The 55,029-nt window shown below is 60.5% G+C and carries 58 protein-coding genes, 1 other RNA gene and 1 riboswitch (2 of these 60 cut by a window edge); of the genes, 22 read left to right on the top strand and 37 right to left on the bottom strand.

Annotation, left to right across the window (positions count from 1 at the left end; translation table 11 throughout):
- From murG to rsmI, 12 genes are all read right to left on the bottom strand, one after another.
- On the bottom strand, nt 1-515 hold the beginning of the coding sequence (gene murG / locus BUE92_RS13130; protein WP_073524126.1) for an undecaprenyldiphospho-muramoylpentapeptide beta-N-acetylglucosaminyltransferase. The gene continues 556 nt to the left of window position 1, outside the view; the window shows 515 of its 1,071 coding nt (coding positions 1-515); its start codon is at nt 513-515; its stop codon lies off the left edge, out of view.
- Nucleotides 505-1,728, bottom strand: a complete 1,224-nt coding sequence (gene ftsW, locus BUE92_RS13125; RefSeq protein WP_073524123.1) for a putative lipid II flippase FtsW — start codon at nt 1,726-1,728, stop codon at nt 505-507. Before ftsW ends, murG begins: the two co-directional genes overlap by 11 nt.
- A complete protein-coding gene (gene murD / locus BUE92_RS13120; protein WP_073524121.1) occupies nt 1,725-3,071 on the bottom strand; it encodes a UDP-N-acetylmuramoyl-L-alanine--D-glutamate ligase in 1,347 nt (448 codons plus the stop codon). Before murD ends, ftsW begins: the two co-directional genes overlap by 4 nt.
- Nucleotides 3,072-3,077: 6 nt before the next feature.
- Nucleotides 3,078-4,160 carry a phospho-N-acetylmuramoyl-pentapeptide-transferase gene (mraY, locus tag BUE92_RS13115; protein ID WP_073524119.1) on the bottom strand — a complete coding sequence of 361 codons (1,083 nt, stop codon included), beginning with the start codon at nt 4,158-4,160 and terminating at the stop codon, nt 3,078-3,080.
- Complete coding sequence (locus BUE92_RS13110; RefSeq protein ID WP_073524117.1) at nt 4,160-5,530, bottom strand: UDP-N-acetylmuramoyl-tripeptide--D-alanyl-D-alanine ligase; 1,371 nt, start codon at nt 5,528-5,530, stop codon at nt 4,160-4,162. Before BUE92_RS13110 ends, mraY begins: the two co-directional genes overlap by 1 nt.
- Nucleotides 5,523-6,986 (bottom strand): UDP-N-acetylmuramoyl-L-alanyl-D-glutamate--2,6-diaminopimelate ligase, encoded by a 1,464-nt coding sequence (locus BUE92_RS13105; RefSeq protein WP_073524115.1) that lies wholly within the window; start codon nt 6,984-6,986, stop codon nt 5,523-5,525. The genes BUE92_RS13110 and BUE92_RS13105 overlap by 8 nt, the downstream gene beginning before the upstream one ends.
- Nucleotides 6,986-8,728: a peptidoglycan D,D-transpeptidase FtsI family protein gene (locus tag BUE92_RS13100; RefSeq protein WP_178380711.1), complete on the bottom strand. Its 1,743-nt coding sequence runs from the start codon at nt 8,726-8,728 to the stop codon at nt 6,986-6,988. The genes BUE92_RS13105 and BUE92_RS13100 overlap by 1 nt, the downstream gene beginning before the upstream one ends.
- Nucleotides 8,728-9,021: a cell division protein FtsL gene (ftsL, locus tag BUE92_RS13095; protein ID WP_003188663.1), complete on the bottom strand. Its 294-nt coding sequence runs from the start codon at nt 9,019-9,021 to the stop codon at nt 8,728-8,730. The genes BUE92_RS13100 and ftsL overlap by 1 nt, the downstream gene beginning before the upstream one ends.
- Nucleotides 9,018-9,965: a 16S rRNA (cytosine(1402)-N(4))-methyltransferase RsmH gene (gene rsmH / locus BUE92_RS13090; protein WP_003188661.1), complete on the bottom strand. Its 948-nt coding sequence runs from the start codon at nt 9,963-9,965 to the stop codon at nt 9,018-9,020. Before rsmH ends, ftsL begins: the two co-directional genes overlap by 4 nt.
- A complete protein-coding gene (mraZ, locus tag BUE92_RS13085) occupies nt 9,962-10,417 on the bottom strand; it encodes a division/cell wall cluster transcriptional repressor MraZ (protein ID WP_004371993.1) in 456 nt (151 codons plus the stop codon). Before mraZ ends, rsmH begins: the two co-directional genes overlap by 4 nt.
- A gap of 355 nt (nt 10,418-10,772) precedes the next feature.
- Nucleotides 10,773-11,126: RNase P RNA component class A (gene rnpB / locus BUE92_RS13080), an RNA gene on the bottom strand.
- 96 nt (nt 11,127-11,222) lie between these two features.
- Nucleotides 11,223-12,128, bottom strand: coding sequence for a 16S rRNA (cytidine(1402)-2'-O)-methyltransferase (gene rsmI, locus BUE92_RS13075; RefSeq protein WP_143169975.1), 906 nt, complete (start codon nt 12,126-12,128; stop codon nt 11,223-11,225).
- A 176-nt stretch (nt 12,129-12,304) separates the two neighbouring features.
- Here rsmI and BUE92_RS13070 point away from each other — a divergent pair, with 176 nt between their 5' ends.
- The 4 genes from BUE92_RS13070 to BUE92_RS13055 all read left to right on the top strand — a co-directional run bounded on the left by BUE92_RS13070 (nt 12,305) and on the right by BUE92_RS13055 (nt 15,752).
- Nucleotides 12,305-14,116, top strand: a complete 1,812-nt coding sequence (locus tag BUE92_RS13070) for a penicillin-binding protein activator (RefSeq protein ID WP_073524110.1) — start codon at nt 12,305-12,307, stop codon at nt 14,114-14,116.
- Nucleotides 14,116-14,487 carry a YraN family protein gene (locus BUE92_RS13065; RefSeq protein ID WP_073524108.1) on the top strand — a complete coding sequence of 124 codons (372 nt, stop codon included), beginning with the start codon at nt 14,116-14,118 and terminating at the stop codon, nt 14,485-14,487. Before BUE92_RS13070 ends, BUE92_RS13065 begins: the two co-directional genes overlap by 1 nt.
- Before the next feature lie 93 nt (nt 14,488-14,580).
- Nucleotides 14,581-15,174, top strand: coding sequence for a phosphoheptose isomerase (locus tag BUE92_RS13060; RefSeq protein WP_007904374.1), 594 nt, complete (start codon nt 14,581-14,583; stop codon nt 15,172-15,174).
- Nucleotides 15,171-15,752, top strand: coding sequence for a BON domain-containing protein (locus tag BUE92_RS13055; RefSeq protein ID WP_003188655.1), 582 nt, complete (start codon nt 15,171-15,173; stop codon nt 15,750-15,752). Before BUE92_RS13060 ends, BUE92_RS13055 begins: the two co-directional genes overlap by 4 nt.
- 68 nt (nt 15,753-15,820) lie before the next feature.
- Here BUE92_RS13055 and BUE92_RS13050 read toward each other — a convergent pair whose 3' ends face one another.
- Both BUE92_RS13050 and BUE92_RS13045 read right to left on the bottom strand, forming a co-directional pair.
- Nucleotides 15,821-16,591, bottom strand: coding sequence for an OmpA family protein (locus tag BUE92_RS13050; RefSeq protein WP_073524106.1), 771 nt, complete (start codon nt 16,589-16,591; stop codon nt 15,821-15,823).
- A 177-nt stretch (nt 16,592-16,768) separates the two neighbouring features.
- Nucleotides 16,769-17,413, bottom strand: a complete 645-nt coding sequence (locus BUE92_RS13045) for an MBL fold metallo-hydrolase (protein ID WP_073524104.1) — start codon at nt 17,411-17,413, stop codon at nt 16,769-16,771.
- Nucleotides 17,414-17,568: 155 nt separating this feature from the next.
- Here BUE92_RS13045 and BUE92_RS13040 point away from each other — a divergent pair, with 155 nt between their 5' ends.
- Genes BUE92_RS13040 through BUE92_RS13025 form a run of 4 tightly spaced genes read left to right on the top strand, consistent with a single transcriptional unit; the run spans nt 17,569 to nt 21,002 of the window.
- Nucleotides 17,569-18,159: a paraquat-inducible protein A gene (locus tag BUE92_RS13040; RefSeq protein WP_014716964.1), complete on the top strand. Its 591-nt coding sequence runs from the start codon at nt 17,569-17,571 to the stop codon at nt 18,157-18,159.
- Nucleotides 18,156-18,800: a paraquat-inducible protein A gene (locus BUE92_RS13035; RefSeq protein WP_073524102.1), complete on the top strand. Its 645-nt coding sequence runs from the start codon at nt 18,156-18,158 to the stop codon at nt 18,798-18,800. Before BUE92_RS13040 ends, BUE92_RS13035 begins: the two co-directional genes overlap by 4 nt.
- Entirely contained in the window at nt 18,781-20,430 is a 1,650-nt protein-coding gene (locus BUE92_RS13030) for a PqiB family protein (RefSeq protein WP_073524099.1), read from the top strand. Before BUE92_RS13035 ends, BUE92_RS13030 begins: the two co-directional genes overlap by 20 nt.
- A 14-nt stretch (nt 20,431-20,444) precedes the next feature.
- Entirely contained in the window at nt 20,445-21,002 is a 558-nt protein-coding gene (locus BUE92_RS13025; RefSeq protein WP_073524096.1) for a PqiC family protein, read from the top strand.
- Between the two features lie 9 nt (nt 21,003-21,011).
- On the opposite strand, the gene BUE92_RS13020 is transcribed toward BUE92_RS13025, so the two are convergent.
- From BUE92_RS13020 to BUE92_RS13000, 5 genes are all read right to left on the bottom strand, one after another.
- The gene (locus BUE92_RS13020; protein ID WP_073524094.1) at nt 21,012-23,741 is read right to left on the bottom strand and encodes a LuxR C-terminal-related transcriptional regulator; all 2,730 of its coding nucleotides are present in this window, start codon (nt 23,739-23,741) and stop codon (nt 21,012-21,014) included.
- A 290-nt stretch (nt 23,742-24,031) separates the two neighbouring features.
- The gene (locus tag BUE92_RS13015; RefSeq protein ID WP_073524091.1) at nt 24,032-25,396 is read right to left on the bottom strand and encodes a DUF1329 domain-containing protein; all 1,365 of its coding nucleotides are present in this window, start codon (nt 25,394-25,396) and stop codon (nt 24,032-24,034) included.
- Between the two features lie 42 nt (nt 25,397-25,438).
- Nucleotides 25,439-27,298, bottom strand: coding sequence for a DUF1302 domain-containing protein (locus tag BUE92_RS13010; RefSeq protein ID WP_073524089.1), 1,860 nt, complete (start codon nt 27,296-27,298; stop codon nt 25,439-25,441).
- A 332-nt stretch (nt 27,299-27,630) separates the two neighbouring features.
- Complete coding sequence (locus BUE92_RS13005; RefSeq protein WP_073524087.1) at nt 27,631-29,313, bottom strand: fatty acid--CoA ligase; 1,683 nt, start codon at nt 29,311-29,313, stop codon at nt 27,631-27,633.
- Between the two features lie 177 nt (nt 29,314-29,490).
- The gene (locus BUE92_RS13000; RefSeq protein WP_014716957.1) at nt 29,491-30,123 is read right to left on the bottom strand and encodes a LysE family translocator; all 633 of its coding nucleotides are present in this window, start codon (nt 30,121-30,123) and stop codon (nt 29,491-29,493) included.
- 87 nt (nt 30,124-30,210) lie between these two features.
- On the opposite strand from BUE92_RS13000, the gene BUE92_RS12995 reads away from it, so the two are divergent.
- The 3 genes from BUE92_RS12995 (at nt 30,211) to BUE92_RS12985 (ending at nt 33,046) form a co-directional block, all read left to right on the top strand.
- Entirely contained in the window at nt 30,211-31,173 is a 963-nt protein-coding gene (locus BUE92_RS12995) for a 2-hydroxyacid dehydrogenase (protein ID WP_371915186.1), read from the top strand.
- A 30-nt stretch (nt 31,174-31,203) separates the two neighbouring features.
- Nucleotides 31,204-32,202 carry a class I SAM-dependent methyltransferase gene (locus tag BUE92_RS12990; RefSeq protein ID WP_073524085.1) on the top strand — a complete coding sequence of 333 codons (999 nt, stop codon included), beginning with the start codon at nt 31,204-31,206 and terminating at the stop codon, nt 32,200-32,202.
- A 50-nt stretch (nt 32,203-32,252) separates the two neighbouring features.
- A riboswitch (yybP-ykoY riboswitch) is annotated at nt 32,253-32,374 on the top strand.
- An 87-nt stretch (nt 32,375-32,461) separates the two neighbouring features.
- Nucleotides 32,462-33,046, top strand: a complete 585-nt coding sequence (locus BUE92_RS12985) for a TMEM165/GDT1 family protein (protein WP_054897011.1) — start codon at nt 32,462-32,464, stop codon at nt 33,044-33,046.
- 122 nt (nt 33,047-33,168) lie between these two features.
- On the opposite strand, the gene BUE92_RS12980 is transcribed toward BUE92_RS12985, so the two are convergent.
- From BUE92_RS12980 to BUE92_RS12965, 4 genes are all read right to left on the bottom strand, one after another.
- Complete coding sequence (locus BUE92_RS12980; protein ID WP_014716953.1) at nt 33,169-33,987, bottom strand: M48 family metallopeptidase; 819 nt, start codon at nt 33,985-33,987, stop codon at nt 33,169-33,171.
- 120 nt (nt 33,988-34,107) lie between these two features.
- Entirely contained in the window at nt 34,108-34,728 is a 621-nt protein-coding gene (locus BUE92_RS12975) for an SOS response-associated peptidase (RefSeq protein WP_073524083.1), read from the bottom strand.
- A 37-nt stretch (nt 34,729-34,765) separates the two neighbouring features.
- Complete coding sequence (locus BUE92_RS12970; RefSeq protein ID WP_073524082.1) at nt 34,766-35,026, bottom strand: putative signal transducing protein; 261 nt, start codon at nt 35,024-35,026, stop codon at nt 34,766-34,768.
- A gap of 12 nt (nt 35,027-35,038) precedes the next feature.
- Nucleotides 35,039-35,221 (bottom strand): CPXCG motif-containing cysteine-rich protein, encoded by a 183-nt coding sequence (locus BUE92_RS12965; RefSeq protein ID WP_073524079.1) that lies wholly within the window; start codon nt 35,219-35,221, stop codon nt 35,039-35,041.
- Nucleotides 35,222-35,353: 132 nt separating this feature from the next.
- On the opposite strand from BUE92_RS12965, the gene BUE92_RS12960 reads away from it, so the two are divergent.
- Entirely contained in the window at nt 35,354-36,517 is a 1,164-nt protein-coding gene (locus BUE92_RS12960) for a 1-acyl-sn-glycerol-3-phosphate acyltransferase (RefSeq protein ID WP_178380706.1), read from the top strand.
- A gap of 165 nt (nt 36,518-36,682) precedes the next feature.
- Here BUE92_RS12960 and BUE92_RS12955 read toward each other — a convergent pair whose 3' ends face one another.
- Nucleotides 36,683-36,940, bottom strand: coding sequence for a hypothetical protein (locus BUE92_RS12955; RefSeq protein WP_073524075.1), 258 nt, complete (start codon nt 36,938-36,940; stop codon nt 36,683-36,685).
- A gap of 182 nt (nt 36,941-37,122) precedes the next feature.
- Between BUE92_RS12955 and BUE92_RS12950 the strand changes: the two genes are divergently transcribed.
- A complete protein-coding gene (locus tag BUE92_RS12950) occupies nt 37,123-37,332 on the top strand; it encodes a hypothetical protein (protein WP_073524072.1) in 210 nt (69 codons plus the stop codon).
- Between the two features lie 60 nt (nt 37,333-37,392).
- Here BUE92_RS12950 and BUE92_RS12945 read toward each other — a convergent pair whose 3' ends face one another.
- Nucleotides 37,393-37,977, bottom strand: a complete 585-nt coding sequence (locus tag BUE92_RS12945) for a YajG family lipoprotein (RefSeq protein ID WP_034126321.1) — start codon at nt 37,975-37,977, stop codon at nt 37,393-37,395.
- Nucleotides 37,978-38,160: 183 nt separating this feature from the next.
- Here BUE92_RS12945 and BUE92_RS12940 point away from each other — a divergent pair, with 183 nt between their 5' ends.
- Nucleotides 38,161-38,394 (top strand): hypothetical protein, encoded by a 234-nt coding sequence (locus tag BUE92_RS12940; protein ID WP_073524070.1) that lies wholly within the window; start codon nt 38,161-38,163, stop codon nt 38,392-38,394.
- Between the two features lie 727 nt (nt 38,395-39,121).
- Nucleotides 39,122-40,660, top strand: coding sequence for a malate dehydrogenase (quinone) (mqo, locus tag BUE92_RS12935; RefSeq protein ID WP_073524068.1), 1,539 nt, complete (start codon nt 39,122-39,124; stop codon nt 40,658-40,660).
- A 102-nt stretch (nt 40,661-40,762) separates the two neighbouring features.
- On the opposite strand, the gene BUE92_RS12930 is transcribed toward mqo, so the two are convergent.
- A complete protein-coding gene (locus BUE92_RS12930) occupies nt 40,763-41,050 on the bottom strand; it encodes a PA4642 family protein (protein ID WP_073524066.1) in 288 nt (95 codons plus the stop codon).
- A gap of 118 nt (nt 41,051-41,168) precedes the next feature.
- Nucleotides 41,169-41,726, bottom strand: a complete 558-nt coding sequence (locus BUE92_RS12925; protein ID WP_003188610.1) for a hypoxanthine-guanine phosphoribosyltransferase — start codon at nt 41,724-41,726, stop codon at nt 41,169-41,171.
- A 163-nt stretch (nt 41,727-41,889) separates the two neighbouring features.
- On the opposite strand from BUE92_RS12925, the gene upp reads away from it, so the two are divergent.
- The gene (gene upp, locus BUE92_RS12920) at nt 41,890-42,528 is read left to right on the top strand and encodes a uracil phosphoribosyltransferase (RefSeq protein ID WP_003188608.1); all 639 of its coding nucleotides are present in this window, start codon (nt 41,890-41,892) and stop codon (nt 42,526-42,528) included.
- 2 nt (nt 42,529-42,530) lie between these two features.
- Complete coding sequence (locus BUE92_RS12915) at nt 42,531-43,805, top strand: uracil-xanthine permease family protein (protein WP_003188606.1); 1,275 nt, start codon at nt 42,531-42,533, stop codon at nt 43,803-43,805.
- 126 nt (nt 43,806-43,931) lie between these two features.
- Here the strand turns inward: BUE92_RS12915 and hisC are convergent, their stop codons facing one another.
- The 10 genes from hisC to BUE92_RS12865 form a co-directional block, all read right to left on the bottom strand.
- Nucleotides 43,932-44,984, bottom strand: coding sequence for a histidinol-phosphate transaminase (gene hisC / locus BUE92_RS12910; protein WP_073524065.1), 1,053 nt, complete (start codon nt 44,982-44,984; stop codon nt 43,932-43,934).
- Nucleotides 44,985-44,987: 3 nt separating this feature from the next.
- Nucleotides 44,988-46,304, bottom strand: coding sequence for a histidinol dehydrogenase (hisD, locus tag BUE92_RS12905; RefSeq protein ID WP_073524064.1), 1,317 nt, complete (start codon nt 46,302-46,304; stop codon nt 44,988-44,990).
- Nucleotides 46,305-46,432: 128 nt separating this feature from the next.
- Nucleotides 46,433-47,068, bottom strand: coding sequence for an ATP phosphoribosyltransferase (hisG, locus tag BUE92_RS12900; RefSeq protein WP_003188599.1), 636 nt, complete (start codon nt 47,066-47,068; stop codon nt 46,433-46,435).
- A gap of 213 nt (nt 47,069-47,281) precedes the next feature.
- A complete protein-coding gene (gene murA, locus BUE92_RS12895; protein WP_034126315.1) occupies nt 47,282-48,547 on the bottom strand; it encodes a UDP-N-acetylglucosamine 1-carboxyvinyltransferase in 1,266 nt (421 codons plus the stop codon).
- A 23-nt stretch (nt 48,548-48,570) separates the two neighbouring features.
- Nucleotides 48,571-48,810, bottom strand: a complete 240-nt coding sequence (locus BUE92_RS12890) for a BolA family protein (RefSeq protein WP_003188597.1) — start codon at nt 48,808-48,810, stop codon at nt 48,571-48,573.
- Between the two features lie 114 nt (nt 48,811-48,924).
- Nucleotides 48,925-49,230 (bottom strand): STAS domain-containing protein, encoded by a 306-nt coding sequence (locus BUE92_RS12885; protein WP_003188596.1) that lies wholly within the window; start codon nt 49,228-49,230, stop codon nt 48,925-48,927.
- A complete protein-coding gene (locus BUE92_RS12880) occupies nt 49,227-49,874 on the bottom strand; it encodes an MlaC/ttg2D family ABC transporter substrate-binding protein (RefSeq protein WP_073524063.1) in 648 nt (215 codons plus the stop codon). The genes BUE92_RS12885 and BUE92_RS12880 overlap by 4 nt, the downstream gene beginning before the upstream one ends.
- Before the next feature lie 11 nt (nt 49,875-49,885).
- Complete coding sequence (gene mlaD / locus BUE92_RS12875) at nt 49,886-50,353, bottom strand: outer membrane lipid asymmetry maintenance protein MlaD (RefSeq protein ID WP_003188593.1); 468 nt, start codon at nt 50,351-50,353, stop codon at nt 49,886-49,888.
- Nucleotides 50,353-51,150, bottom strand: coding sequence for a lipid asymmetry maintenance ABC transporter permease subunit MlaE (gene mlaE / locus BUE92_RS12870; RefSeq protein WP_003188592.1), 798 nt, complete (start codon nt 51,148-51,150; stop codon nt 50,353-50,355). The genes mlaD and mlaE overlap by 1 nt, the downstream gene beginning before the upstream one ends.
- Complete coding sequence (locus BUE92_RS12865; RefSeq protein ID WP_003188590.1) at nt 51,150-51,959, bottom strand: ATP-binding cassette domain-containing protein; 810 nt, start codon at nt 51,957-51,959, stop codon at nt 51,150-51,152. Before BUE92_RS12865 ends, mlaE begins: the two co-directional genes overlap by 1 nt.
- A gap of 310 nt (nt 51,960-52,269) precedes the next feature.
- On the opposite strand from BUE92_RS12865, the gene BUE92_RS12860 reads away from it, so the two are divergent.
- The 5 genes in view from BUE92_RS12860 to lptB are tightly spaced (at most 8 nt apart) and all read left to right on the top strand, a layout consistent with a single transcriptional unit that may run on beyond the window.
- The gene (locus tag BUE92_RS12860; RefSeq protein WP_073524062.1) at nt 52,270-53,244 is read left to right on the top strand and encodes a KpsF/GutQ family sugar-phosphate isomerase; all 975 of its coding nucleotides are present in this window, start codon (nt 52,270-52,272) and stop codon (nt 53,242-53,244) included.
- Nucleotides 53,245-53,769, top strand: a complete 525-nt coding sequence (locus tag BUE92_RS12855; RefSeq protein WP_054897015.1) for a KdsC family phosphatase — start codon at nt 53,245-53,247, stop codon at nt 53,767-53,769.
- A gap of 8 nt (nt 53,770-53,777) precedes the next feature.
- On the top strand, nt 53,778-54,350 hold the full coding sequence (lptC, locus tag BUE92_RS12850; protein WP_014716937.1) for an LPS export ABC transporter periplasmic protein LptC: 573 nt from the start codon (nt 53,778-53,780) through the stop codon (nt 54,348-54,350).
- A complete protein-coding gene (lptA, locus tag BUE92_RS12845; RefSeq protein ID WP_073524061.1) occupies nt 54,337-54,870 on the top strand; it encodes a lipopolysaccharide transport periplasmic protein LptA in 534 nt (177 codons plus the stop codon). The genes lptC and lptA overlap by 14 nt, the downstream gene beginning before the upstream one ends.
- Nucleotides 54,870-55,029: the 5' end (the start) of an LPS export ABC transporter ATP-binding protein gene (lptB, locus tag BUE92_RS12840; protein ID WP_003188582.1), read on the top strand. Its footprint extends 566 nt past the window's final position; only the first 160 of its 726 coding nucleotides appear in the window; the start codon lies at nt 54,870-54,872; its stop codon lies beyond the right edge, outside the window. The genes lptA and lptB overlap by 1 nt, the downstream gene beginning before the upstream one ends.

Here is a 55,029-nt window from a genome sequence, read left to right as displayed (position 1 = left end):
CGCGCAATGGCCATGAACAGTTCGGTACGCACCGGGTTACCGGTGGTGCGAAGCTTGTCGGAGGCGGCGAAGGTATTCGGGAAGGCTTCACACACCCGCGATGCCAACGGCACCAGCAGGCGGTTGGCAGTACCAGCAACGGCGTTCTGTTCGTGTACGATCACCGGCACGCCCGCGAGCTTCGCCGCAACGCCACCAGGGCCGGTCACATAACCGCCAAAGCCGAGCACACACACCGGCTTCAACTCGCGAATGATCTTGCGCGCCTGCATGACCGCCTTGAGCAACACGAACGGCGCCTTGAGCAATGACAACTTGCTCTTGCCGCGCAACCCGGTGACGTTGATCAAATGCAGCGGCAAACCGGCATTGGGCACCAATTCGTTTTCGATGCCACGGGGCGTACCCAGCCAGTGCACGGTGTAGCCACGGTTCTGGAATTCACGGGCGCAAGCCAGGGCCGGGAATACATGGCCCCCGGTGCCGCCCGCCATGATCAGCACATTAGCGCCCATGAGTCGGCTCCTCGGCGAAGTCGCTCTCGCTGAACTCCATCTCTTCGCTGCCCAGGTGAGTGCGACTCTCCCACTCGATACGCAGCAACAACCCGAGACAGGCGCAGCAAATCACCAACGAACTGCCGCCGTAACTGAGGAACGGCAAGGTCAGGCCCTTGGTCGGCAGCAGGCCGACGTTCACGCCGATGTTGATCAGGAACTGGCCGATCCACAGGAAGGCCAACCCATAGGCAACGTAGGCGGCGAAGAACTGCTTGGCCCTTTCGGCCCACAAGCCGATGTACATGGCGCGCACGCAGACGAATACAAACAACGCAACGGTACACAGCGAACCCACCACACCCAACTCTTCGGCCAATACCGAGAACACGAAGTCGGTGTGGGCTTCCGGCAGGTAGAACTGTTTCTGCACACTATTGCCCAGGCCCACACCCAGCCACTCGCCGCGACCGAAGGCAATCAGCGCCTGGGTCAACTGGTAGCCGGAGCCGAACTGGTCGGACCAGGGGTCAGTAAAAGTAATCAGACGGGCCATCCGGTAGGGTTGCGCCTGCACCAGGATGGTCACGGCCGCCACCGCCAGCACCACCATCAAGGTGAAGCGGAACAGCCCGACCCCACCCAGGAACAGCATCGCTGCGGCGGCGCCCATCATCACCACCGTTGCCCCGAAGTCGGGTTCCATCAGCAACAGGCCAGCCATGGGCAGCAGTACGATGAACGGCTTGAAGAAGCCCATCCAGCTTTCGCGTACTTCTTTCTGACGGCGCACCAGGTAACCGGCGAGGTAGATCACCACGAACACCTTGGCGATCTCCGAAGGCTGCACGTTGAACGCGCCGAAGCCGATCCAGCGCATCGAACCGTTCACCTCGCGGCCAATGCCCGGGACGATCACCATGACCAGCAAGCCGAACGCACCGATCAGCATCAGCCAACCCAGGCGCTGCCAGGTGGCAATCGGGATCATCATGGTGACGATGCAGGTGCCCAGGCCGATCACCAGGTACACCAGGTGGCGGATCATCATGTACAGCGTGTTGCCCGACTGCACGGCAGCCACTTCGGAGGAAGCCGAAGTGATCATCACCAGGCCCAGGCCAAGCAGCGCGAGGCATCCGGCGAGCATCGGGAAGTCGAGGTCGATACCGCGCCCGGTAATGATCGGCGACGGGTACGGCTTGATGATGTTTTTCAGGTCGAGGCTCATGCCAGGGCCTCCACGGCGCGGGCGAACAGCTGGCCGCGCTCTTCATAGTTCTTGAACATGTCGAAACTGGCGCAGGCCGGCGACAGCAGCACCGCATCACCCGGCTGTGCCAGGGCTTTGCAGTGGGCAATGGCGTCATCCAGCGAAGTCGCGCGTACTTGCGGCACGGCGTCACCGAGGGCGGCGGCGATCAGGTCCGAATCGCGGCCCATCAGCACCACGGCGCGGCAGTGGGCGGCCACTGGAGCTTTAAGGTCCTTGAAGTCGGCACCCTTGCCATCACCACCGGCGATCAGCACCAGCTTGCCGTCGATATCGGCACCCAGGCCTTCGATGGCCGCCAGGGCTGCACCGACGTTGGTGGCTTTGGAGTCGTTGTAATAGCTGACGTCATTGAGGTCGCGCACCCACTGGCAGCGATGCTCAAGCCCGGCAAAAGTGCGCAGGCTCGCGAGCATGGCGTCGAATGGCAGGCCAACCGCGTGACCGAGCGCCAAGGCCGCCAGGGCATTGGACTGGTTGTGTGCGCCACGGATTTTCAGTTCGCGTACCGGCATCAGGTTCTGGAATTCGAACGCCAGGTACTTCTCGCCGTTCTCTTCACGAATGCCGAAGCCTTTGAAGTCCGGTTTGCCCAGGCCGAAGGTCCAGCAGGGCATGCCCTCGCCCATCAGTGGACGGCTCAGGGCATCCTGGCGGTTGACTACAAATTGCCTGGCGCCACGGAAAATCCGGTGCTTGGCCAGGTGATAAGCCGGCAGGCCGCTGTAGCGGTCCATATGGTCTTCACTGACGTTCAATACCGTCGCCACTTCAGCGCCGAGGTCGTGGGTGGTTTCCAGCTGGAAGCTCGACAACTCCATCACATACAGCTCGACGTCGTCGCTGAGCAGGTCCAGTGCCGGCACACCAAGATTGCCGCCGACGGCCACACGCTTGCCCGCCGCCGCCGCCATCTCGCCGACCAGGGTGGTGACGGTGCTTTTGGCGTTGGAACCGCTGATGGCCACGATCGGCGCCTTCGCGTTGCGTGCGAACAGGTCGATATCGCCAGACAGCTTCACGCCACGGGCCGCAGCCGCTTGCAGGGCCGGTGTCGCCAGGGCCAGGCCCGGGCTCACGTAGAGCTCGTCGGCACGGCACAGAAACTCGACATCCAGCTCGCCACAACGCACTTCCACGTGCGGGTAGTCACGGCGCAGCGTGACCAGCTCCGGTGGATTTTCCCGCGTATCGGCCACGGCAAACGACGTGCCCCGGTTCGCCAGGAAGCGAACCAGGGACATGCCGCTCTTGCCGAGGCCGACAACGATGCGGAAGTGGTCTGAAGCGATCAGGGACACTCGTTTCTACCTCAGTTTCAGGGTGGCAAGGCCGACCAGTACCAGAATCACGGTGATGATCCAGAAGCGGACAATCACGCGAGGCTCAGGCCAGCCCTTGAGTTCAAAGTGGTGGTGAATCGGCGCCATGCGGAACACGCGGCGCCCGGTCAACTTGAAGGACGCCACCTGGATGACCACCGACAGGGTTTCCATCACGAACACACCGCCCATGATGAACAGCACGATTTCCTGGCGAACGATCACCGCGATGGTGCCCAAGGCTGCGCCCAGCGCCAGTGCGCCGACGTCGCCCATGAAGACTTGTGCCGGGTAGGTGTTGAACCACAGGAACCCCAGGCCGGCACCGATCAAGGCGCCGCAGAACACGATCAACTCACCGGCGCCCGGTACATAAGGAATCAGCAGGTACTCAGCAAATTTCACGTTACCCGAGAGGTAGCAGAAGATGCCGAGCGCACCGCCCACCATCACCGTCGGCATGATCGCCAGGCCGTCGAGGCCGTCGGTCAGGTTCACCGCGTTGCTGGAGCCGACGATCACGAAGTAGGTCAGCACCACAAAACCGATACCCAGTGGGATGCTCACATCCTTGAGCATCGGGATGATCAAGGTGGTTTCCACGGCACTTGGCGCGGTGGTGTACAGGAAGATCGCGGCGGCCAGGCCGAACACCGACTGCCAGAAATACTTCCAGCGGCTTGGCAGCCCCTTGGAGTTTTTCTCGATCACTTTGCGGTAGTCATCCACCCAGCCGATGGCACCGAACAGCAGGGTCACCAGCAGCACCACCCACACGTAGCGGTTATGCAGATCGGCCCAGAGCAAGGTGCTGATGCCGATGGACGACAGGATCAGCGCACCGCCCATGGTTGGCGTGCCGGACTTGGACAGGTGCGACTGCGGGCCGTCGTTACGAACCGATTGACCAATTTGCAGGTTCTGCAGGGTGCGGATCATCCACGGCCCTAAAAACAGCGACAACGACAGCGCGGTCAGCACACCCAGGATCCCGCGCAGGGTCAGGTACTGGAAGACCGCGAAGCCTTTGTGGAACTGTTGCAGATACTCAGCCAGCAGCAGCAGCATTAATGTTTCTCCGTACTTGAGCCACACAAGGCTGCGACGACGTTTTCCATCACCGCGCTGCGCGATCCCTTGATCAAAATGGTTGTGTGTTTGTCATGTTCAGCCGCCGTCAACGCCTGGATCAGTTCGGCCTGGCTCGCGAAATGCCGCGCGCCAGGGCCAAAAGCGTTGACCGCATGGGCCATGTTCGTGCCAACGGCGTAGAGCGCGTCCACTTTGCCGGCGGCATAGGCGCCGACTTCACGGTGGCCTTGTTCAGCCCAATCGCCCAGTTCGCCGATATCGCCCAGCACCAGCACCTTGCGCCCATCAAAGCCTTTGAGCAGGTCCACAGCGGCATTGATGGAGGACGGGTTGGCGTTGTAAGTGTCGTCAATCACGCGCATGCCGTTGCCAGCCAGTTGCGCCACGGTGCGCCCCTTGACCGGCTGCACCGCGCCCAGGCCTGTAGCAATACCGAACAGCGACACACCCAAGGCATGGGCGGCAGCGGCGGCGGCCAAGGCGTTGGCGACGTTGTGGTTGCCCAGCAGGCTCAACTGCACGTGTTCGTCACCTTGCGGGGTGTGCAACGTGAAAGACGGGCAGCCACGGGCATCGACATTGATATTGGAGGCGTGGAAATCGGCTGCGGCATTCAGCACTGCAAACGTCAGGACCTTGCGACCGGCGGCGCGTACACGCCAGGTATCGAAGGCCTTGTCATCCAGGTTCAGTACCGCAGTACCCGAAGCGTCGAGCCCCTCAAGGATTTCGCCCTTGGCTTCGACGATCTTTTCCGGGCCACCGAACTCGCCGACGTGGGCGGTACCGGCATTGTTGATAATTGCCACGTGAGGCTGGGTCAGCGCTACGGTGTAGGCGATTTCGCCGATGCGCGAAGCGCCCAGCTCGATCACTGCTGCAGTGTGTTCCGGGGCCAGTTCGAGCAGGGTCAGCGGTGCGCCAAAATCATTGTTCAGGTTGCCACGGGTCGCGAGTACCGGCCCGCGCGTACGCAAGACGCCGGCGAGCAGTTCCTTGACCGTGGTCTTGCCGCTGGAACCGGTAATGGCCGCCACCGGCTTATCAAAAGCGGCACGGTTAAGCGCACCCAGTTGGCCCAGGGCCAGGCGGGTGTCGGCTACCAGCAATTGCGGCAAGGCAGAGTCTGCCACTTCACGCTGCACCAAGGCACCGACGGCACCTTTGGCGGCAACGTCGTTGAGGTAGTCGTGACCATCGAAACGCGGGCCGGCCAGAGCGACAAATAGCTGCCCCGGCTGGATGTTACGACTGTCGATACTGACGCCGGTGAATGTGCAGTCGCTGGACAGCACACGGGCCGACAGGGCCTGGGCCAGTTCGCTGAACCTCATCGCTTTAAGCATGGGCGACCTCCCAGGCGGTCAGGGCGTGATCCGCCTCGACCAGATCGGAGAAGGCATGGCGCTCACCGTTGATTTCCTGATAGTCCTCGTGGCCTTTACCCGCGAGCACCACTACGTCGTCCGCGCCGGCACTGGCGATCAACTGGGCAATGGCGGCACCGCGACCAGCCACAAAAGTGACCTTGGAGGCGTCTTTGAAACCGACACGGATGTCGTCGAAAATCTGGCTCGGGTCTTCGCTGCGCGGGTTGTCGTCAGTGACGAGTACGCCATCGGCCAAGCGCTCGACAATTTCGGCCATCAACGGGCGCTTGCCGCGATCGCGATCACCGCCGCAACCGAACAGGCAAAGCAGTTTGCCTTTGGCATGTGGGCGCAGGGCTTCGAGGACTTTTTCCAAGGCATCCGGTGTGTGGGCGTAATCGACCACCACCAGCGGTTGCGTGCCGCCACCCAGGCGCTGCATGCGACCGGCCGGGCCTTCCAGCTTCGGCAGTACCCGCAGGATTTCATCCAGGGCGTAGTCCAGGCCCAACAGTGCACCGATAGCGGCGAGCACGTTGCTCAGGTTGAACCGCCCGAGCAAGGTGCTGCGCAAGTGGTGTTCGCCCTGCGGCGTCACCAATGTGGCACGCACGCCTTCATCATTGAATTGGGCTTCGCGGCAATACAGGTAGGCACTGGCATCTTGCAGGCTATAGCTGATCAGGCGCGCGTCGCTGCCTTCGCCCGCCAGTTCGCGGCCAAACGCGTCGTCAAGGTTGACCACCCGGCACTTCAGGTCATTCCAGGCAAACAGCTTGGCCTTGGCGGCGGCGTACGCCTCCATGGTCCCGTGGTAGTCGAGGTGATCGCGGGACAGGTTGGTCATCACGGCCACGTCAAAGGCCAGTGCGGTGACACGCCCTTGGTCCAGGCCATGGGAAGACACTTCCATGGCTACCGCCTTGGCGCCGGCCTTTTTCAGGTCGGCCAGGGTCGCTTGCACGGCAATCGGGTTTGGCGTGGTGTGCAGGCCGCTTTGCAGCGCGCCATAGAAACCGGTGCCCAGGGTGCCGACGATGCCGCAGTGCTGACCCAGCAGGTCCAAAGCCTGGGCGACCAATTGGGTCACGCTGGTCTTGCCGTTGGTGCCAGTCACGCCCACCAGGTTGAGTTGGCGGCTCGGGTCACCGTAGAAACGCCCGGCGATGTTGGACAGCTGCGTTGCCAGGCCCTTGACCGGAATCAACGGCACATCGGTGATCGGCAGCACGGTGGCGCCTTCCACTTCATAGGCGACCGCAGCCGCACCGCGTTGCAGGGCATCGGCGATATGCGCACGGCCATCGAGCTTGCCGCCAGGTACCGCCAGGAACAGGTCACCGGCGCGTACATTACGGCTGTCCAGGGTCAGCTCACGAATCAGCAGATCGTGGCCGGCATGGGCAAAAATCTTGTTCAGGCTAAGAGACATCAGCCGCGCCCTCCATTGGCTTTGACAGCGGTAGCCGGTGGACCAGCGTTGGCTTGTTGCGTCGGCGGCAGGTTGTCCGGCGAGATATTCATCAAGCGCAGGGTGCCGGACATCACTTTGCTGAACACCGGAGCCGAAACCAGGCCACCGAAGTAGCCGGCTTTACTAGGCTCGTCGATGACCACGACGATGGCGTAGCGTGGGTCGCTCATCGGGCCGAAGCCGGCGAACAGCGAACGGTAGGAGTTTTCGGCATAGCCCTTGGTGCCCACCGAGGTCTTACGCGCCGTACCGGACTTGCCAGCAACGTGGTACGCCGGTACCTGGGCGCGGAATACGCCACGCGGTGCCTCGATCACTTGTTGCAGCATGCCTTGCATGGTCTTGGCGACGTTTTCCGGGATCACTTGGGTCGCTTTTGGCGCTTCGTCGACATGGATCAGGCTCAGTGGAACCATACGGCCGTTATTGGCCAATACCGAGAACGCGTGGGCCAACTGGATGGCGGTCACCGACAGGCCGTAGCCGTAGGACAGCGTGGCAGTCTCGGCTTTTCTCCACTCGCGGTAGTTCGGCAGGTTACCAACCCGCTCGCCCGGGAAGTCGAGGCCGGTGGGTTGCCCCAGGCCGATCTTTTGCGCCAGGTGATAGATGGTCTCGCCGCCGATATCGAAAGCGACCTTGCTCATGCCGACGTTACTGGAGTTGATCAGGATCCCGGTCAGGTCCAGTACCGGGCCTTCGCTGCGGGACACGTCACGAATGGTGTACTTGCCCAACTGCAAGGTGCCTGGGTAAACCTCGACCTTGTCGCTGGGTTTCCAGCGGCCAGTTTCCAGCGCGGCGCTCATGGAGATGGCTTTCATGGTCGAACCGGGCTCGAACACGTCGATCATCGCGCGGTTACGCATCATCGCCGGCTGCAGGTTGCGACGGTTGTTCGGGTTGTAGGTGGGCTGGTTGACCATGGCGAGGATCTCGCCAGTCTTCACATCCATGATCACCAGGCTACCGGCCTTGGCGCCGTTCTCGATGATCGCGTTACGCAGTTCGCGGTTGGCCAGGTATTGCAGGCGCAGGTCAATCGACAACGCCAAGGGCTTGCCAGCCTTGGCGTTCTTGGTGACCTGGACATCCTTGATCAGCCTGCCGCGCCGATCCTTGATGACCTGGCGCTTGCCCGGAACCCCAGCCAGCCATTCGTCATAGGCCAGTTCGACCCCTTCGCGGCCGTGGTCATCGATGTCGGTGAAGCCCACCATGTGCGCTGTGGTTTCACCGGCCGGGTAGAAACGCCGAAATTCCTCGATGCCGTAGACACCGGGAATTTTTAGATCGAGCACTTGCTGGCCTTGCTCAGGGGTAAGCCCGCGAACCAGGTAGATGAACTCTTTATTGGCCTGGGCTTCCAGGCGTTCGGTCAGGGCCTTGCGGTCCTGCCCGAGGGCAGCGGCCAGTTCAGGCCACTTGTCCTTGGCAACTTGCAGCTCTTTGGCGTTGGCCCACAGGGTGGTCACCGGGGTACTGACAGCCAGAGGCTCGCCGTTACGGTCGGTGATCAGGCCACGGTGTGCAGGAATCGGGATGTGCCGCAGGCTGCGGGCGTCACCCTGGCCGATCAGGAAGTCGCGGTCGACGACCTGAAGGTCGAAGATGCGCCAGACGATGGCGCCTACCATCAATGCCAGCAAGCCGAGCATCAGGCGGAAGCGCCATGGGTAGAGTGCCCCTTCGAGTTTCATCATGGCGCCACCATGCGGACTTCAGCCGCGCCAGGGATGTGCATCTTCAACTGTTCGGTAGCCAGCACTTCAATACGGCTGTGGGCCGTCCAGGTGCTTTGCTCAAGGATCAACCGGCCCCACTCTGCCTGGGCTTTGTCACGCACGCTCAATTCCCCGTAAAGGGTATTGAGCAACTGACGGTTCCAGTGGGCGCTGTAGGACACCGCAATCGCGGACACCAGCACGCCGACAAACAGCAGCAACATAAAGAAGCTGCCGCCCGGGAGGGGCTTGGCGAAAAGCTTGCTCACCGCAATTTCTCCGCAACACGCATGACGGCGCTACGGGAACGTGGGTTGGCCTTGAGTTCGGCTTCGGAAGCGAACTGCGCTTTGCCATGGATTTTGATTTTTGGCACGAAGGCTTCGAAACGCACCGGCAGGTTGCGCGGCAGGTTATCGGACTCGCCCTTGACCAGACGACGCATGAAGAGTTTGACGATGCGGTCTTCCAGGGAGTGGAAGCTGATCACCACCAGGCGACCGCCCACTTCCAGAGCGTCGAGCGCGGCCTCGAGGCCAGCCTCCAGATCGCCCAATTCGTTATTGACGTGAATGCGCAACCCTTGGAATGCGCGGGTGGCCGGGTTCTTGCCCTTTTCCCACGCAGGGTTGGCGACCTTCAGCACTTCGGCCAGGTCAGCGGTGCGTTCGAACGGCTGGATTTCGCGGCGCTCGACCACGGCGCGCGCCATTCGACCGGCGAAGCGCTCTTCACCGTACTCCTTGAACACACGGGCGATTTCTTCCACCGGCGCGGTGGCGATGAACTGTGCGGCACTGACCCCACGAGTGGGGTCCATGCGCATATCGAGGGGGCCGTCGTTCATGAAGCTGAAGCCGCGCTCCGGGTCGTCGAGCTGTGGCGAAGACACGCCCAGGTCGAGCAGAACCCCGGCCACCTTGCCCGCCATACCGCGCTCGGCAACTTCGGCGCCCAGCTCGGCAAAGCTGCGCTGCACAACGACAAAGCGGCCGTCTTCGGCCGCTAGCGCTTGCCCGGTGGCAATCGCTTGAGGGTCTTTGTCGAACCCGAGGAGTTTGCCGTCGGACCCGAGCTGGCTGAGTATCAACCGGCTATGCCCGCCCCTGCCGAATGTGCCATCGACATAGCAGCCATCGGCACGTACGGCGAGAGCCTCAACGGCTTCGTCAAGCAGTACGGTGATGTGGTTAAAGCCGCTATCAATAGTCACAGGATCAAATCACGCAGTTCATCAGGCATGGCGCCCGGTTGTTGAATAGCAGCCAGGTCCGCTGCAGACACAGCATCCCAGGCATCTTCGTCCCACAATTGGAACTTGTTCAGCTGGCCTACCAGCATTGCGCGCTTGTCGAGCCTGGCGTACTCGCGCAGTCGCGGCGGCACCAGGAAACGACCGCTGCCATCGAGTTCAAGGTCGACGGCATTACCGATCAGCAAACGCTGGAGCCGGCGGTTTTCTTCACGCAATGAAGGCAGCGCGCGCAACTTGGTTTCAATCAACTCCCACTCATCGAGGGGGTAAACACACAAACAGGGGTCAACGGCGTCAATCGTGATGATTAACTGCCCTGAACTTCGCGAAATGAGCTCGTCACGATACCGGCTCGGCATGGCGAGACGGCCTTTTGCATCGAGACTGATAGCGTTAGCTCCGCGAAACACAGATGCGTTTCTCCAAATTTTAGCGTTTTACGTTCAAAAAACCCACTTTGTGCCACTTTCCGCCACTTGCGCACACTATAGGAATGCGCCTACCACACCGTCAAGGCGCGTATTCAAGGAAAAGCCTTACAGAACGGAGATTTAGGAGAGTAAAAGGAGGAGAAACGAGAGTCTTGCGAGGTTTTTGACTCAATAACGGCAAATAGCTCAAAGAGCTAGAGCCTAAAGTTAAAGTAATTTATTAAGAGTAAGATTTTTTTGGTATTACGAAGACGCATCTGCCAATGATTTGGCAGGGAGGGATTCTTGCGTTGCTACCGGTTTTGCGCACGAGATTCGAACGCAAGGAAAAAAGGTGGAGAGTCGATCTATAAGCCGGGTTCTGTCTTGAACAGTCATTCGTCTACGATGGCCATCACTGGACATCTTTAGCAACCTACCCGGTCCCAGCGCGGGCCACGCCTTGGGACCCTATTTGGTCTTGCTCCAAGTGGGGTTTACCTAGCCACGAACTGTTGCCAGTCGTGCGGTGCGCTCTTACCGCACCTTTTCACCCTTACCGGCACCGAAGTGCTTAGGCGGTTATTTTCTGTGGCACTTTCCGTAGGCTCACGCCTCCCAGGCATTACCTGGCACTTCGCCCTATGGAGCCCGGACTTTCCTCCCCCCCCTAATTTTCATAGAGGGCAGCGACTGTCCAATCGACTCTCCGCCGCGCAGGTTAACGGCACGGCGGCTTGAGGACAAGTATTAAAAGTGCAGCATTGCCATCACGCTCAGACGAAATACAGGTTTGCCCCTGGAACTATTCGGCCTTCTGCTTATCGAGCGCGACCTGATACAACACATTCTTGCGCACGCCGGTGATTTCCGCCGCCAGGGCGGCGGCGCGCTTGAGTGGCATTTCCTTGAGCAACAAATCGAGGACGCGCATGGCCTCGCTGCCCACCGCATCTTCATTCTCCGGCGCGGTCCAGCCCGCTACCAGCACCACACACTCGCCGCGCTGCTGATTGCTGTCGCCTTCGACAAACGCCCGCAACTCCTCTAGCGGCAGCCCCTTGAGGGTTTCAAAGGTCTTGGTCAACTCCCGGGCCAACAATGCCAGGCGCTCGCCGCCGAACACCAGCTCCATGTCTTGCAGGCATTCAAGGATGCGATGTGGGGCCTCATAGAAGATCAAGGTGCGCGGTTCTTCTTTAAGTGCCTGCAGGCGCGCCCGACGCCCTACAGCTTTGGCAGGCAGGAAGCCTTCAAAGATAAAACGGTCAGAGGGCAACCCGGCCGCCGATAATGCGGCAATCAGCGCGCAAGCTCCCGGAACAGGCACTACATTGATACCAGCGGCGCGTGCCTGGCGGACCAGGTGGTAACCAGGATCGGAAATCAGGGGCGTGCCCGCGTCGGAAATCAGCGCGAGGTCATCACCCGCCAAAAGACGTGTGATAAAGCGGCTACCCTCTTCACGTTCGTTGTGTTCGTGGCAGGCCGCTAATGGCGTGCTGATACCAAAATGCTGCATCAACCGTTGGGAGTGCCGCGTGTCTTCTGCCGCGATCAATTTCACCTCGCGCAACACTTTCAGCGCCCGGGCACTGATGTCGTCCAGGTTGCCAATGGGCGTCGCCACCACAAAAAGCGAGCCAGCAGTGGAATTCAAAGGACCTGGAGCAGTCAAAGCGCACACCTCGATGGTTGGCAAAAGCCACATTGTAGCGCGTAGACGCCTTGAAAATATGCCATCACGGCCGAAGCCGTTTCAGCCACCGTTAGCTAATCGCAACATTTGAACGACCTAATTCCACGGTTTAACGCCATGAACATCGCGCCTGGGCCAGTGCTTGGGTACACTTCCACGCTAATTTGATCGGTATCAGGAACACTTACATGATCGCTTGCCTGCGGCTGCTCTCCGCCCTCTGCCTCGCTGCCTTGCTGGCCGCTTGCGCCATTTCGCCCTCCTCCAGTCTTGGCGAACTGCCACGCACGCCCGATGCCAGTATCGAGCAACTGCTCGAACAGGCGACGAACGCCAAGACGCCAGAAAAAGCCGCGTTGTTGCGCCTGAGCGCGGCGGACCTGGCCTACCAGCAGAACAATCCCGGCCGCGCCTCGCAGATCCTTGCGCAAGTGCCCCTGGATGCCCTGAAGCCAGCCGCGCAAGTATTTGCCAGCACCCTGGCCGCAGAACTGGCAATGGGGCGCAACCAGCCCAAGGCGGCCTTGGCAGCGTTGAACCACCCCAGCCTGCAAAGCCTGAAGGAACTGCCGACCGACCAGCAGATCCGCACCGGTACCGTACATGCACGTGCCTATGAAGCCGACGGCCAGACCCTGGCCGCCGCTCGCGAGCGGGTGGCCATGGCGCCCCTGCTGACGGGTGAGGCTGCCAACAGCAACCACGAAGCCATCTGGGTATTGATTGCCGCGCTGCCAGCCGAACAGCTGCAAGCCACTGGCAACCCGACACTCGATGGCTGGATCACCCTGGCCCAGGCGGTCAAGGGCGCCGGTACGCTGGAGCAACAACAAGCCGCCATCGACACCTGGCGCGCACAGAACCCGGGCCACCCGGCGGCAGTGCAACTGCCTGCGCCGCTGACCAAGCTCAAGGAACTGGCCAGCCAGCCCCTGAACAAGATCGCCCTGCTGCTGCCGCAGGAAGGCCCGCTGGCGACTGTGGGCAAAGCGCTGCGCGAAGGCTTCATGGCGGCTCACTACCAGGCTGAGCAAGCCGGGCAGAAGCCACCGGTCATCGAGTTCTATGACAGCTCGCGCCTGGCCTCCCTCGACGACTTCTATGCCAAGGCCCAGGCCGCCGGCGTGCAACTGGTAGTCGGCCCGCTGGAAAAACCGCTGGTCAAGCAACTCAGCGCACGCCCGCAGTTGCCGATCACCACCCTCGCCCTGAACTATAGCGAGACCGATCAAGGCCCGGCGCAGTTGTTCCAGTTCGGCCTGGCCGCTGAAGACGAAGCCCGCGAAGTGTCGCGCCGTGCCCGTGCCGACGGCCTGCACCGCGCCGCCGCCATGGTGCCCCGTGGCGAATGGGGTGAGCGCGTGTACAAGGCGTTCCGCCAGGATTGGGAAGCCAATGGCGGCACCGTCATGGGCGTCGAGTATGTCGATCAGCCTGTGGCCCTGGCCCAGCAGATCGCCGATCTGTTCCAGCTGCGCAAGAGCGAAGGCCGCGCCAAGAGCCTGCAAAGCACGGTCGGCACCGACGTTGCCGCCCAGCCATCGCGTCGCCAGGACATCGAGTTCATCTTCCTGGCCGTCACGCCGCAACTGGCCCAGCAGATCAAGCCGACCCTGAACTTCCAATACGCCGGCGATGTGCCGGTGTACGCAACCTCCCACGTGTTCAGTGCCAGCGGTGACCGTAACCAGTACCTGGACATGACCAACGTGATGTTCTGCGAAACCCCTTGGTTGCTTGACACCACCGACCCACTGCGCAACCAGGTTGCGGCGCAATGGCCGCAAGCCAATGGTAGCCTGGGTCGCCTCTACGCAATGGGCGTCGATGCCTATCGCCTGGCACCACGCCTGGGCCAGCTCAAGGCACTGCCTGACACCCGTGTCGACGGTCTCTCGGGCAACCTGGGCATCAGCGCCAACCAGCGCGTGGACCGCCAGATGCCTTGGGCGAAGTTCGTCGGCGGCGAAATACAGCGCCTGCCCGATACCCCGCGCTGATGCCCCAGCGGTCCAGCGCACAAAGCGGCAAGGATGCCGAACTGCATGCTCTCGATTACCTGCAACAACAGGGTCTGCGCCTTCTGGCGCAGAACTGGTTATGTAAACGCGGCGAGCTTGATCTGGTCATGCTTGACGGCGATACAGTAGTATTCGTCGAAGTCCGCTACAGAAAACACGCACAATGGGGTGGCGCGCTCGCCAGTATCGACGAGCGCAAGCGTCAAAAGCTGATACTCGCTGCGCAGTTTTTCCTGCAAAAAGAGCATCGCTGGGCTGACCGCCCCTGCCGTTTCGATGTGGTTGCCATGGAAAGCACCCCGTCAGGCACAGCTGATCTGACCTGGCTTAAAAATGCCTTCGACAGCTGATTCGCCGGGCACCTTCACCACTCACTTTTGCTCTTTGCATTGCGGGCTGCACATTACCTGTGCCAAACAGCCGCGCTACTTAAGGTCACACAGATGGACATGCAATCCCGAATTCGCCAGCTTTTCCAGGCCAGCATCGACACCAAGCAACAGGCGATGGACGTACTTGCACCGCACATCGAGCAAGCCAGTCAGGTCATGGTCAATGCCTTGCTCAACGAAGGCAAAATGCTTTCGTGCGGCAACGGTGGTTCGGCCGGCGATGCCCAGCATTTTTCCTCCGAGCTGCTCAACCGTTTCGAACGTGAGCGCCCGAGCCTGCCGGCCATTGCGTTGACCACCGACTCGTCGACGATCACCTCGATCGCCAACGACTACAGCTACAACGAAATCTTCTCCAAGCAAATCCGCGCCCTCGGCCAGCCGGGCGATGTATTGCTGGCGATTTCCACCAGCGGCAACTCGGCGAATATTATTCAAGCGATCCAGGCCGCACATGATCGCGAAATGATTGTCGTAGCCTTGACCGGTCGCGACGGCGGCGGCATGGCTTCACTGCTGCTGCCAGAGGACGTGGAGATTCGCGTCCCGGCCAATGTCACTGCACGTATCCAAGAAGTTCATCTGCTGGCGATCCACTGCCTGTGCGATCTGATCGACAGCCAACTGTTCGGGAGTGAAGAATGACCGTTAATCGCCTCAGTCTTTTAGCCATTACGCTGTGCGTCGCCATCAGCGGCTGCAGCTCGGCTATCACCGCTACACGGGACACCCCTATCCAGGACGACCGGGGCACGCGCACCTTCGGCAGCACCATTGATGATTCGCTGATCGAAACCAAGGTCAAAGTCAACGTCGCCAAGGCTGCTACCGATCTGGGCAACGGTGCCTCGCGCATCGTGGTGACCAGCTTCAACGGCGTGGTCCTGCTGGCAGGCCAAACGCCCCGCGCCGATCTCAAGGCCCAGGCCGAGCAAGCCGCTGCCGGCGTGCAACGCGTCAAGAAGGTCCACAACGAACTGCAGGTCATGGACCCCATCACCCTGCTGGCCATCAGCAACGATGCCTTGCTGACCACCAAGATCAAGGCCCAGATGCTCACCGACAGTGCGGTGCCAGGTTCGCGGATCAAGATCGTCACCGATAACGGCATCGTCTACATGATGGGCCTGCTGACCCAGGCAGAAGCCACCCGCGCCGCCAACCTGGTGCAAGGCGTGTCGGGCGTACAGAAGATCGTCAAGGTGTTCGAATACATCGACTGATGTAGATCGAGGCCATAAAAAAGGGCGCCGTGCATTGACTGCACGGCGCCCTTTTTAATGCCTAGGTTTTACTGGTATTGCTGGTACGGATTGCCCTGGAACTGATTGTTCTGCTGTGGCGCCTGCTGCTGGCCAGGCTGGCCGTATTGCTGGCCAGGAATCGGGCCGAGGTTAACTTCGACACGACGGTTCTGGGCACGGCCATTAACGTCGGCGTTGCTGGCAATCGGGTTATCCGGGCCGGCACCGCGTGCGCTCAGGTTGGCACCGTTGACACCCTGGGAGGTCAGGTAGTTGGCCACGCTCTGCGCACGACGCTGGGACAGGTCCATGTTCAGCTGGCGGCTACCGGTGCTGTCGGTGTAGCCAACAATCTGGATGGTGTTCTGGTTGAACTGCTTGAGGGAGTTGGCCAGGTTGTTCAGCGGCTGGTAGAAGCTGCTGGAGATCGCGTCCGAGTTGGTGGCGAAGGTAATGTTGCCGGGCATGATCAGCTTGATCTGGTCACCCTGGCGCTGCACCTCAACCCCGGTGTTGGCCATGCTTTCACGCAGTTTTTTCTCTTGCTGGTCGGCGTAGTAGCCATAGCCTGCCGCACCGGCACCCGCAACCACTGCGCCAATCAGCGCGCCCTTGCCACGGTTGTCATGGCCGATGGCCGCACCGGCCAATGCGCCAGCCAGCGCACCGAGGCCGCCGTACTTGGCGGTTTTGCTCATGCCGCTTTCGGAACCATTGCTGGCCTGTCCCTGGCTGCCGTCATAAGGGTTAGGTGAAGCGCAGCCAGACAACAGGGCTACGGCGGTAGCAACAACAAGCAGACGACGCGGAGTGAACATGAAGGAAGCTCCTACTTTTGCATTCTGTGATGCAGAGGACATTGGCAATGGACCTGTGCCGAGTTTGGAACGCGACAAACGGCAAAAATTCCGTGGAGGGGTGCGTAAAGCATAGCTGTCTTTGACTCGGGCCTGTGTCTGCGTGTCTGTACCGGCTTGTATCAGAGCCGACAACCATCAGGCACGCACGAAAGGATTCTCCCGCATCTCATCGCCCAGCAACGTATCCGGCCCATGCCCAGTAACCACCGTCGCGCCTTCGTCCAGCGTATACAGGCGCTGCTTGATCGACCGCACAATCGTCGCCTGGTCGCCGCCCCATAAGTCCGTACGCCCTACGCCGCGACGAAACAAGGTATCGCCGGCGATCAATAGCTTGGCGTCGGCAAACCAGAAACTCATCGAGCCCGGCGTATGCCCTGGGGTGTGCAACGCTACGCCACAGCCGCAGGCCAGTTCTTCGTCATGCTCCAGCCAGCGATCCGGCGACGGCACCGGGACGTAGGGCACGCGAAACATCTGGCATTGCATTTCCAGGTTGTCCCATAGAAATTGATCATCTTTGTGCAGATGCAGCGTGGCGCCGGTCTTTTCTTTCAATTGGCCGGAGGCCAGGAAATGATCGAGGTGAGCATGGGTGTGGATAATGCTCACCACCTTGAGCCCCAGCGCATCAAGGCGCGCCAGGATCAACTCGTGATTGCCGCCGGGGTCGACTACGATGGCTTTTTTAGAGATCGGGTCGCCAATGATGGTGCAGTTGCACTGCAACGGGCCGACGGGAAAGGTTTCGCGAATCAACGGTTGTTTTTCAATAGTCATGGGTGTCCTGCAAGCTCTCTGGCGCGTTCCAAGTGCAGTATGGTGTAGCTTGCCCCTGCTCTGGAAGGAGTCGATTGCGCAGTCTATCCGCTGCTAAGCTACACAAGCGCCATTGAAGCCCACCGCTGCAGTCAGTCGCATTTGGAGCAATACCCATGGCGAATCAACAGATCATCTGCGAACACTGCGACTGCGTGTACGAGAAAGTCACGCTCGCCAAACATCAAAAAGCCCTGTGTGTGCGTTGTTCTGGCGTGCTGCAGCGCTATAACGGCCTGTCGGTGCAGCAACGCCTCGCCTTGACGGTGACCGCCGCAGTGCTGTGGACCTTTGCCAACTTTTATCCGGTGATGAGCATCAGCCTGCAGGGCTTGAAAAACAGCGCGACGCTCTGGGATTCAGTCGTTGCATTGAGCCTGGGGCCGATCACGTTCATTGCCTTGGTAGCGGCGATTTCCATCATTATCGCGCCGGTGTTTCAGCTGCTGTTGCTGATCTGGGTGCTGAGTTTCGCCTTGGCCGGCAGGCGCTCGCCGGCGTTCAAGCTGTGCATGCGCTGGCTCGAAGCACTCCGGCCCTGGAGCATGCTGGAGGTGTGCCTGCTGGGCGCGATGGTCGCGGTGTTCAAGCTGGCCGGCATGCTGGACGTGATCCCTGGCACCGGCCTGTTTGCCTTGGCCGCCCTGAGCCTGTTGCTGATCCGCATTGCCGGGCGCGATGTGCGCGACCTGTGGGACACCGTATGAATTCACCGCCCACCGCCCGCGAGCTGAACCTGTGCCTGTGCCACACCTGCGGCCAGCCCTGCGACATGCGCCTCGAGCCCACCGAGTGCGAGCGCTGCGGCGCCGCGCTGCACCGGCGCAAGGTACAGTCCCTGACCCGAACCTGGGCCTACATGCTCACCGCCCTCGCCTTTTATGTCCCGGCCAATTTACTGCCGGTGATGAACACCACCATGCTCGGCTCGGGCGCAGACAGCACCATCATGAGTGGCGTGCTGGAGTTCTGGCAGCATGGCGCCTGGGACATTGCGCTGATCATTTTCATCGCCAGCATTGCCGTGCCGGGCATCAAGTTCTTGTCACTGGGGCTGCTGCTGGTCACTGTGCAGCGCAATAGCCTGTGGGCGCGCAAGGAGCGTTCGAAGCTGTTTCGGTTTATCGAACTGATCGGCTATTGGTCGATGCTCGACGTCATCGTGGTCGCCCTGGTGGCCGCGCTGGTGAAGTTTCAAGCTTTGGGCACAATCGAACCGCGCCTGGGCATTCTGTTTTTTGGCCTGGTGGTCGTGTTTACGATGCTCGCGGCCATGAGTTTTGATCCCCGGCTAATCTGGGAAAACCCACATAACGAGGAGACCTCGGATGAGCTCATCCAAGGCTGACACCCCTGCGGGGCAACCCGTGATCAAGACGCGTCGTTTCAGCGTTTCGCTGGTCTGGATCGTGCCGATTGTCGCTGTGCTGGTGGGGATCTCGCTGGTGATTCACAGCGTCATGCAACAAGGGCCGACCATCGTCCTCAACTTCAAGACCGGCAGCGGGCTGGTTGCCAACAAAACCGAGGTCAAATACCGCAACGTGGTGATCGGCCAGGTAACCGCCGTGGCCCTGAGTGATGACCAGAAAAGCGTCAATGCCACCGTCGAGCTGGTCAAACAGGCCGAAAGTTTCACCCGCGAAGATTCGAAATTCTGGGTGGTGCGCCCGCGCATCGGCGCAGGCGGCGTGTCGGGCATCGACACGTTGTTGTCCGGCGACTATATCGGCGCAGACATCGGCCAGTCCGAGACTCGCGCCAAGCACTTCACCGGCTTGGAAAACCCACCGCCCATCACTTACGGCGAGCCCGGCAAGCGCTTCACCCTGCACACCCAGGCCTTGGGTTCCCTGGACATCGGCTCGCCGGTCTATTACCGGAAAATCCCGGTGGGCCAGGTGGTGGCCTATGAGCTGGACAACGAGGGCAAGGGCGTGAATGTCGAAATCTTCGTGCACGCGCCCAATGATGTGTACATCACCGAAAACACGCGTTTCTGGAATGCCAGCGGCGTCGATTTGAGCGTCGGCGCCAATGGCTTCGCGCTGAAAACCGAATCCTTGTCGTCCATGTTGATGGGCGGCATCGCCTTCCAGGCGCCGCCCTACAACCCCAATGACAAACCGGCCGAAGAAAGTCGCAGCTTTGAATTGTTCGAAGACCAGCAAAGCGCCCTCGCCCCACCCAATGGCAGGGGGCAATACATGGTCCTGCGCTTCGATCAGGCCCTGCGCGGGCTGAAAGTCGACGCACCGGTGGAGTTCCTCGGCGTCGAGTTCGGCAGGGTTGTATCGATCAACCTGGATTTCGATGCGAAGAAACGTACCTTCCCGGTCAATGTCGGCATCGTGATCTACCCGCAACTGCTCGGGGAGGCCCACACCAAGCTGCTCAAGGCCATGAACAATAACCCTGACGATGAGGCGGCCGGCGTACGCTTGATCGGCACGTTCATTGAAAACGGCCTGCGCGCCCAGGCTCGCAGCGGTAACTTGCTGACCGGCCAGCTCTACATCGCCCTGGACTTCTACCCCAAGGCCGAGAAAGTCGCGTTCGACCCGAACCAGCGCCCCGTGGGCATCCCCACGATCCCGGGCAACCTGGAACAACTGCAAGAGAAGTTCGAAGGCATCGTCAACAAGATCAGCCAACTGCCTGTCGAGCGCATTGCAGGCAACCTCGACGCCAGCCTGGTCGAACTGCGCAAAGGCCTGGCGCAATTCAACGCCAAGACACTGCCGGGTGTACAGACGACCTTGGCCGACGTGAGCAAGACCCTGCAATCGGCCAGTTCAACCCTGGCCGAAGACTCGCCGCAGCGTGAACAACTGACCCAGACGCTCGACGAGTTGGGACGCATGTCGCGCTCCCTGCGCGAGCTTTCGGATTACCTGGGCCGGCATCCGGAGTCGCTGATTCGCGGCCGCCCCGATAACGCCGCACCGACGGACCTGCAAGGGCCACCCCGCAAATGACCATTGGAGCCGCCATGACATTGCCGTTGAAGATCACGTTGCTGAGCGCCCTGCTGCTGCTCGGTGCCTGTCGCAGTGAACCCATCGCTTTTCATACCCTGACCCCGGCGCACTTGAGCCCGAGTACGCGAGCAGAGGCCGGCGGTGTACGCATTGAGAGCATCAGCGTGCCGCCTCAGGTCGACCGCGCGCAGATAGTGATCCGCCAGGGCAACAGCGGCCTGGCGATTCTTGAAACCCAGTGGTGGGCCGCCACCCTTGCCGATGAGCTGAGGAGCGCCTTGGTGGATCAGTTGGCCAATAGCAATGCCCGGCAAGCCGTGGCTTTACGCGTGGACGTGCAGCGTTTTGATTCGGTACCGGGGCAGTACGCGTTGCTCGACGTGCGCTGGCGCCTGAGACAAGTCAATGGCGATCGCCCAGCCTTGACTTGCCGCACCACCTTGCAGTCACCCGCCGGGCCGAGCATCGACGACCTGGTGGTGGCGCACCAGAACAACCTCAAGCGTTTCGCGGCGCTGATCAATCAAACCGTTGACACGTCACTCAAAGGCTGCCCGACCACGCCTTGAACCCTGGGCTCAGGCCAACAAGCCCATGGACTTGGCCCGCGCCACTGCCTGGGTACGACGCTCCACGCCGAGCTTGCTGTTGATGTGGCTGGCGTGGGTCTTCACCGTGTGCAGGGAGATGAACAGCTGGTTGCTGATTTCCTGGTTTGAACAACCCTGGGCAATCAGTTGCAACACTGCCAGTTCCCGGGTGCTGAGGGTTTCGTGATGAGGCGCGGCCTCAGCCGCACTGGCCTGGGGCAGCAGCGCCAGCAAGCTCTGGTTGAGCAACCCATGGGAGTCCTTGCCCAACTGCTCGCGCATCCACTGCGGGTAAGCCTCCAACAACCGTTGAAACGGCTGCAACGCACCGCCCGAACCTGCTTCCAGGGCACGGGCGAATACCGGCCTGGCCTTGGCCTCCTGGCCATTATCCAGAAGCAACTGCACCTGCTGGACCAGCGCCATCAGGGCAATCATCTGGCGCCCACTGTCATGGGCCTGCTGGGCCAACGCTTCCAGGCGTTGCAGCGCGCTGTCGGGTTGATGGCGGGTGGCATCGAGTGCGGCTTGTTGCAGCTCGATATGTTGCGGCAGGTGCGGATGAAACTCGGGGGCGGCCGCGGCGTGCTCGCCGTTGTAGGTCTGCCCCAGGCGGGCCAGCCAGGCGTCGGCCAGGTCAGTGCGCCCTTGGGCCAACCACAGCTCGCATTTGATCAGGGTGATCATCGCCAGGTAATAGATCGGCGGCACATCCCAGATGTGCATCAAGCGTTCGGCCTCGGCCAGTTCGGCAAAGGCATTGGCAAACTCCCCACGCCGCCCTTCGAAGCTGGCGATGACACAGTGCCCGATCAGCACGCTGATATCGCGGCAGGCACGGGCCTCGGCCAGGCCGGCGCGCAAACGCGCAAGGCCGGCTTCGGGCTGGTAACGCACCAGCAGCAGGTAACCTTCGTACAGCGACAGCCGTGCGCGCACGGCATACAGGCGCTGGGAAGCAAGCCCATGTAAGCGCTCCAGGCCCTGGCGAACTTCTTCCAGGGAACGCAGGATCTCCCCCCGCGCCTGCAGCACCCGCGCCCGGTCGTAATGGGCCAAGGCTTCAAACAAGGGGTTACCGACGCGCTGCGCCAGTTCCAACGATTCGCGGTTCAGGCCACGGGCGCGCCACAGGTCGGCATCGACGATCGCCAGGTTGGACAGGGTCGAGAGGCACATCAGGCGCTGGCCGTAACGCTTTTGCGGCAAGCTTTCCAACGCTTCGTTGCAGTAGCGCTGGGTCAGCTCACGGTCCCCGCGCCCACGGGCGATGATCCCGCTCAACGCCAACCATTGGGCCAACATGGATTTTTGCGCGGTGGCCGATGGCGCCGGCAGGAAACGGCTGAGGTAGCTGGACAGCTCCTGTGCCGCATCCAATTGGCACGCCAGCCCCAACGCCCAGCTGTACAGCACGATCAAACGTGGCGTGCTGATCAGCAGGCTGTCGGGCAAATCCATCTTCCAACGCAACAGCATGCCCACATTCTGCTCTGCCAGCAGTTGCTCTTCGGACAGGTTCTGCACCAGGTTCGCCGCCACATCCAGATGCCCGGCCCGCAGCGCCTGCTCCACAGCCTCGTCGATCAAGCCCTGGGCGTTAAACCAGCGACAGGCACGCAAGTGCAAGCTGGCCGGCGGCAAGGTGGCGCTTTTCTCGCGGCGGGTGCGCAGCAGGTCGGAGAACAAATGGTGGTAGCGGTACCAATGGCCTTGCTCATCCAAAGGCACCAGGAACACTTGATGAGCCTGCAAATAGCGCAGGATTTCTGCGCTGTCATGGGCCTCGCGGACGGCGTCGCATAATTCGCTGCAAAAGCGCTCCTGCGGTGCGGTGTCATACAGGAACGCTTGCACTTCTGCGGGCAGGCAGTCGATGACTTCTTCGAGCAGGTAATCGCGAATCAGCCCTTCGCCACCGTGCAGGCTTTGGGGCAAGGCGCCCTCACTGCCGGCTTCGGAGGCCGCCAACAACCAGAAACGCAGGCCGGCGACCCAGCCCTCGCTACGGCGGATCAGGTTTTCCAACGCCTCGCCGCGCAATGCATTGCCGTGTCCATCCAGCACCGCCAGGGATTCGTCGTGGGTCAGGCGCAGGTCTTGCTCATGCAGTTCCAACAGGTGCCGCGACAGGCGCAGGCGTGCCAGGTGCCAGTCCGGACGCTGCCGGCTGGTGACCAGCACCACCAGGCCATCAGGCAAATGATTGAGAAAAAACTGCAGGCAGCGATCCAGCACCGGGCCTTGGGCCAGGTGATAGTCATCCAGCACCAGCAATAACGGCGAGCGTGCAGACAGGTGCACTGCCAGTTCGTCGAGCAGGCCATCGAGCCATTCTTCGAAGGCAAAGGGTTGGTGACGCTGGCGCATTTTCAGCAGACCCAGGGATTGGGCGCCGAGTTGCGGGAAATACTGTTGCAAGCCGTCGAGCAGCCGCTCCAGGAAACGGCCGGGGTCGCTGTCCCGAGGGCTCAGGCCCAACCACAGGCTTTGCCACTGGGCTGGCAAGCCCTGGCAAAACTCCACCGCCAACGAACTCTTGCCGAACCCCGCGGGCGCGCTGACCAGCAACAGTCGCCCATCAAGGCCCGCATTCAGCCGTTCGCACAGGCGCGGGCGCAGCACGTAGCCGTCAGGCAGCGGGGGCCGGTAGAAGCGGCCTTCCAGGGTCGGCATCACCACACTGGCAGGCCCATGGGTTCGGGACAGATCAGTCATCGCCGGGCTCTTGTAGAAGGCTGTTGTCGGCATTGCAGATGTCCGCAGACTAGCGGTAAAAGCGGCGGGATTGTAGATCTTTGCAACAAATGGCTGAAAAAGAACTGCGACAAGAAATATCCCGTCCAGCCGCCAAGCAAGAAGTAGGAGCGAGCTTGCTCGCGAAGCACTCAAAAACAACGCGCCCATTGAGGATGGGCGCGTTATCGTTGGCGACCTTCGCGAGCAAGCTCGCTCCTACTGGTGCTAATCGTTCCCAGGCTCTGCGTGGGAGCGATCATCAGCAGAGGTTAGCGAACACCATCCTGGCGCAGGGCCGCTGGGGTGAAGTCGCTGGTGCTGGCGGTGAAGCCGAAGTCATAGGCCTGCTTCTCTTCGTTCTTCATGCCCAGAGCCAGGTAGCGGCCGGACTGCAGGTCGTAGAGGGTTTCCAGGGCGTACCACGGCACCTGCTTGTCGTAGTAGTTCTCGGCATGGGCCTCGGCGACGCGCCACAGTTGGCCGCGACCGTCGTAGTGGTCGATCACCGCTGCTTGCCAGGTGTCTTCGTCGATGTAGAAGTCACGCTTGGCGTAGATGTGGCGCTGGCCTTCCTTCAAGGTGGCGACCACGTGCCAGACACGGCGCAGCTCGTAGCGAGCCAGGTCCTGGTTGATGTGGCCAGCCTTGATGATCTCGGCGTACTTGAGCTTGGGATCGTCGACCTTGTAGCTGTTGGAGGCGATGTAGATTTCTTTCTTGCCTTCCAGCTTCCAGTCGTAGCGGTCCGGTGCACCGTTGTACATATCAAGGTTGTCGGAGGTGCGCAGGCCATCGGCGGCAGTACCCGGCCCGTCATAGGACACTTGCGGTGCCCGACGCACGCGGCGCTGACCGGCGTTGTAGACCCAGGCCGAACGCGGCTCTTTGACCTGGTCCAGGGTTTCGTGCACCAGCAGTACACCACCGGCCAGGCGCGCTGGCGCAGTAACCTGCTGCTTGAAGTAGAACAGCACGTTGCCTGGGTTTTTCGGATCGAAGTCCTTCATCTTGTCGCGGAACACGAACTGGTCGCGGAAATACACCAGGCTGTAGGAACCGTTGGTTTGCGGGGTGGCCTGGGTGACCAGACGGGTCACGCTGCCGCCGCGATAACGGGTGATGTGGTTCCAGATAACCTCGACGCCGCTCTTGGGAATCGGGAACGGGATGGCGGTTTCGAAGTTTTCCAGGCCGTTGCCGCCGGACACCAGGTTGGTGGTGGTGGCGTTTTTCTTGATCGAGGCAAACACCTCGGCCGGCACGGTGGCGCCGCGATGGGTCGGGTACACCGGCATCTTGAAGCTGTCCGGGTAACGCTTGAACATTGCGTATTGCCCGGGGGCCAGCTTGTCTTTGTACTGCTCGACGTTCTGCGCGGTAATGGTGAACTGCGGTTGCTCGCTGGCATACGGGTTGGCGAGGAAACCACGAGCGTCTACCGCGCCTGCATTGGTCGGCAATGGCGACCATTTTGGAATGGTGCCGGCCGCGTTACCGGCCATCTCGGCACCCATCGGGGTCAGGGTCGTGCCGAGCTTGGCGGCTTCATCTGCCGAGACTGCCGCCATGACGTTACTCGCCAGGATCGACAGCCCAAGCACACCCACGTGCAACAGACTTTTTGTTATTTTCATGCTCTGGTCTTCCTGAATACATGCCACTTGAAAAGAGTGTGCTTAGAAGTTGGCGCCGAAGCTCAAGGCGACAAAGTCGCGGTCATCCACGGTGCTGAATTTGCCACCAAAGAAGTTGGTGTACGCCAGGCTCGCGGTGTAGGTGTTCTGGTATTCGGCATCCAGGCCCAGGCTGACCGCCTTGCGACCTTCTTCAAAGTTGCCGCCAGGGCCTGGCGAGTAACCTTTGACGTCATGGGACCAGGCCACGTTGGGCTTGAGGTTCACGCCCGCGAACACGTCCGGGTATTCCCAGATTGCACGGGCGCGGTAGCCCCAGGACGTTGCGGTGGTATAGCCGTCGTTATTGCAATTGGTGTTCAGGCCAGCAGCGTTAGGCAAGCCGGCGCCGTTGGCGGTGGAGTTGTTGAGGGCGTTGCAGAACCCACCTGGCAGCGTGCCTGGGCCAAACACCGGGTCGCGGCCGTAACGAGCCTGGGATTTGCTTTCCAGGCCACCCACATGGGTCACGCCAATTTCACCGACGGTGGTGAGGCGGCTGGCGCCCATGACCTGGTCGAAGAAGTGCGTGAAGGTGGTCTGGAACTGGGTGACTTCCTTGCGGTTGTAGCCGTGCAGGTCCTGGCCCGGCGAGCCCTTGAGCACGGACGCATTGCCAAAGCCGGGGATCGGCGTGACGCCGGCGAACAGAATGTCAGTGGTGCTCAACTGCACCGGCGCATTCGGACGGTAGCTCAACTCACCGCTCCAGGCGGTGCCGGTAGGCAAGGTGGTGGAGAAACTCAGGCCGTAGAGGCGGATATCTTCCGGGTACTCGACGAAGTAGTTCGAGCTGCCCGCCACGATCAACGGCCGCAAGGCTCCCAGTGGCCCCAGCGGACGCGTGTAGGCCGCCGATGGCGCACCCTGCGCACTGAAGATCGGCGCACGGCTGTGGTAGTTCATGAAGTAGGCGCCGAATTCGGTATCCAGCGGTTCGAAGTTGTAGCGCATGGCCACGCCGAACTGGCCGCTGTCGCGTGCATCACGGTCCGGCCCACGGCGCACCAGTACGCCTTCGCTGTTCACGTCCACACCCAAGGCACCCAGAGTCGGCAGGGCGGCGGCAGGAATGGTGGAACGCTTGTTCAGTACCCGCAGGTTATTGCTGCAACCATCGGAGATCACGTCCGGCTGCGAGAAGAATGTGCCGCAGTTATCGGTGACGGTCTGGTCCCATTCCAGTTGGTAAAACGCTTCGGCCGACAGGTTGTCGGTGAGCGACTGGGACACGTAGAACATGTTCACCGGGATCAAGCCTTCCTTGATCTCGGCCCCCGGACGACGAAACGCCGACACGTCGATCGGGTTGATGGAGTTGATGCCGCCGCCGATGAAGGTACTTTCGCCCCAGCTCACGACCTGCTTACCAAAACGCACGGAACCCGGCGCGTCGGCAATCGAGTAGTTGTGGTAGACGAACGCGTCGAGAATCTGCCCGCCCGAAGACTTGGCGCCCTCCTTGCGGTTGTTGTCGCTGATGTCCTTGAACAGACGGCTTTCGTCCTTGAGTTCGAAGTCGTACCAGTACTTGCCACGCACAAACACACCGGTGTCACCGTACTTCAGTTCCAGGTCGTGGATGCCCTTGAAGATCTTCGAGAACGTCTCGCCGCGCTTGAAGTTCAGGTGGCCGTCATCGGAGGTCTGGGACAGGCCCTTGCCGCCGTTGTTGGCACCGATCAGGTCACGATTGGGTTTGGCCGTGGACCAGCTCGCCCCCACGGAAAGCGACGAGTCAAAGCTGCCTTCGATTTCACCAATGTTGAAACTGACGCCGAATGCCGGCCCGGCGAGCGTAGAAGCGAGGCTGACGGCCAGGGGCAGTCTTGCCCGGCGCCAGAACTGGTTTACTGAGGTCATCGACGCTACTCCATGTGCATATTTTATTGTTATGGCAGTGAGCCCTTTCTTCAGATGTAACGGCCGGGATACAACGATTCCAATGCCGAATCGCCACCGAGCCTCCATGGCTCGAAGCGCAACATCCGCGAAAAACTCTGAAAGGGACTATAGCCAGAGGGGGGTAGTGCTTGATCCCTCTAAAGTGTGATTTGCATCACCAACCTGTCTGCCACAACCCTTTCGCCACGCCGACGAAGGTCGACGCGGGAAGGATGGCTGAAATTCGGCAAATCACAAGTAAAGGCTTGATATAGAGCATTGCCGCGCCCGAACGGGCGCGGCGAGAGGGTTTAGAGCGTGGACAGGAACGTGCTGTTGTTGGCCTGCCATTCGATGATGTCGACACGGATACGTTTCTTGTCGAGCTTGCCGACACTGGTCTTGGGAATTTCAGTAACAACGGCGATCTGGCTCGGGATCGCCCACTTGCTCAAATGGCCCAACTCGACAAAAGGCTTGAGGTGTTCCTTGAGCTCTCGCGCATCGATCACATGCCCTTCACGCACCACCAACAACGCGAAGGGGCGCTCGCCCCATTGCGGATCGGCAATGCCTACCACCGCAACTTCCCGTACGGCGGGGTGACGGCTGACCAGGTCTTCGAGGGCAAGGGAGGAGATCCATTCGCCGCCGGTCTTGATCACATCCTTGATGCGGTCACGGATATCAATCACGCCGAAGGCATCCAGCGTAGCCACATCACCGGTGTGCAGCCAGCCACCGGCCCATAGCTCGGTGCCCTTGTGCGGCTCTTTGTAGTAGCCCTCGGTCAGCCACGGCGCGCGCAGCACCAGTTCGCCCTGGGTTTCGCCATCGGCGGGCAAGAAACGACCGTCGGTGTCCATGATTGCCGCCTCGACCAACGGGCCCGGCACACCAGCCTTGATGCGGTAGGTGGTGCGCTCATCTTCGCTGCCGGCCATCAACTCATCATTGAGGTGAGCGCAGGATACCAGCGGCCCGGTCTCGGACATGCCATACGCGGCGGTCAGTTGAATGCCACGGGCCTTGGCGGCTTCGTACAGCGAACGGTTGAGGGCGCTGCCGCCGATGACGATTTTCCAACCGCCGAAATCCACGTCCTGCGCAGCCTTGGCGTTGAGCACCATCTGCAGGATGGTCGGCACGCAGTGGGAGAACGTCACCTTCTCCTTGCGCCACAGTTCCACCAGGTATTCCGGGTCGTAGCGGCCGGGGTACACCTGTTTGAGCCCGAGCATGGTCGCCACGTACGGCAAGCCCCAGGCGTGTACGTGGAACATCGGTGTGATCGGCATATATACATCATTGGTGCCCAGCAGCCGCACGCTGTCGACGCTGCCCATGATGGTCGCCACGCCAATGGTGTGCAGCACCAGTTGCCGGTGGGTGAAGTACACGCCCTTGGGGTTGCCGGTGGTGCCGGTGGTGTAGAAGGTGGTGGCGACCGAGTTTTCGTCGAAATCCTCGAAGTCATAGGTGGGGCTGGCGGCGGCCAGCAGGGTTTCGTACTCACCCACCAGGTTGGGTAGCTCGGCGGTGTGGGTGTCACTATCGGTAATCAACAAGGTCTTGTCGACGGTGGTGAGCTGCCCGGCAATCGCCTGGTAGAGCCCCACGAACTCACTGTTGACCAGCACAAAGCGGTCTTCGGCGTGGTTCATGGTGTACAGAATCTGTTCTGGCGACAGGCGCACGTTGATGGTGTGAATCACCGCGCCGATCATCGGGATGGCGAACATACACTCCAGGTAACGGTGGCTGTCCCAGTCCATCACCGCCACCGTGTCACCGGCCTTGACCCCGGCTTCGGTCAGCACATTGGCCAGGCGGGCGACGCGCTCGATCAGCGTCGGGTAGCTGTAGCGCAGCTTGTCGCGATAGATAATTTCCCGGGTTTTCTCGTAGCGAGTCCCTGACATCAGCAGACGCTTGATCAACAGTGGGTATTGGTACGCACCTTCGGCGGGCGGGATAACACGGGTCTGCAACATAAGAATCCCTTTAATGACTGCACGGTCTTGGCTTGAAGGCCTGCACTGTAGAGCGCTTATGTTTCAGCCAAATCAGCCAAAGGAATGATTTGCAGGGACCAGCAAATACTAGCGTTACGCCATCACCGAGAACCTAATGAGACCCACATCTGGATTGTGCTCACTTGAGAAAAATGATTATTTCATGCTGGTAAAGGCCAGCTTCACCCCGATGGCAATCAATACCGCGCCCATGGTCCGATCAAACCAATGACCCATCTTTGCAAACCCGGCGCGCACGCGCTGCTGGCTGAACAACATGGCCACCAGGCAAAACCACAACGCAGTCGCCACAGCCAGGTACACCCCATAACCGGCCTGCACTGCCAGCGGCGTGTGCGGGTTGATCACTACGGTGAACAGCGACAGGAAAAACAATGTGGCCTTGGGGTTCAAGCCATTGGTCACAAAGCCTGCGGTAAACGCGCCACGTGGAGTGCGCTCGCCCGCTTCACGGTGCAACTCGCCCTCGGCGGCAGGCTTGGCCGGCTGGGCGCGCAGGGCCTTGAAGCCGATGTACAGCAGGTACGCCGCTGCGGCCCACTTCAATGCATTGAACAGCACGATGGACTGGGACACGATCAAGCCGATACCCAGCAACGAGTAACCCACATGCAGGAAAATCGCCGAACCGACGCCCAGTGCCGTCCATGTGCCGGCGCGGCGGCCATGGGTCACACTCTCACGCACCACCACGGCAAAATCCGGGCCGGGGCTGGCCACCGCCAACAAGTGAATCAAGGCTACGGTCAAAAACTCGGCGACGTACATGCTCACTCCATTAAGTAACTGATTATTTCATCTGATAGGCTCGGCAGATTACGCCTTCGAACCTCGTCGCAAAAGGTACAGTTGATCATGAACAATCGCCGCGCCGTCTTCCTTGATCACCCTTCGCTGGACCTGGGAGACCTTGACCTCAGCGGTTTGCGTGACTGCTTCAGCCAGTTACAGTTGTTTGAACAGACCACGCCAGAAAATGTGCGGGAGCGCTTGCAGGGCGCCCAAGTCGCCATCAGCAATAAAATCCCGCTCACAGCCCAAACCCTGGCGGCCTGCCCCGAGCTCAAGCTGATCCTGGTGTCGGCCACCGGCACCAACAACGTCGACCTGCAAGCCGCCCGCGCCCACGGCATCGCCGTGAGCAATTGCCAGGGCTATGGCACGCCGTCGGTAGCCCAGCATACGATCATGCTGTTGCTCAACCTCGCCACGCGCTTGAAGGACTACCAACAGGATGTAGCCGCGGGCAAATGGCAGCAGGCCAAACAGTTTTGCCTGCTGGACCATCCAATCATCGAACTGGAAGGCAAAACCCTCGGCCTGCTCGGCCATGGTGAACTGGGCAGTGCCGTGGCACGCCTGGCCGAAGCGTTCGGCATGCGCGTGGTGCTCGGCGCGATACCTGGGCGCCCTGCCCGCGCCGACCGTGTGCCGCTGGACGAATTGCTGACCCAGGTCGATGCGCTGACCCTGCATTGCCCACTCAATGAACACACCCGCGACTTTATCGGCGCCCGTGAACTGGCGCTGCTCAAACCCGGCGCGTTTATCGTCAACACCGCACGCGGTGGTTTGATCAATGAACAGGCCTTGGCCGACGCGCTGCGCAGTGGTCATCTTGGCGGCGCGGCGACTGATGTGCTGAGCGTCGAGCCACCGGTCACTGGTAACCCGCTGCTGGCCGGCGATATCCCCAGGCTGATCGTCACACCCCACAACGCCTGGGGCAGTCGCGAAGCACGGCAGCGCATCGTCGGCCAGCTCACGGAAAACGCCCAGGGCTTTTTCAACGGCGCCCCGCTGCGCGTCGTCAGTTGATAAACTGCGCCCCTTTTCAAGGAGCAGACTATGGATCCGCGCAGTGAAGTACTGCTTCGCCAGGCCGAACTTTTTCAAGGCAACCTGCTGCTCGTAGGTTTGCCTGCCGACGATTTGCTTGGGCGCCTGCCCAATGGCCACGGCTGGTGCTGGCATGCCGGTGACCAGGCGGCGCTCGATGCGCGCTTCGCCGAACGCAGCCAGTTTGGCGTGACGGTGCCCGAGCGCGCCTTTGATGCGGCGGTGATTTTCCTGCCCAAGTCCAAAGACCTCACCGACTACCTGCTCAACGCCGTGGCCGCGCGCCTGCCGGGCGCCGAGCTGTTTCTGGTGGGCGAGAAAAAGGGTGGGATCGAAAGCGCCGCCAAACAGATGGTTCCGTTCGGCAAGCCGCGCAAGCTCGATAGCGCACGGCACTGCCAGTTATGGCAGGTCACCGTCGCCAACGCGCCGCAAGCCGTGGAGCTTGAGAGCCTGGCACAAGTCTTCGAAGTACCACTGGCCGAAGGCCCGCTGAAAGTGGTGAGCTTGCCAGGTGTGTTCAGCCATGGTCGCCTGGACCGCGGCACCGAGTTGTTGCTGGAGCACTTGGACAAGCTGCCCAGCGGGAACCTGCTCGATTTCGGTTGCGGCGCCGGGGTATTGGGGGCTGCGGTCAAACGCCGCTACCCGCACAACACGGTGACCATGTTGGACGTGGATGCCTTCGCCGCCGCCAGCAGTCGCCTGACGCTGGCAGCGAACGGCCTGGAAGCCGAGGTGCTGACCGGTGACGGAATCGATGCCGCGCCGATGGGGTTGAACGCGATTTTGAGCAACCCACCGTTCCATGTCGGCGTGCACACCGATTATTTCGCCACGGAAAACCTGCTGCGAAAAGCAGCGAAACATCTGGCAAAAGGTGGCGAACTTCGCCTGGTTGCCAATAGCTTCCTGAAGTACCAGCCACTGATCGAAGAGCATTTGGGCATCTGCGCAATCAAGGCCGAAGGCAATGGTTTTCGCATCTACCGGGCCAAGCGCCCCTGACGGACGTTTGAAAAAGAACGCTTGCCGAATGGATTTTGCCTAGGCAGAATCCGCAGCGTCCTAGGGGAGTAGTCTCCCACGAGCGCCATGCTCGTCCGGCATACGTCAACATACTTGGTCAGCAGACCATGGCGTATGCGACCCAGGAGTCCGCACAGACGGACCGGGGTTTGACAAGACCTATGACACGCACACCTTACCCGGGGCGGGAAGGCTGTACGTGTCATAGCCGTGTCGACCCGCCCCTGGAAACTACCTGATGCTGGATTCACTGCTCGTTCCTACCGCAATCGTTGCCTTGGCCGAAATCGGCGACAAGACGCAACTGCTCGCACTCATCCTTGCTGCTCGCTTTCGCAAGCCCTGGCCGATCATCGCCGGCATCGTCGCCGCGACCCTGGCCAACCATGCGGCGGCCGGTGCCGTGGGGGCCTGGTTCGGGAGTTTCTTCTCGGATGCGGTGCTGCACTGGATCCTCGCTGCGAGCTTCTGCGCCACGGCGCTGTGGACCCTGGTGCCGGACAAACTCGATGATGACGAAGCCAGTACCACCCGCAAGTTCGGGCCCTTCCTGACCACCTTGATTGCGTTCTTCCTCGCCGAAATCGGTGACAAGACCCAGATCGCCACGGTGATGCTGGCGGCGCAATACCCGGAACTGTGGCTGGTGATTATCGGTACCACCCTGGGCATGTTGATTGCCAACGTACCGGTGGTGCTGGCGGGGAATTTCGCCGCGGAGAAACTGCCGCTGACCTTGATTCGTCGCTTGGCGGCTACGGCGTTCTTCGTGCTGGCGATTATTGCGGTGTACAAGGCCATGCAAAGCAGCGGCTGGATCTAAGCCCAACACTGCCTGTAGGAGCGAGCTTGCTCGCGAAAAACGTCAACGATAACGCGTGCTGCCTGAATAAACGCGGCGCCGGTGAGTTTTTCGCGAGCAAGCTCGCTCCTACACGGCGTCAATCAGGACTTCTTGGCCTGCTGGTAGAGCGGCATCACCTTCGGAATCGCCGCCTGCAAGGACGCGATGCGGCTGTCGGAAGCCGGGTGCGTGCTCATGAATTCCGGTGGTGCACCTTCCGAAGCCTTGGCCATCTTGTTCCACAACGTGATCGCCGCGTTCGGGTTATAGCCAGCGCGGGCGGCCAGTTCCAGGCCGATCAGGTCGGCTTCGTTTTCATTGCTGCGGCTGTTGGGCAAGGTCATGCCGTAGTTGGCCACGGTATCGGCCAGTGCCAGGCTGTCCTGGCCGAGACCGAATATTGCCCCGGCGCCCTGCTTGGCCATCTGGATACCGTAAGCCTTGGACATGGCTTCGCGGCCGTGCTCACGCAGGGCGTGGGCGATTTCATGGCCCATCACGGCAGCCAGCTCGTCATCGGTGAGCTTGAGGTTGTCGATCAAGCCGCTGTACACCAGGATCTTGCCGCCAGGCCCGCAGTTGGCGTTCATCTCATCGCTTTTGATCAGGTTTACGTCCCAGTTCCACTGGGCGGCATCCGCGCGGAAGGTCGGAGCCTGGGCGATCAGGCGCTTGGCAATGGCCTGCACGCGCTTGGCATTGGCGCTGGTCTTGTCCAGCACCCCTTTGCTGCTGGCTTCACCCAGGGTCTGCTGATAAGACTGGGCATACATCTGGTCGACTTCCTGGCTCGACAGCATGCTGAACATGTACTGCTTGCGCTCTACCCCAACGGCGCCGCCGCTGGTGGTATTGACCGACTGACAACCCGCCAGCAGCATCGCTGCAACCAAACCACTTACCACCAATGACTTCTTCATGAACACGCTCCCTGAAAACATGGCGCGTATCGTAGGCGGTCATTTGTATCTGCGCCAGATACCCCAGACGTTTAACCGCTGAATTTCAGATACATCCGAACGCGACCCGACTGGCAAAACTCATGCCGGGGTCAGGCACTCCGGCCCATTGAGCTTCGGATCGTTGACCATATTGGCCAGCACCCGCTCGCGCAGCACGGCAGGCTCAGCCGCCAGCAGGCCCTGCAGCACCTGCAGCGGTGTCTCGGGATCGAGCCAGGCGGCCTGCCCTGGCGCGTCCAGGATCAATGGCCGTCGCTGACTTTGCGCCGCTTGGGTAACCACCGCCGTGCTCAGCCACACCTGCTCCTGCACCGGATACGCTTCCCACACCGCGGCAAAGAACAGTGTGGAGCCCTCCCCCGGCGTGAGCCAGTACGGGCGCTTGCGCTGGGTGCCGCGCCATTCATAAAAGCCATTGGCAGGCAGCAGGCAACGGCGCAAGCGGAAGGCTTCACGAAACATCGGTTGTTCGGCCAGGGTTTCGGCGCGGGCGTGGGCCGGGGTGCGCGACAGGTCTGTCAGCCAGGGCGGTGTAAGGCCCCAGCGGGCACGCGCCAGGGTGAGTCGGCCCTCGCTCAGGCGCTGGATCAGCACCGAATCATTGGGGGAGATGTTCCACTGGGCCTGCTGGTCGGCGGGGAAGCCGGGCAAGGCAGCAAAGGCAGGGTTCCAGCGAAACAGGGCATAACGTCCACACATGGGGCAACACGACTCTTGGGGTAAACCGACCGACAGCCTAACAGACCAATACGTCGGGGAAGCTGTCGGGTTCGTCGCCGGGCAAAGGTTGGGCGCCGATATAGGCGGTGATCAGCTCGCGGGCGCAGGCGGCCTGGTCGTTATCGACCTCCAGCCCCAGCAAGCCGAACATCGGCAACTCGCCCGTGCCGCCGAGCAAATGGCGCCCCACCAGGTGCGCGTCGATGCCTTCACTGGCAAGCATCTGCTGCAGCAACTCGCCCTCCATCAGGTTTTCCGGTTCGTAGATTCGCTGCATGGGGCGTACCTGTCATTCATTTTCGCTGCGGGTTTCAAGCATCCACTCGTCACCATGAACTTGCAGGTCGAACGTGATCGGCCGGCAACACACTTGGCAGTCTTCTATATAGGTCTGGTCCCCGCCAGACAAATCCACCGTCGTCTCGACCTCTTCGCCACAATAAGGACAATCGTACAGCGCAGTTTCGAGCATCGCAGTCTCCTAGGTGACTTGTGCGTATAATCGCCGGTCTATTTACAGGGCTATTTCCGGCAGAGCCAGTTTACTCACGCCGCCCCTGCTATTTCCTTTACTTACCCTAGCCGTTTCTAACAAGAGAGCATGATGGGCGAATTCGATACCATCCGACCTTACAACGACAGCGAAGTCCCGGCAGTGCTGGCACGTCTGTTCAGTGACAAGGCCTTTCTGGACATCCTGACCCACTTCCGCTTCCCGCGCTTTGCCGGCGCCCTGGGCTGGCTGCTCAAGCCAATGATTGCGCGAAAACTGCGCCGCGAGTTCGCTGGCGTCACCACCGTGGCCACGCTGCAGGACAAGGTCGAGTACTACGTTGACCACACCATTGACCGGGCGACCGACGGCGTGACCTATACCGGCGTCGAGCAACTGAAATCCGGCACCGCCTACCTGTTCCTGGCCAACCACCGCGACATCGTGATGGACCCGGCCTTCGTCAACTACGCCGTGTACCACGCCGGCCTGCCGACGCCGCGCATCGCCATCGGCGATAACCTGCTGCAAAAGCCGTTTGTCAGCGACCTGATGCGCCTGAACAAGAGCTTCATCGTGCACCGTTCGATTACCGGGCGAAAGGAGAAGATGGCGGCCTACAACCTGCTGTCGGCCTACATCAACCATTCGATCCGCAACGACTGCCAGTCGATCTGGATTGCCCAGGCTGAAGGCCGGGCCAAGGATGGCGATGACCGTACCGAATCGGCGATCCTCAAGATGTTCCACGTCAGCCGCAAGGACGAGCCGTTTGCCGAGGTCATCCAGTCGTTGAACCTGACGCCAGTGTCCATCAGCTACGAATACGACCCCTGCGATGCCGCCAAGGCACGCGAGTTGTATATCCGCGCCACCACCGGCACCTACACCAAGGCACCGGGCGAGGATGATGTGAGCATTGCCCTGGGCATTACCGGCTATAAAGGCCGGGTGCACGTGAACTTTGCGCCGCCGATCACCGAGCGTTTTGAAGACACCAAGCTGCTGGCGGCAGAAATGGACCGGCAGATCCTGGGGGGCTATCGCTTGTTTCCGGTGCACTACCTGGCCTACGCGCAGTGGAGTGATGCCGACCCGCAATTGCAGGTGCCCAAGGCGGGGGACATGTTCCCGGCCGATGAGCTGGCCAAGGCCAAGGCGGAATGGGAGCGGCGCTTGAACGGGTGCCCGGCGGAGCACCGGCCTTATCTGGTGGTGCAGTATGCGACGCCGGTACGCAACCAATACCGAGTCAAGGCCGGGATCCCCCTCTAATATGTGAGCCCACAGGGGATATGTGGCAGGCGCTGATTCTGCGGGCAGTACGTGGCCAGTGTGGGAGCTGGCTTGCCTGCGATAGCGGTGGTTCAGTTAAAGATCCAGTGGCTGATACACCGCCTTCGCGGGCAAGCCCGCTCCCACATTTGGTTTGCAGTGGAGTTAGAAGTGGGTGCTGAGCCAGGAGATGGCCATGGCCAGGCCAAGGCAGGCGAACCCGACGCGGTACGCCAGGCGATGCGCCCGTTCGGTGCGTGTATCCAGAAACAGCATCGGTTGGTCGATAGGGCGCTCTTCGCTGCGCAGCGCCAGATCGGCCATCGCACGTTGCGCATGCAGACGGGTGATGAACAGCACCCAGGCACCCGAGCAGGCAACCAACAGGGCAACAATATTGATGAGCAGTGCGGGCAGCGCCATCGCAAACCTCGGTGAACCAGTCTTCGGGTATCAGTCCAGATACACACCTGAACGATAGTCGCCTCCTGCGCCTTTAATGCTCCTTCCCCATTGACGGCTAATGTATCCAGTAATTTACGCCGTCACCTGAACGTCACCTTAACAAGCCACTCTGTTGCCCTTCGACGCTTGAGGAACTTGTCATGTTGCATGCGCAAAACCAGGATCGGCTGTATCTGATCGCCCAGAGTGATGAACAGGAGGCGCTGATTGGCAGCCTCGCGTTCAATGTTCAGGACTGCCATTGGCTAGTGTATTGCGCCCTCGGCGGACACCAGCATGCCGATCTGCCGGAGCTGGATCTGCTTACCGGTGTGAGCATGCTGGACTTTTATGTCGATACGGCCGCATGACAAAAACCACAGGCACAAAAAAACCGGGCTCAGCGATGAGCCCGGTTTTTTGTGAACGGTTTATTGCGCGCTGAGCAGTTGGCCGATGCTTGGGTCCTTGAACAGGCGGGTCAAGGCATCACTGAGCACGTCGCTAACCAGCTTGGTGTTGGTTTCCTGGTTGGGCGACATGCCGAACCGCTGGTTGAGCGAGGCAGCGTAGCGGCCACTGTAGCGGCGGGTACCGGCACTGACGTCAGACTTGAAGGTAGCGCCGATGGAAGCCTCGGTCACATACAGGCCGTCTTTGGGCGACTGGTATTTCAGCTCGGCCAGGGTCACGGTCAGTTGCGGCACGCCTGGCGAGTTGGTCGGGGTAAAGCCCAGCAAACGCACAGCGGCTTCCGCCTGGGCCTGCAACTTGGGCAGCACATCCTGGCCGTTCACCGAAATCAGCGCAGTCTCCGGGTACAGGCCGCCACGCGAGCCCAGGGTTGGCGACGGGCGACCGTCCACCACGCGTACCGACACCGGCTGGCCGTGGCCTACCGCAGCCAACTGCGCGGTGACTTTAGGTTGCGGGCTGAGTTGTTGCGGGCTGTTGGCGCAGCCGACAAGGGTCAAACTGGTCACAGTGATCAAACCGAACAACAGGCGTTGCAACATACGCATTTCTCCAGGACTAGGTGCAGACAGGACGCCAGTATAACGGTGCACGCGCACCACTCACCAGCGATCCTGAACGGCGGCTGAAGCCCCTGTGCAAATTACAAATTCGCATAAATTCGTCACTCCAGTGTCATGCCACACTGGCAACCTTCAAGCATGTAACACACTAGGTACACAGCCATGCGCCTTCTCAAGACCCTGTTCATGTCCCACGCCCGTCATCGCCACTTTGCCCTGCTCGATGCCCACGGTCATTGCCTGGCCTTCAAGCAGTGCAGCCTGCCGCCCGTCGGTGAAGGCTGGGTAGAAGTGACCGAGACTCACCTGGGCTGGATGCACCGCCCACTGCCGGCCAGCGCCCGGGTCAGCCCACAGGTTTTTCGCCCACGGCACCAGCAAGCGTTGGCCTCCTGACCGGGGACCTAATAAAAGTCATAAAACACGCCCATTTCCCTGGCGTTCTTCGCTACAATCTCCCCCCGATTATAAGGACGTCTCCTGATCGGGCCCCGCAGCATCGTTAATGCCCAGGCATTAGCCCCCAAATCGCCCACAGAGAGCCGCCCACACAGATCGAGTGAAGCTGGCGTGCTTGCTGTTTCCTTTGCAAACCACCCCGTCTTTTATCGAATCTGCCAGAGCTGCCATTGCGCTCGGCCACTTGAGCTGTTTGCCCGTTTTGCCGCATGTCGGCAGAGGTTTACGGGCCAGGTGCCAGGCTGGGGCAGCCCTTTTTTGAGGTTCACGTCTTCAAAAGAGCGTGAAAAAACGGGTTTTCACAACTTCACAAGAGTGTGGCGAGCAAATGAATAGTTTGGCGTTTGTACAAGCACCATCAGCGTCTGGAACAGCCCAATTACACAGGACCGAGCACGCCTCAAAAACCGGAGCTTGAGCCTGTCCGCTACGGATTGGTTGCACGAATCGCACGCTTTGACCATAAGTCGAATTGCCACAGGCGCCCATGAATGCGTTCATAGGCAGATTAGCCCGGCAGGAAGCGTGTGCTGAAGTTGCAAAGAATTGCGAATCGGACATGGCGATCCTGGCCATGGGTAACCTGGGGCAACACGTGAACCGCCCCGTCACTCCTGGCAGCCATGCCGACAATTTGGTGCTGCAGATTTTGGAGACGCGTTAAATGGCGCATAACGAAGCAGTCGACGTAGTACTGGTAGGGGCCGGCATCATGAGTGCCACCCTGGCCGTACTGCTCAAAGAGCTCGACCCCGGCCTCACGCTGGAAGTCGTTGAGCTGATGGATTCGGGTGCCGCGGAGAGTTCCAACCCGTGGAACAACGCCGGTACCGGCCACGCGGGGCTGTGTGAGCTGAACTACACGCCGCAGGCCGCCGATGGTTCCATCGACATCAAGAAAGCCGTGCACATCAACACCCAGTTCGAGGTGTCGAAGCAGTTCTGGGCTTACCTGACCAAGAAGGGCACCTTTGGCTCGTCCAGGTCATTCATCAGCCCGGTGCCGCACCTGAGCTTCGTGCAGGGCGACAAAGGCGTCTCCTTCCTCAAGAAGCGCTTTGAGACTCTCAGCCAGCACCACGCGTTTTCGGACATGCACTACACCGAAGACCGCAGCGAAATGGCCGAGTGGATGCCGCTGATGATGCCGGGCCGCCCGCTCGACGAAAAAATCGCCGCCACCCGTGTGATGAACGGCACAGACGTCAACTTTGGCGCCCTGACCAATCAGCTGCTCAGCCACCTGACCAGCTCGCCGGACGCCCAGGTCAAGTACTGCAAGCGCGTGACCGGCCTCAAGCGTAACGGCGCGGGTTGGACCGTGAGCATCAAGGACGTCAACAGCGGTAACAGCCGTGACGTGGATGCCAAGTTCGTATTCCTCGGCGCTGGCGGTGCGGCACTGCCGTTGCTGCAGGCCTCGGGCATCGAAGAGAGCAAAGGCTTCGGCGGCTTCCCGGTGAGCGGCCAGTGGCTGCGTTGTGACAACCCGGAAGTGGTCAAGCAGCACCAGGCCAAGGTCTACAGCCAGGCTGCCGTGGGCTCGCCGCCGATGTCCGTGCCGCACCTGGACACCCGCGTGGTGGATGGCAAGAAATCCCTGCTGTTCGGGCCATACGCCGGCTTCACCACCAAGTTCCTCAAACACGGCTCGTTCCTTGACCTGCCGATGTCGATTCGCGCCGGCAACATCGGCCCGATGCTGGCCGTGGCCCGCGACAACATGGACCTGACCAAGTACCTGGTCAGCGAAGTGCGCCAGTCCATGGAACAGCGCCTGGAATCCCTGCGTCGCTTCTACCCCGAGGCGAAAGCCGAAGACTGGCGCCTGGAAGTGGCCGGCCAGCGCGTGCAAATCATCAAGAAAGACCCGAAGAAAGGCGGCGTGCTGCAGTTCGGCACCGAACTGGTCGCGGCCAAGGACGGTTCGCTTGCGGCACTGTTGGGCGCGTCTCCTGGTGCTTCGGTCACCGTCTCGATCATGCTGGAGCTGATCGAGCGCTGCTTCCCGCAGAAAGCCGCCGGTGAATGGGCCACCAAGCTGCATGAGATCTTCCCGGCGCGCGAGAAAGTGCTGGAGACGGACGCCGAGCTGTATCGCAAGATCAACACGCAGAACAACATCAGCCTGGAGCTGGTGGATCCTGTAGGAGCGAGCTCGCTCGCGAAAAACGATAACGATAACGCAGCGCATCTGGTTTGACGCGGCGCTCTCGGGCTCTTCGCGAGCAAGCTCGCTCCTACCGTTAAAAGCAAAACGCCCCGGACCCTCATGAGGCCGGGGCGTTTTTCTTAGCTCGGATAATCAGCCGCGGGCATTGTCGATCAGCTCGATGTATTCGGCGGCGTTGCGCTGGTCCTTGATCAGGTCAACGAAGGTCTGGCCGTGCTCATCCTTGCCATCCAGATCCAGGCCTGCTGCCTTGAAGAACCCCAGGAAACGCTCGAAGTCGTCGATACGCAGGCCACGGTAAGCCTTGATCAGTTTATGCAGGGACGGTGACGTCGCATCAACCGGCTCGAAACCCAGGAACAACTTGATCTGGTCGTCACCGATTTCGTCGCCAATCACCTGTTTCTTATCTTTACGCATTACCGACTCCAGCCTGCAGACATTTACACGGGGTTTGAAGTCTACCTGCGCGACGCCGGCTTCGAAAGCGGTGAGAAATCAAGCCCCCTCGGCCAGCTCGGCAAACAGCGTCTAACGATTACATCCCTTTAACGGCGTAGATGCCATTGGCGTTACGCCAGTAGCCCTTGTAGTCCATGCCATACCCGAAGATATAACGGTCAACGCACGGCAACCCGACAAAATCGGCCTTCAGCTCAGGACGAGCCTTGCGGTCGTGGTCTTTGTCGATCAGCACGGCGGTGTGCACTTTGCGTGCGCCGGCATGTTTGCAGAAGTCGATGATCGCACCCAGGGTGTGACCTTCATCGAGAATGTCATCGATGATCAGCACATCGCGGTCGATGAACGACACTTCCGGTTTGGCCTTCCAGAACAAGTCGCCGCCGCTGGTTTCATTGCGATAGCGGGTGGCGTGCAGATAAGAAGCTTCCAACGGGAACTGCAGGTGAGTCAGCAATTTGCCGGCGAAGATCAGGCCACCGTTCATCACGCAAAAGACCACCGGGTTGGTATCGGCCATTTCGCGGGTGATGTGCGCGCCGACCTTGGCGATCGCTGCTTCGACTTGCGCTTCGGTGTACAGGCAGTCAGCCTCGTGCATGATTTGACGGATATGCTCGAGATCAGCAGACATGGCGCTCTCCAGGGGGTGCTGTGGCAAGAAAAGCGGGCGAAGGTACGCTTCTCGTGCGCTCCAATCAAGCCTTTATGGACTAACGTACTTGATGTCTATAGGACAACACCCTCGGATAGATTAATCTAGGCCGGTTTTTTTGCCCGCCGCCGGAGCCTTTCCTATGCCCACTCGCGAGATCCGCCACCCGCTGATCCGACACAAACTCGGCCTTATGCGCCGTGCCGACATTAGCACGAAGAACTTCCGTGAGCTTGCTCAGGAAGTCGGAGCGCTGCTCACTTACGAAGCCACCAAGGATTTGCCCCTGGAAACCTACGAGATCCCCGGCTGGGCCGGTCCCGTACAAGTGGAGAAAATCGCCGGTAAGAAAATTACCGTGGTGCCGATCCTGCGCGCCGGTATCGGCATGCTTGAAGGTGTACTCAGCCTGATTCCGGGCGCCAAGGTCAGCGCCGTGGGCGTGGCCCGCAATGAAGAAACACTGCAGGCCCACACCTACCTGGAAAAACTCGTCCCGGAAATCAACGAGCGCCTGGCCATGATCATCGACCCGATGCTCGCCACCGGCAGTTCCATGGTCGCCACCATCGACCTGCTGAAAAAAGCCGGTTGCCGGGACATCCGCGCCATGGTCCTGGTGGCCGCGCCCGAAGGCATCGCCGCCGTCGAGAAGGCCCACCCGGACGTGCAGATCTACACCGCATCCATCGATGAGCGCCTGAATGAACACGGCTACATCATCCCGGGCCTGGGCGATGCCGGTGACAAGATCTTCGGCACCAAGCAGAAGGACGCGTGAGCATGCAGGATGAATTCAACGACCCGCTTTGGCGCCAGATCCTGTCTGGCGCACAAATGCTCTTCGTAGCATTTGGTGCGTTGGTGTTGATGCCGCTGATCACAGGTCTTGATCCAAACGTCGCGCTGTTTACCGCAGGCCTGGGCACGTTGCTGTTCCAGGTGGTGACAGGGCGGCAGGTGCCGGTATTTTTGGCATCGAGCTTCGCGTTCATCACCCCGATCATTCTCGCCAAGGGCCAGTTCGGCCTCGCAGCGACCATGGGCGGGGTGATGGCGGCGGGTTTCGTCTATACGTTCCTGGGCCTGGCCGTGAAGGTCAAGGGCACCGGTTTTATCGACCGGCTGCTGCCGCCCGTGGTTATCGGCCCGGTGATCATCTCGATCGGCCTGGCCATGGCGCCGATTGCCGCCAATATGGCCATGGGCAAGTCCGGCGACGGCGCGGAGTTGATCCACTACCAGACGGCGATGCTGATTTCGATGCCAGCGCTGCTCACCACTTTGATCGTGGCGGTGTTCGGCAAGGGCATTTTCCGCCTGGTGCCGATCATTTCCGGCGTGCTGGTGGGCTTTGCCATGTCGTTCTACTTTGGCGTGGTCGACACGGCGAAAATCGCCGCTGCACCGTGGTTCGCCCTGCCCCACTTCACCGCGCCGGAGTTCAACTGGCAGGCGATCCTGTTTATCGTCCCAGTGGCCCTGGCCCCGGCGATCGAGCATATCGGTGGTGTGATTGCGGTAGGCAGCGTGACCGGCCGCGATTACCTGAAAAAGCCTGGCCTGCATCGCACGCTGCTGGGTGACGGTATCGCCACCACGGCTGCCGGCATGTTTGGCGGCCCGCCGAACACCACCTACGCCGAAGTGACCGGCGCCGTGATGCTGACCAAGAATTACAACCCGAAAATCATGACCTGGGCGGCAGTGTTTGCCATCAGCCTGGCATTCATCGGCAAGTTCGGCGCACTGCTGCAGAGCATCCCGGTGCCGGTGATGGGCGGGATTCTGTGCTTGCTGTTCGGCTCGATTGCCGCGGTGGGGATGAACACGCTGATTCGCCACAAGATCGACCTGGGCGAGGCGCGCAACCTGGTGATTGTGTCGGTAACGCTGGTGTTCGGGATTGGCGGTGTGCTGGTCGGCACCGGCACCGGCCCGGATGATTTCGGCCTCAAGGGCATCGCCCTGTGTGCGGTGGTGGCGATTGGCTTGAACCTGCTGCTGCCGGGCAATGATGGCTGGAAGAACAAGAAGCCTGACGAGCCGCTTCTTTAACTAACGCCGCAAAACTGAATGTGGGAGGGGGCTTGCCCCCGATGACGGAGTGTCAGTCAACATCTAATCGACTGATCCACCGCCATCGGGGGCAAGCCCCCTCCCACATTTGATTTTCAGCGTCTGTTAGAGCTCGCCGAGCCCGTCGATCAGCGCCTGGTTCTGCTCCGGCGTCCCGATGCTGATCCGCAGGAACTGGGCAATCCGCTCCTGCTTGAAGTGCCGCACAATCACCCCTTGCTCACGCAACTTGGCGGCCAGCCCTGCAGCGTCATACCGCGGGTGACGCGCAAAGATGAAGTTCGCTGCCGACGGCAACACCTCAAACCCCTTGCCTTGCAATTGCGCGACGACCTGGTTGCGGCTGTCGATCACCCACTGGCAGGTCTTCTCAAAGTATTCACGGTCGTCAAACGCGGCCGCCGCGCCAACAATCGCCAACCGATCCAACGGGTAGGAGTTGAAGCTGTTCTTGACCCGCTCCAGCGCCTCGATCAGGTCCGGGTGGCCCACGGCCAGGCCCACACGCAAACCGGCCAGTGAGCGCGATTTGGACAGGGTCTGGGTCACCAGCAGGTTCGGGTAACGATCCACCAGGCTGATGGCGGTTTCGCCGCCGAAGTCGATATAGGCTTCATCGACCACCACCACCGAGTCCGGGCTGGCCTTGAGGATCTGCTCCACCGCGTCCAGCGCCAATACGCAGCCGGTGGGCGCGTTAGGATTGGGGAAGATGATCCCGCCGTTGGGCCTGGCATAGTCAGCGGCCCGAATCTGGAACTGCTCGTCCAATGCCACCGCATCGAACGTGATGCCGTACAGGCCGCAGTACACCGGGTAGAAGCTGTAGCTGATATCCGGGAACAGCAGTGGCAGATCGTGTTGGAACAGGCCATGGAAGATGTGCGCCAGAACTTCATCGGAACCGTTGCCGAGGAACACCTTGCCGGCGTCGATCCCGTAATACCTGGCCACGGCCTGCTTGAGCAGGTCGCTGTTGGGGTCCGGGTACAGGCGCAAGTTGTCGTTCAACTCGGCCTGCATTGCCGCCAGCGCCTTGGGCGATGGGCCGTAGGGGTTTTCGTTGGTGTTGAGCTTGACCAGCTTGGTCAGCTTCGGTTGCTCACCGGGTACGTAAGGCACCAGGTCCTTGACGAAAGGGCTCCAGAATTTGCTCATGCCTTACTCTCCCTTGACGATGCGGTATTCAGCGCTGCGTGCGTGTGCGCTGAGGGATTCACCACGGGCCAGCACCGAGGCGGTCTTGCCCAGTTCGGAAGCGCCTTGTGGCGAGCAGAAGATAATCGACGAGCGCTTCTGGAAGTCGTACACCCCCAGCGGCGATGAGAAACGCGCAGTGCCGGAGGTTGGCAACACGTGATTGGGGCCGGCGCAATAATCGCCCAGGGCTTCGCTGGTGTGACGGCCCATGAAGATCGCCCCGGCGTGTCGAATCGACGGCAACCAAGCCTGTGGGTCTGCCACGGACAGCTCCAGGTGCTCCGGCGCGATGCGATTGGCCACTTCAATGGCCTGCTCCATGTCACGCACCAGAATCAGCGCACCACGGCCGTTGATCGACTTCTCGATGATCTCGGCACGTTCCATGGTCGGCAGCAGCTTATCGATGCTGGCGGCGACCTTATCGAGGAACTCGGCATCGGGGCTGACCAGGATCGCCTGGGCGTCTTCATCGTGCTCCGCCTGGGAGAACAGGTCCATGGCAATCCAGTCCGGGTCGGTCTGGCCGTCACACACCACGAGGATTTCGGAAGGACCGGCGATCATGTCGATACCGACCTGGCCAAACACATGGCGCTTGGCAGTCGCGACGTAGATATTGCCGGGGCCGACCACTTTGTCGACCTTCGGCACGCTTTCGGTGCCATAGGCCAGCGCCGCTACGGCCTGGGCGCCACCGATGGTGAACACACGGTCGACACCGGCGATGCAGGCGGCAGCCAGCACCAGCTCGTTGATTTCGCCACGCGGGGTCGGCACCACCATGACCACTTCGGTCACGCCCGCGACTTTGGCCGGGATCGCATTCATCAACACCGACGACGGATACGAAGCCTTACCGCCCGGCACGTACAAACCGGCGCGGTCCAGTGGCGTGACCTTCTGGCCCAGCACAGTGCCGTCGGCCTCGGTGTAGCTCCAGGAGTCCTGCTTCTGCTTTTCGTGATAGCTGCGTACCCGCGCCGCAGCGACTTCCAGGGCTTCGCGCTGCGGTACGGTGATGCGCGTCAGCGCCAGCTCCAGGCGTTCACGCGGCAGGATCAGGTCAGCCATGGACTGCACGTCCAGGCCGTCGAACTGGCGGGTGAAGTCCACCAGTGCCGCATCACCGCGCTCACGCACGGCCTTGATGATGTCGAGCACCCGCTGGTTGACCGAGTCGTCGGACACGCTTTCCCAGCTCAGCAGATGATCCAGATGATGGGCGAAATCCGGGTCGGCAGCGTTGAGTCGGGCAATTGCAGTGGACGTGGTCATAGCGAGGGCCTCAATAGAATTGGCAAAAACTCAGGCGCCCTAAACTAGCAGTCGTTTCCGCTTGGGCACCTGAGAATTCTGGCTATGAGGCGGATAGACGGGCGCAGCCTTTAGGCTACGCGGGTGAGTCAACCGCGGTGTCGAGACTCCACCGCCTTGCGCAGGGTGTCGATCAACGCCTGGATACGGGCGTGCTGCATCTTCATCGATGCTTTGTTGACGATCAGGCGGGAGCTGATGTCAGCGATGAAATCCTGGGGCTCCAAACCGTTGGCGCGCAGGGTGTTGCCGGTGTCGACCACGTCGATGATCTTGTCGGCCAGGCCGATCAGCGGTGCCAGCTCCATGGAGCCGTAGAGCTTGATGATATCGACCTGACGGCCTTGTTCGGCGTAATAGCGCTTGGCAACATTGACGAACTTGGTGGCGACCCGAAGGCGGCCCTTGGGCTCGACATCACCGACACGGCCGGCGGTCATCAGTTTGCACAGGGCGATGCGCAGGTCCAGGGGCTCGTACAGGCCCTGGCCGCCGTATTCCATCAGCACGTCCTTGCCGGCAACACCCAGGTCGGCAGCGCCATGTTCAACGTAGGTCGGCACGTCGGTAGCCCGCACGATCAGCAGGCGCACGTCGTCCTGGGTCGTGGGGATGATCAGCTTGCGGCTCTTGTCCGGATTCTCGGTCGGCACGATGCCCGCTTCAGCCAGAAGCGGCAACGTGTCGTCAAGGATGCGGCCCTTGGACAGTGCGATGGTCAACATGGGAAATGTCAGTCCTTCATCAGGCTATTGCTGTCCGGTCGCAAACGGCGCCAGACACAGATCGAGGCCATGACAGCCTCGACTTGAAACAAACCAGTGTTTGTAGGAGCGAGCTTGCTCGCGAAGAACGTCAACGATAACGCGTTTATTCAGAGTCAACGCGGTGCACATGAGGCCTTCGCGAGCAAGCTCGCTCCTACAGAGCAGCGGGGACTAGCCCGGTACGCGGCGAATCTTCGCGCCGAGCATCTGCAGTTTCTCTTCGATGCACTCGTAACCACGGTCTATGTGGTAGATGCGGTCGATCAGGGTGTCGCCTTCGGCGCACAGCGCCGAGATCACCAGGCTGGCCGAGGCACGCAGGTCGGTTGCCATTACTGGCGCGCCCTTGAGCTTGTCGATGCCGGTGACGATGGCAGTGTTGCCTTCGACCTGGATCTTGGCGCCCATGCGGTGCAGTTCGTACACGTGCATGAAGCGGTTTTCGAAGATGGTCTCGATCACGGCACCGGTGCCTTCGGCAATGGCGTTCAAGGAGATGAACTGCGCTTGCATGTCGGTCGGGAACGCCGGGTACGGAGCAGTACGCACGTTGACGGCTTTTGGCCGCTTGCCATGCATGTTCAGCTCGATCCAGTCTTCGCCGGTGGTGATCTCTGCGCCGGCTTCCTTGAGTTTTTCCAGGACGGCTTCCAGGATGGTCGGATCGGTGTCCTTGACCTTCACACGGCCACCGGTCACGGCAGCGGCAACCAGGTAGGTGCCGGTCTCGATGCGGTCAGGCATGACTTTGTAGGTGGCGGTATGCAGACGCTCTACACCATCAATAGTGATGGTGTCGGTGCCAGCACCGGAAACCTTCGCCCCCATGGCGTTGAGGAAGTTGGCCAGGTCGACCACTTCCGGCTCGCGTGCGGCGTTCTGCAGCACGCTGCGACCGTTGGCCAGGGCAGCGGCCATCATGATGTTCTCGGTACCGGTGACGCTGACGGTATCAAAGAAGAAGTTCGCGCCGCGCAGGCCGCCTTCCGGCGCCTTGGCCTTGATGTAGCCGCCTTCGACGTCGATGACTGCGCCCATGGCCTCAAGGCCACGGATGTGCAGGTCGACCGGACGCGAACCAATGGCGCAACCGCCAGGCAAGGCTACTTCGGCTTCGCCGAAACGGGCAACCATCGGGCCCAGCACCAGGATCGACGCACGCATGGTTTTCACCAGTTCGTACGGAGCGACCAGGGTCTTGATGGTGCGTGGGTCGATTTCGACGGCCAGCTTCTCGTCGATCACCGGCTCGATGCCCATGCGACCGAACAGCTCGATCATGGTGGTGATGTCGTGCAGGTGCGGCAGGTTGGCCACGGTCACCGGGCCATCGCACAGCAGGGTCGCTGCCAGGATCGGCAAGGCGGAGTTTTTCGCACCGGAAATGCGAATCTCGCCATCAAGGCGGGCACCGCCGGTAATAATTAATTTATCCATAAGAATCTCGACGCCTTGGGGGCTCAGGTGCGCTCGGCCCAGGCCGCGCGGCTGAAAAATTTCATAGTGACCGCATGGATGCTGCCATCGGTGATCCATGGGTTCAAATGGGCATAGATCTGCTGCTGACGCTTGACGGGGCTCAATGCCGCCAGTTCATCGCTAATCACGTTCAGCTGGAAATTGCAGCCTTCGCCTTCGACTTCTACAGTCGTTTCAGGCAGCTTTCCTTCAAGGAAGCTCTTAACTTCTAGGGCCTGCATGCTCAACCTCTATCGGCGCCCAGTGCGCACGGGTCGCACATCATACAAAAAAGCCCCGCGCCTGCGAACCCCGCATAGCAGGACTCTGACGGGGGGCTTCTTTAATAATGTGTATTAAGGATGCGCCAGCAGCTCGGTCAAACCGGAAACTTCGGCAATTTCGCGCATGTCTTCTGGCAACGCACGGATGCTGACCGGTTTTTTCGCCGCCTCGGCATCACGCATGAAGCACAGCAACAACGACAGGCCGACGCTGCTGGACTTGGTCACCGCCGAGCAATCAAGCACCAGCTCTGGCGCCTTGCTGGCCTTGATCAGCGCCTGGCCCTGCTTGCGCAGGTCAGGCCCGGTACGGTAATCCAGCACGCCACTGAGGAACAGCTCGCCGGCGTCGCCGATACGAACAGCCGACTCGGTCATTGCGCAGGCTTCCCGGCAGCTTTGTCGGTTTCTTCCTTGGCCTTGGCCACTTCACCGGCCCAACCATTGATGGTCTTGTCCAGGTTGTTGCCATTGCGCTGCATCGCGTCGGCGAACTGATCACGGAACAGCTTGCCGATGTTGATACCGTTGATGATCACATTGCGCAGTTTCCACTCGCCGTCGATCTTCGTCAGGGTGTAGGACACTGGGTACACCGAGCCATTGCTGCCGGAGACTTTCATCCCGACTTCGGCACGGTCGCCCGACTCGTCCTTGGCCGCATCAACGATAATGCCTTGGTTGTTGTATTCCAGCAGAGCGTTACCGTAGAACTGGAACAGACCCTTCTTGAAGTTTTCCTGGAACGTCTGCATCTGCGCAGGCGTGGCGTTGCGCGAATACTTGACGGTCATGATGCTTTTGGAAATACCTTCAGCATCGACCACAGGGCCAACGATCGTGTTGAGCGCTTCATAGAACCTGGAAGGGTCTTGCTTGTACTGTTCTTTATTAGCCTTGAGGTCAGCCAGCATTCTGCTGGTGGTGTCCTGCACCAAATCGTGGGCAGAACCTGCCGCGTTGGCCATCATCGGCAATGCGGCAAGCAGTACCAGCAGGCCACGTCGCAAGGTAGAGATCATGAGCAGATTCCTCATTTGGCGTCTTTATTGACCGTATTGAGCAAAAATTTTCCGATCAGGTCTTCAAGTACCAGCGACGACTGTGTGTCGTGGATGGTCGAACCATCCTTGAGCAGGGCTGTTTCCCCACCCACGCTGACACCGATGTACTTCTCGCCCAGCAGACCCGCAGTAAGGATAGATGCCGTGGAGTCAGTCGGCAGATTATCTACCTTCTTGTCCAGTTGCATCGTCACCCGACCGGTGAAGCTGTCGCGGTCCAGATCGATTGCCGTGACCTTGCCAATGGTGACACCGGCCATGGTCACTTTGGATCTGACCGTCAGACCGGCGATATTGTCGAAGTACGCGTAAAGTTTATAGGTATCGGCGGTAGGGCTGGCCGAAAGGCCGCTGACTCGCAGGGCCAACAACAGTAAAGCCAGGATGCCAGCCAGCAAGAAAAGGCCGACACCGATCTCCACAGTGCGGTTTTGCATCAGAAATCTCCAAACATCAAGGCGGTCAAAATAAAGTCAAGGCCCAGTACCGCCAGCGAGGCGTACACAACGGTCTTGGTGGTGGCACGGCTGATCCCCTCTGAAGTGGGCTCACAGTCATAGCCTTGGAATACGGCAATCCAGGTCACCACAAAGGCAAAGACAATGCTCTTTATAATGCCGTTGAGCACGTCACCGGTGAAGGTCACGCTGTTTTGCATGTTGGCCCAGTAGGAGCCGTCGTAGACCCCCAGCCAGTCAACCGCCACCCACGAACCGCCCCAGATACCGACCACGCTGAAAATCATCGCCAGCAGTGGCAGGGAGATGAAGCCGGCCCACAGGCGCGGGGCAACAATGTACTTGAGCGGGTCCACGCCGATCATTTCCAGGCTGGACAGCTGCTCGGTGGACTTCATATTGCCGATTTCAGCGGTCAGCGCCGAACCCGCACGCCCCGCGAACAACAAGGCGGTGACCACTGGGCCAAGCTCACGCAACAGGGTCAGGGCCACCATCTGCCCTACCGCCTGCTCCGAGCCGTAGCTGGAAAGGATATTGAAACCCTGCAGCGCCAGCACCATGCCGATGAATACGCCGGAGACCACGATGATCACCAGGGACATCACCCCCACCGAGTGCAGCTGCTTGACCAGCAGGCCAAAGCCGCCGCCGATGCCGCCGCGCCCCAGCAAGGCGTGAAACAGGAAAATGGTCGAACGTCCCAGCACTTCGACGATGTCGATGCCCGAGCGACCGAAAAGGCGAACCTTCTCGATAAGAGATGTCTTGCGCATCAGCGCTTCCCCAGAAGATCTGAGCGGTAGTCCGCTGCCGGAAAGTGAAAAGGCACCGGGCCATCGGGGTTGCCGGTCATGAATTGGCGAATGCGCGGGTTATCGGCGTTCATCAATTCTTCAGGCGTACCCTGCCCCAGCACCTGACCATCACCCACTACATATAGGTAGTCGGCGATGCTCGCGGTTTCAGCCAGGTCGTGGGAAACCACGATACTGGTGATCCCCAACGCGTCGTTGAGCAGGCGGATCAGGCGCACCAACACGCCCATGGCGATCGGATCCTGACCTACGAATGGCTCGTCATACATGAGGATTTGTGGGTCGAGGGCAATGGCCCGCGCCAGGGCGACACGGCGTTTCATGCCGCCGGATAACTCGTCCGGCATCAGGTCGATGGCGCCGCGAAGGCCTACGGCCTGCAGCTTGAGCAACACGATGTCACGAATCATTTCATCGGACAGCTGGGTGTGCACCCGCAGCGGGAAGGCTACGTTTTCGAACACATCAAGGTCGGTGAACAGCGCGCCGCTCTGGAATAGCACACCCATATGCTTGCGCGCATCGAACAGATCGCTGCGCGACAGCGTCGGCAGGTTCTGGCCGTTGACCCACACTTCCCCGGCACTGGGGCGCAATTGCATGCCCATCAGGCGCAACAGGGTGGTCTTGCCGCAACCGGAAGGCCCCATGATGCCCGTGACCTTGCCGCGAGGAATGCGAATATCGACGTTATTGAAGATGCTGCGCGTACCGCGCTTGAAGGTAAGACCCTTCAGCTCGACCGCGTAGGCGTTATCGGCACTCATCTAATCTCCTTGGGATGCAGCCTTTCACTCAGACACCATGTGTGCGACTTTGGTTTTCAACAGATGCGCAATAGTTGAGCACATGGGTTGGGCGGACCGAACTGGCGGCGAACTATATCACTGCTGGTACAGAGCCCCCAAGGCCGGAACAGCGCTGGTTCAGATTCGAGACAGGGAAAAAACGTTGCTTGCTGTGTTACCGACGGTGGATTTCAGTTATCCCGCGCACAAAGCCTGACGAACTTGCGTGAGGGAATTGATCATTACCGCTATAATCGCCGACTTTTCGTCAGGCTATACGATTTCAGACATGAGCCAATCCAGCGACCTTATTCAATCCGCACAACGCACCATACGCCTTGAGCTTGAAGCCGTAGAGGGCTTGCTGGCGCATATCGACGCGGATTTCGTGCGCGCCTGCGAGATGATTCTGGCCAGCAAGGGCCGCGTTGTGGTGGTCGGCATGGGCAAGTCCGGCCACATTGGCAACAAGATCGCAGCGACCCTGGCGAGCACCGGGACCACCGCGTTTTTCGTGCACCCGGCCGAAGCCAGCCACGGTGACATGGGCATGATCACCAAGGACGACGTGATCCTCGCCCTGTCCAACTCCGGTACTACCAATGAAATCGTGACCCTGCTGCCGCTGATCAAGCGCCTGGGCATCCAGATGATCAGCCTCACGGGCAACCCTGAGTCAACGCTGGCCAAGGCCGCCGACGTCAATCTGAACGTGCACGTAGCCCATGAGGCCTGCCCGCTGAACCTGGCGCCCACTTCCTCCACTACCGCCGCACTGGTGATGGGCGATGCCCTGGCGGTGGCGCTGCTGGAGGCTCGCGGGTTTACCGCCGAGGACTTCGCATTTTCCCATCCCGGTGGTGCACTGGGCCGTCGCCTGTTGCTGAAAGTGGAAAACGTCATGCACAGCGGCACAGAACTGCCGAGCGTTCCACGCGGTACCCTGCTTCGGGATGCGTTGATGGAAATGACCCGCAAGGGACTGGGCATGACCGCCATCGTCGAAACCGATGGCCGGCTGGCCGGGATATTCACGGACGGCGACCTGCGTCGCACCCTGGACCGCACCATTGATATCCATACCGCCACCATCGACGCAGTGATGACCCCTCACGGCAAGACCGCCCGCGCCGAAATGCTCGCGGCCGAAGCGTTGAAAATCATGGAAGACCACCGGATAGGCGCACTTATCGTGGTCGACAACGATGACCGGCCGATCGGGGCCCTTAACCTTGGCGACTTGCTGCGCGCAGGAGTGATGTAAATGAACAGCGACCTGTTGCAACGCGGTAAAGACATCAAACTGGCGATTTTCGACGTTGACGGCGTGCTGACGGATGGCCGCCTGTACTTCCTCGAGGACGGCAGTGAATTCAAGACGTTCAACACCCTCGACGGCCAAGGCATCAAGATGCTGATGGCAGCGGGCGTGCAAACCGCAATTATCAGCGGTCGAAAAACACCGGTTGTGGAACGCCGCGCACAAAACCTCGGTATTCCTCACCTGTATCAGGGCCGCGAGGATAAACTGGTGGTGCTGGACGAGCTTCTTGGCCAACTCAACCTAAGCTATGAACAGGTCGCTTATCTGGGTGACGACCTGCCTGACCTGCCGGTGATTCGCCGGGTGGGCCTGGGCATGGCCGTCGCGAATGCCGCGGCATTTGTCCGCGAACACGCCCATGGCATCACCACCGCCCGTGGCGGCGAAGGTGCCGCCCGCGAGTTCTGCGAGTTGATCCTGCGTGCCCAGGGCAGTCTTGAAGCGGCCCACGCCGCCTACCTATAGAGCGTTATATGCTGAGCAAAAAGATTCGCAACTTCCTGTTATTCGGGGTCATCGCCGCGCTGCTCCTGGCGGTGGGCTACTGGAATATCAGCCCGGAGCGCTTTCTCGACAAGCCTGTTGCGCAGGTTGACGAAGGCCTTATCGACTATTACGCCACCAATGCGTACAGCATTCAGTACCTGCCCGACGGCAAGGTGCAGTATGAGATGACATCGGACAAGGTCGAGCACTTGAAGGCTTCCGAAGTCAGCCTGCTGACCAATCCGGACCTGAACCTGTATCGCGGCACCGAATTTCCCTGGCACGTGACCAGCAAGCGTGGCGAGGTAAACCCCGACGGCACCGAAGTTGAACTGATCGACTCGGTGCGCGTCGCACGTACAGACGCGCAGAACCGCGACACCATCATTACCAGCAGTCGCATGACCGTATTCCCACAGAAGCAATATGCGCAGACCGAGCAAGACGTTAGAATCGACGGCGCTGGCGGTGTATCGACTGGCAAGGGAATGAAAGCGTATTTGAAAGAAAGCAGGATACACCTGCTATCGAACGTAAGAGGACAGTATGAGGCTCGTTAAAACTCTCCCTATTTTGCTCGGTCTGGGCGCAGCACTGGGAAGCGTGAGCGCCTGGGCTCTGCCGAACGATAGCCAGCAACCGATCCACATTTCGGCTGACGACGCGCAGCTCGATGACAAGCAAGGCGTGGCGACCTACACCGGCGGCGTGATCATCACCCAGGGTTCGATGAAGATTACCGGCAACACGGTGACCCTGACGCGTACCGCGGCAGGCGACATTGACGTGGTGACGTCGGTGGGCAACCTGGCTTATTTCGAGCAGAAGCAGTCCGCTACCGATACAGGTCCGATGAAAGGCTACGGCAAGACTATCCAGTATCACGCCCAGCAGAACCGCATCGTACTGATTGACCAGGCCAAGGTGCTGAGCCCGGACGGCAACTCCACCGAAGGTGAAAAAATCACCTATGACACCGTGAAGCAGATCGCTAACGCCGGTCGCGCCAACGGCAGCAAGGTCACCGCACCCCGCCCACGCATCGACATGGTTATCCAGCCGAAGAAGAAGGCCGAGTAATGGCAACCCTGAAAGCCCAGCATCTGGCCAAGGCCTATAAAAGCCGCCAGGTGGTACGCGACGTCAGCCTGTCGATCGACAGCGGCCAGATCGTCGGCCTGCTCGGCCCTAACGGTGCCGGCAAAACCACCTGCTTCTATATGATCGTCGGGCTGGTCC

Origin of the sequence: Pseudomonas fluorescens, from assembly GCF_001902145.1 — a bacterium.
GTDB lineage: Bacteria > Pseudomonadota > Gammaproteobacteria > Pseudomonadales > Pseudomonadaceae > Aquipseudomonas > Aquipseudomonas fluorescens_BV.
This window is presented reverse-complemented; position numbering and strand designations above follow the sequence as displayed.

Excerpts from the sequence above, each read along its gene's own strand:
- BUE92_RS12860 (WP_073524062.1), top strand. The coding sequence starts at position 52,270 with ATGAGCCAATCCAGCGACCTTATTCAATCCGCACAACGCACCATACGC.
- BUE92_RS13045 (WP_073524104.1), bottom strand. The coding sequence starts at position 17,413 with ATGACTATTGAAAAACAACCGTTGATTCGCGAAACCTTTCCCGTCGGC.
- BUE92_RS13025 (WP_073524096.1), top strand. The coding sequence starts at position 20,445 with ATGACATTGCCGTTGAAGATCACGTTGCTGAGCGCCCTGCTGCTGCTC.
- BUE92_RS13015 (WP_073524091.1), bottom strand. The coding sequence starts at position 25,396 with ATGAAAATAACAAAAAGTCTGTTGCACGTGGGTGTGCTTGGGCTGTCG.
- BUE92_RS13010 (WP_073524089.1), bottom strand. The coding sequence starts at position 27,298 with ATGACCTCAGTAAACCAGTTCTGGCGCCGGGCAAGACTGCCCCTGGCC.
- hisD (WP_073524064.1), bottom strand. The coding sequence starts at position 46,304 with ATGACCACGTCCACTGCAATTGCCCGACTCAACGCTGCCGACCCGGAT.
- BUE92_RS12965 (WP_073524079.1), bottom strand. The coding sequence starts at position 35,221 with ATGCTCGAAACTGCGCTGTACGATTGTCCTTATTGTGGCGAAGAGGTC.
- upp (WP_003188608.1), top strand. The coding sequence starts at position 41,890 with ATGCCCACTCGCGAGATCCGCCACCCGCTGATCCGACACAAACTCGGC.
- BUE92_RS12885 (WP_003188596.1), bottom strand. The coding sequence starts at position 49,230 with ATGACCGAGTCGGCTGTTCGTATCGGCGACGCCGGCGAGCTGTTCCTC.
- BUE92_RS12940 (WP_073524070.1), top strand. The coding sequence starts at position 38,161 with ATGCGCCTTCTCAAGACCCTGTTCATGTCCCACGCCCGTCATCGCCAC.
- BUE92_RS13070 (WP_073524110.1), top strand. The coding sequence starts at position 12,305 with ATGATCGCTTGCCTGCGGCTGCTCTCCGCCCTCTGCCTCGCTGCCTTG.
- BUE92_RS13110 (WP_073524117.1), bottom strand. The coding sequence starts at position 5,530 with ATGCTTAAAGCGATGAGGTTCAGCGAACTGGCCCAGGCCCTGTCGGCC.
- BUE92_RS12915 (WP_003188606.1), top strand. The coding sequence starts at position 42,531 with ATGCAGGATGAATTCAACGACCCGCTTTGGCGCCAGATCCTGTCTGGC.
- lptA (WP_073524061.1), top strand. The coding sequence starts at position 54,337 with ATGAGGCTCGTTAAAACTCTCCCTATTTTGCTCGGTCTGGGCGCAGCA.
- BUE92_RS12855 (WP_054897015.1), top strand. The coding sequence starts at position 53,245 with ATGAACAGCGACCTGTTGCAACGCGGTAAAGACATCAAACTGGCGATT.
- mraY (WP_073524119.1), bottom strand. The coding sequence starts at position 4,160 with ATGCTGCTGCTGCTGGCTGAGTATCTGCAACAGTTCCACAAAGGCTTC.
- murA (WP_034126315.1), bottom strand. The coding sequence starts at position 48,547 with ATGGATAAATTAATTATTACCGGCGGTGCCCGCCTTGATGGCGAGATT.
- ftsW (WP_073524123.1), bottom strand. The coding sequence starts at position 1,728 with ATGAGCCTCGACCTGAAAAACATCATCAAGCCGTACCCGTCGCCGATC.
- BUE92_RS13060 (WP_007904374.1), top strand. The coding sequence starts at position 14,581 with ATGGACATGCAATCCCGAATTCGCCAGCTTTTCCAGGCCAGCATCGAC.
- mlaE (WP_003188592.1), bottom strand. The coding sequence starts at position 51,150 with ATGCGCAAGACATCTCTTATCGAGAAGGTTCGCCTTTTCGGTCGCTCG.
- BUE92_RS13020 (WP_073524094.1), bottom strand. The coding sequence starts at position 23,741 with ATGACTGATCTGTCCCGAACCCATGGGCCTGCCAGTGTGGTGATGCCG.
- BUE92_RS13005 (WP_073524087.1), bottom strand. The coding sequence starts at position 29,313 with ATGTTGCAGACCCGTGTTATCCCGCCCGCCGAAGGTGCGTACCAATAC.
- mlaD (WP_003188593.1), bottom strand. The coding sequence starts at position 50,353 with ATGCAAAACCGCACTGTGGAGATCGGTGTCGGCCTTTTCTTGCTGGCT.
- BUE92_RS13030 (WP_073524099.1), top strand. The coding sequence starts at position 18,781 with ATGAGCTCATCCAAGGCTGACACCCCTGCGGGGCAACCCGTGATCAAG.
- BUE92_RS12995 (WP_371915186.1), top strand. The coding sequence starts at position 30,211 with ATGAACAATCGCCGCGCCGTCTTCCTTGATCACCCTTCGCTGGACCTG.
- BUE92_RS13105 (WP_073524115.1), bottom strand. The coding sequence starts at position 6,986 with ATGTCTCTTAGCCTGAACAAGATTTTTGCCCATGCCGGCCACGATCTG.
- BUE92_RS13055 (WP_003188655.1), top strand. The coding sequence starts at position 15,171 with ATGACCGTTAATCGCCTCAGTCTTTTAGCCATTACGCTGTGCGTCGCC.
- BUE92_RS13040 (WP_014716964.1), top strand. The coding sequence starts at position 17,569 with ATGGCGAATCAACAGATCATCTGCGAACACTGCGACTGCGTGTACGAG.
- BUE92_RS12880 (WP_073524063.1), bottom strand. The coding sequence starts at position 49,874 with ATGATCTCTACCTTGCGACGTGGCCTGCTGGTACTGCTTGCCGCATTG.
- BUE92_RS12990 (WP_073524085.1), top strand. The coding sequence starts at position 31,204 with ATGGATCCGCGCAGTGAAGTACTGCTTCGCCAGGCCGAACTTTTTCAA.
- BUE92_RS12980 (WP_014716953.1), bottom strand. The coding sequence starts at position 33,987 with ATGAAGAAGTCATTGGTGGTAAGTGGTTTGGTTGCAGCGATGCTGCTG.
- lptC (WP_014716937.1), top strand. The coding sequence starts at position 53,778 with ATGCTGAGCAAAAAGATTCGCAACTTCCTGTTATTCGGGGTCATCGCC.
- BUE92_RS12925 (WP_003188610.1), bottom strand. The coding sequence starts at position 41,726 with ATGTCTGCTGATCTCGAGCATATCCGTCAAATCATGCACGAGGCTGAC.
- hisC (WP_073524065.1), bottom strand. The coding sequence starts at position 44,984 with ATGAGCAAATTCTGGAGCCCTTTCGTCAAGGACCTGGTGCCTTACGTA.
- hisG (WP_003188599.1), bottom strand. The coding sequence starts at position 47,068 with ATGTTGACCATCGCACTGTCCAAGGGCCGCATCCTTGACGACACGTTG.
- BUE92_RS12890 (WP_003188597.1), bottom strand. The coding sequence starts at position 48,810 with ATGCAGGCCCTAGAAGTTAAGAGCTTCCTTGAAGGAAAGCTGCCTGAA.
- BUE92_RS12865 (WP_003188590.1), bottom strand. The coding sequence starts at position 51,959 with ATGAGTGCCGATAACGCCTACGCGGTCGAGCTGAAGGGTCTTACCTTC.
- BUE92_RS13035 (WP_073524102.1), top strand. The coding sequence starts at position 18,156 with ATGAATTCACCGCCCACCGCCCGCGAGCTGAACCTGTGCCTGTGCCAC.
- rsmI (WP_143169975.1), bottom strand. The coding sequence starts at position 12,128 with ATGTGGCTTTTGCCAACCATCGAGGTGTGCGCTTTGACTGCTCCAGGT.
- BUE92_RS12945 (WP_034126321.1), bottom strand. The coding sequence starts at position 37,977 with ATGTTGCAACGCCTGTTGTTCGGTTTGATCACTGTGACCAGTTTGACC.
- BUE92_RS13100 (WP_178380711.1), bottom strand. The coding sequence starts at position 8,728 with ATGAAACTCGAAGGGGCACTCTACCCATGGCGCTTCCGCCTGATGCTC.
- BUE92_RS13000 (WP_014716957.1), bottom strand. The coding sequence starts at position 30,123 with ATGTACGTCGCCGAGTTTTTGACCGTAGCCTTGATTCACTTGTTGGCG.
- BUE92_RS12930 (WP_073524066.1), bottom strand. The coding sequence starts at position 41,050 with ATGCGTAAAGATAAGAAACAGGTGATTGGCGACGAAATCGGTGACGAC.
- BUE92_RS13065 (WP_073524108.1), top strand. The coding sequence starts at position 14,116 with ATGCCCCAGCGGTCCAGCGCACAAAGCGGCAAGGATGCCGAACTGCAT.
- mqo (WP_073524068.1), top strand. The coding sequence starts at position 39,122 with ATGGCGCATAACGAAGCAGTCGACGTAGTACTGGTAGGGGCCGGCATC.
- BUE92_RS12975 (WP_073524083.1), bottom strand. The coding sequence starts at position 34,728 with ATGTGTGGACGTTATGCCCTGTTTCGCTGGAACCCTGCCTTTGCTGCC.
- BUE92_RS12960 (WP_178380706.1), top strand. The coding sequence starts at position 35,354 with ATGGGCGAATTCGATACCATCCGACCTTACAACGACAGCGAAGTCCCG.
- BUE92_RS12985 (WP_054897011.1), top strand. The coding sequence starts at position 32,462 with ATGCTGGATTCACTGCTCGTTCCTACCGCAATCGTTGCCTTGGCCGAA.
- BUE92_RS12950 (WP_073524072.1), top strand. The coding sequence starts at position 37,123 with ATGTTGCATGCGCAAAACCAGGATCGGCTGTATCTGATCGCCCAGAGT.
- BUE92_RS12955 (WP_073524075.1), bottom strand. The coding sequence starts at position 36,940 with ATGGCGCTGCCCGCACTGCTCATCAATATTGTTGCCCTGTTGGTTGCC.
- BUE92_RS13050 (WP_073524106.1), bottom strand. The coding sequence starts at position 16,591 with ATGTTCACTCCGCGTCGTCTGCTTGTTGTTGCTACCGCCGTAGCCCTG.
- BUE92_RS12970 (WP_073524082.1), bottom strand. The coding sequence starts at position 35,026 with ATGCAGCGAATCTACGAACCGGAAAACCTGATGGAGGGCGAGTTGCTG.